Below are 57,406 nucleotides of genomic sequence, written 5' to 3' on the forward strand. Positions count from 1 at the left end.
GTTACCTGCATGCTGAATGCGCAACTCCTTCAGGTTAGGGACATCGCTACCTTTTAGCGTATCAACATAAGGGCGTCCCAATTGGGGTCCCATTTCACCTAAAATAGTCATCGCGGCTAACACATCTTCGCGCAGTGCTTCACTCTGCGCCAGGAACCACTTATCGAAAACATCCGTTGTCAGAATTTCCCACATAATGCCATCCCATAGCTTTTTTGCTATAAATAACTTATAGCCTTTAGGCTATGAAAGCAACGTGCATGCTACTTACGCGCTGTGATTTTATCGTATGATGATTATTACTCATTGATATATTTGAATATATTTGACAGTCACCAGCAAATCTCTTCACTGGTTAGTTACCAGGTAAAGGGCGACACTCACTGTATTATCCCGAACTAAAAGGAACTGCGAGTGAAAAACGTTACCCGTCTTGCGCTGCCACTGTTGGCGGCGGCTACGCTTTATGCCCCCTTGTCACAGGCTGCAGCGATGCACTATGCCCTCGATCCGGCGCACACCTCGGTCATCGTGACCTGGACGCACTTTGGTTTCTCTCACCCGACGGCCGATATCCCGAATAGCAAAGGGTCAATCGTATTTGATAAGGATCAGCCGCAGCAGTCGCGCGTTGATGTCACGCTGCCGATTACGCAAATTGATACCCACGTACCTGCATTGACCAAAGAGTTTCTCGGTGCTGAGTATTTCGATACCGTAAAATATCCTTCAGCGGTATTCCACAGCACCAAAGTGGAAGCCAAGGGTGATAACAAATTCGACGTGGAAGGTAACCTGACGTTGAAAGGGATTACCAAGCCGGTCACCTTGCATGCCACGCTGAATCAGCAGGGCATGCATCCGATGGTGAAAAAAGAGGCGATTGGTTTTGATGCCACTGGCGTGATTAAGCGTTCGGATTTCAAGCTGGATAAGTATGTGCCAGCGGTAGGCGATGACGTGACGTTGACCATCTCAACCGAAGCATACGCGAAATAATCGCATCGATGTTTGCTGAGTTTCAATCGCGATGAATCCGCCAGGATGCGCATTGATGGTGACCAGGTGCGCTTGAATGCGCACCCTACGAAATCCCGCTAAATAACCGTAGGGTCGCCCTTTATGGCGACCTGGCTACCGATGCTACATTTCCCGCCAAAACTTCTTCTTGCTGGTTTTGCCAATCCCCGGATTACAGCTGTTGGTGGGATCGAGCTGCTTCCAGTGATCCACATGCTCGCATGAAGCCTGATAGAGGTGTCCAACGTTGTGCTCGGCGGGATATTTAGCCCCGCGCTGCTCCAGATACCGCTTCACCTCTTCCTTAAACGCTTTGGCGTCGTAGCCCGGTTTCAGTACATAATCCTGATGATTCACGAAACAGAAGAAGTGCCCGCAGCATGAATCGACCTGCACCTGTGCCGCCAGGTGATCCGGCAGCGTCAGGCGCCACGCATCATCATTGCGACGCAGCGCCACGTCAAAGGCGACCAACCGCTCGTTGGGGTTATAACCCAGCGCATCGCAGTAGGAAATGGTGCAGCCGCCAACGCCAAAACGTACCAGGAAGGCATCTGCCGCTTCACGTGCATCGCAATGGAAAAAGCCGCCCTGATGAGCCGCAAAGAATGCCTGCAACAGAACGTGTAGCTCAGCGCTTTGCTGAGACTCAACTTTGATCATCAAATGGTGTTGATACTCGCTGCGGTAATCCATAATGCGCGGCGCGATAAAGCTCGGTGTGAGCTGATTAAAGCATTGCAGCATCCGATCAACAAAATTGCGCGGCAGGAATTTCAAATGGCTGATGCGCACATCCCATTTGGCTTTATTCGCCATCATTTGCGGAATGGCCTGCGGACCGAGTTTACGTATCGCCAGATACATATGTTTGGCGTAGCGCACCGTCAAATCAAAGGCGTTACGATGGATATATTCCGCCTGTAACGGCAGCTCGCTCATGCGGGTCAACAGATAGCGACGCAGTTCCACCAGCACATTCTCATCGTTGGTACCGATGTAAAAGGTATCGCCACCGGTGCTGGCCTCAAAGGTGGGCAAACGCACGGCAAACACCACCACTTTACCGGCGCTGCCGGAACTGTCGTGCAGATAACGGAGGTCGCCATTAAAACGTGCCGGGGAATCAGCGGTGACATCACGCAGGCGATCGGCATAATCTTCGGCCCAAATCTTTCCCTGCCAGTCGGGTTGTTCACCGGTTTGATACTGTTGCTGCGTCAGTGCTTCCAGCATGGCCTCTGGCGTTTCGCCCAGCGCAATACCGAGATGATTAACCATTTCTAAGCGGCCATCGTCATGGATGCGCGCGAACAGGGACTTTTCAGTAAAGGCCGGGCCGCGACGAATCAGTGAGCCGCCGGAGTTATTACAAATCCCGCCCACCACTGACGCGCCGATGCAGGATGAGCCAATCACAGAATGCGGTTCACGCCCCAAAGGCTGTAAGGTCTGTTCCAGTTCAGTGAGGGTGGTACCTGGGAAGGCAATGACCTGACGCGCCTGATCAATGACCTGCACACCTTTTAACTGGCGGGTGCTGATGATCACCACATCGCGATCGTAATCGTTGCCGTCGGGCGTTGATCCGCCGGTAACGCCGGTATTTGAGGCTTGCATAAGCACAATGGCGTCATGGGCGACGCAAACCTGCAGTGTCTGCCATAGCTGCAGCAGGGTTTGGGGTAACACCACCGCCAGCGCTTCGCCACGCCCCACACGGAAGCCTTTTATGTACCAGGCTTTATCATCGGCATGGGTTAATAACTGTTTCTCACCCACCACGCCAGCCAGGTGACGCAACATCTCCTGCGGAATACTCATCTTCTCTCTTCTTCGCTAATTATTTGCATTCATATTGGACAAGTGCAGCAGCATTGAGTCAATCATTGACTGGCACGGATGCGGAAATAACGCACGTAATCATTATCCCTTTAACTTTCACGGAATAAACGCGCGTAATCGATAAAAATGCGCGGGAAATCACAAAATAGAGTGAAAGAAAAAGAGCGTCAGTAAAGATATTAAGGGCAGCGGGGCGCAAAGATAAATGTAAATATAACCTTATGATTTAAATGAATAATTCATATTTTAATCAGAATTAGCAATGTGATTTTAATCACAAAAAAGACTCATCAAAACCCTGTGTCAACGATCTCTGGCAGCAAATTCATGGCAAAAGTGTGACATTCGTTGCAAATAGCACTGCGGTTAATCGGAAGAATGAATATCAGACGCACAGCATGAAGGATGATGGCAATGAGAATTGGCATGGTGATCAGCGGTGGAGATGTTACCGGGATTAATAACTTTGTTTATCAAATATCCCGTCTGACAAAAGCGGAAATGGTGTTATTCAATGGCGGCATTCCTGGTTTACTGGAAAACAATCACCGGGAAATATCCCAACGTGATTTAGTCGATTACGCCATCGCTTCAATTCCGGTAATGCAGTCAGGAAGAACGACAAGGAAATTAATTCGCCCGGAATATGAAATCATTGCTAAACACCTCAAGTCGCTGCGTATTGACGTAGTAATTATGGCGGGAGGTGACGGTTCATTACAATTTTTGCACACGCTGAGCGAATTTGGCGTCAACTGTTTTGGCGTGGGTATGACTATCGATAATGACGTCTTTGGCAGTGACTACAGTATTGGTTTCTCCACTGCCTGCGAGCAGGTATTAAAAGAGGTGGCAAAATTACGCAATACCGGCCGCGCGTTAACCGGCCGCGTATTCATGGTGGAGCTACTCGGCGGCTATTGTGGGGAATTAACGTTACAGTCGGCGATCAAGTCCAATGCGGATTTTGCGCTGATTCCAGAATGCCAGATTGCACCGCAGGAACTGGCCGAGCGCATCACACAGCGGCTGGCCGCGCAGAACAGCGTGATTATATTGTGCTCGGAAGGCTATACCCGTGAATATTCACCGGGCTTTCAGGGCGCCATCGATACCTTAATAAAACAAATTGAACCGCTGATTGGCGTACGTATTCGTAAAACTATTATCGGTTATGGCCTGCGAAATGGCGATCCCACCTGTGAAGAGATTTATCAGGGCACCATTATGGCCAGTGAAGTCGCGCGTTGTATTCAGTCGGGAATGCGCAATAAAGCGGTCATTATTAATGGCAGTAATCGACCGATTCCGATTGATTTAATAAGCATGAAAAAACGCCTGGTCGATACTGAAGGGCATCATTATAAACTCGCTAAACAACTGCAAATTCTGTGAGGAAATAGCCATGCTGAAAATATTATGTGTCTGTGGATGTGGTCTTGGATCGAGTTTCGCAATCGAGATGAGCGCTAAGTCGGTATTAAAGAAGCTCGAAATCGAAGCCGATATTGATCACACCACTATTTCTGAAGCCAACGCCTTTAAATCCGACATGATTTTAACTCAGAAAGCGTTTGCTGATGTGTTAAATGCCGATGCCAGCCCGGAGCAAATTAAGCGGGTGATTATTCTCAACAAGCTGACTGATAAAGCGGAAATTGAAGAAAAAATCGTGGCGTTTATGAAAGAACGTAACTTAAAGGTTGCTAACCATGAATAGTGTGATCGACTTCCTGGTAAAAGATCTATTAGGGCAGGCGTCAATACTGATTGCCTTTATCGCCCTGATTGGTCTGCTACTGCAAAAAAAATCGGCGGGCAAGGTGGTGGAAGGCACCTTTAAAACCCTGCTCGGTTTCTTAATTATGATGGCCGGTATCAACATTATTGTCGGTACCTTAACTTTCCTGAACACCATTTTCACCCACGGTTTTGGCATGCAGGGTTATATCACCGACGTTGCCGCCATCGCTGGGTTAGCGAACCGCGAGCTGGGTTCAGAAGTGGCGCTGACGCTGTTGGTGATCTTTATCGTCAACATCATTATCGCGCGCCTGACACCGTTCAAATACATCTTCCTTACCGGTCAGGCGCTGCTGTGGATGGCGACGATTGGTGCGGTGATTGGCTATAAAGCGGGGCTAACAGGCTTACCTCTGATCCTTACCGGCGGCATCTTTGGCGGCATTATGGCGGTTGTCATGCCTGCGCTAGCCCAACCGGTGGTGCGCCGCATCACCGACTCCGACGACGTGGCGCTCGGACACTTCTGCACCATCGGCTATCTGCTGACGGCGGCGGTGGCGAAGGTGGTCGGCAAAGGCTCGCGCTCTACCGAAGATCTCAAACTGCCCGACAACTTTAAATTCCTGCAGGACACCTACCTGTCGATGGCCGTGGTGATGGTGCCGATGTACCTGATTCCTGCGGTTGCCGCCGGTCCGGAATTTATCGGCCAGTACAGCAACGGCATGAACTACCTGATGTATGCCTTTATGCAGTCAATTCAGTTCGTGTGCGGCGTGTTCGTGCTGTATAGCGGTGTGCGTCTGCTGCTGAATGAATTGGTGCCGGCTTTCCGCGGCATTGCCATGCGCCTGGTACCCGATGCCAAACCTGCGCTCGACTGCCCGGTGATGTTCCCCTATGCCCCAAATGCGGTGATCGTGGGCTTCCTCGCCACCACCCTGGGTTCGGTGGTTGGCATGCTGGTGTTCCCGATGTTTGGTCTGGCGATGATTCTGCCAGGGCTGCTGACCAACTTCTTTGCCGGTGGCACCGCAGGGGTGTTTGGCAATGCGCTGGGTGGACGTCGTGGTGCGATGATCGGCGGCTTCGTTCACGGTTTATTCATTACCTTCCTGCCGGCGATTCTGGTGCCGATGCTGGAAAGCTATGGTTTCACCGGCGTGACCTTCAGTGATTCGGATGTCATCAGTACCGGGCTGGTGCTCGGCCACGCGTTCCAGAATAACTGGCTGTTCGTCGCCCTGTTTATTGTCTTTATTACGCTTCTCGCCTGGTTTGTTAACGGAAAATCCACGAAATCTAAATCCCATGAGGAAAAGCTCCATGAAACTTTATAATTTTACCGATCTGTTACAGGTGGCAAAAGAACGTGAATTTAAAGCGCTCGGTTCCTTTAATTTACACTGTCTGGAAATGCTGCCGGCCTTTTTTAGCGCGGCAGAGAAAACCAATAGCCCATTAATGATTCAGATATCTACCGGTACCGCGAAATATCTCGGACATAAATTATTGGTGGATGCGATTCGCTCATTATCAGAGAGCCGCAATGTCCCGACCTGTTTGCACCTCGATCACTGTTCCGATTTAGCGGCGATTCAAACTGCGCTGGATGCTGGCTTCAGCTCTATTATGTATGACGGCTCACATTTACCGATTGAAGAAAATATTGCCAATACGCGTCGTGTTATTGATATGGCGCGTCCGCTGGATGTCTCAGTCGAAGCGGAGCTGGGTGCGATTGGCGGTTCAGAAGACGGCAAAGTCGTCGCCATGAGCGAAACGGCTTTCACCACGGTCGATGATGCTAAGCGCTTTGTGGAAGAAACCGGCGTGGATATGCTGGCCATCTCCATTGGTACCGTACACGGCTTGTATACCGGTAAAGCGCACATTCAGCATCAGCGCCTTGCCGAAATCACTGACGCCACGAAAACACCGCTGGTGCTGCACGGCGGCACGGGGGTGAGCGATGAAGATATGCGGCTGGCGGTGCGCAGCGGTATTGAGAAAGTGAACGTCGGAACTGAGATGAACGTGCAATGGGTAGCGAACTGCAAACAGACATTCGAAAAAGGCAAAGTTAACGACAGCGTACGTAATTTCCTTGTACCGGCTAACGATGCTGTAACCAATGTTCTGGTAGAAAAAATTCAGCTGTTCCGCTAATAGTTTATCACTTATGACGTAATAACCTGAGGTGCCCGGCGCCATTCGGGGCAGGAGACGCTATGTTTGGATTCTTGAAAAAGGGCTTGGAAAATAAGAGCCAGGATTCACAGGAAATAGATCTTCAGGCTGAAGCGATCAGCGGTAAAATAAACGAACTGGAACAACAGTTGGCGAATAATCCGCAGGCGAAAGATACGCAAAAGCAATTAATGCTGGAATATAACCGCGCATTAACGCTTTTTGCTAAAAGCCACCGCTTCCGTCAGGAAATTGATCCGCTGTTCGTTAAAATTGATGAACTGCGTAATACCATTCGCAAATCCTTTTAAGGAGGCAGTATGAGCATTAAACAGCTGCTGCAGGAAGCGAGTGCGATTCAGGTCGGGATCAGCGCCATGGACTGGCGCGAGGTGATCGCGCTGGCCGCGCTGCCGCTGCTCAACGGCGGCTACATCAAGGCCAGCTATCCGGAAGCGGTTATCGCCAACACGCTGGAGCACGGCGCTTATTACGTGTTTGAGGAGGGCATTGCCATTCCTCATGCACGGCCGGAAACCGGCGTGCTGAAAGACTGTTTCAGCATGATCGTACTGGATGAGCCGATTTCGTTTGATGGCAGCGATAAAGCCGACATCGTGATTATGTTCGGTGCGCGTGACAGCAACGCCCACATTGAAGAGGGCATCCGCGCGATTGTCACGCTGCTGGAAGATGAAGAGACGCTGGTGCGCCTGCGCAACGCCAGCAGCGCTGCGGAGGTGATAGATATCCTATGACAACCCATAGCGAAGAGAAAATTGTCGTGCTGGTAAACGGCATTCCCGCCTCCGGCAAAAGCACGCTGACCCGCGCACTGGCAGAGCAGTTTGGCTTTCCGGTATTAACGCTGGATGGTCTGAAAGAACCGTTTATGGCCAGCTTTGCACCGGTGGATCGGCAGCGCAATCGACAATTGGGCTGTGCGGCCTATCAGGCGATCTGGAACGTGGTGGCGCAGGCGCCGACGCGCTGCATCTACATAATCGACGCCTGGTTTGGCTTTCAGCCGCGTGAAGTACTGCAGCAAGGATTGCAAAAGGCGAACGTGACGCGGGTGCTGGAGCTGTGGCTGGCGATTACGCCGGATGATGCGGTAACGCGTTATCAGTCGCGTTTGACGGATCGTATGCCCGGGCATCCGGGGGCGGAGTATCTACCGGAACTGCGCAAGCTTGCGGAAACCGCTCAGCCGATGGGGCTGGGTCCGGTTTTGCAACTGGATGCGCGCGATCCGGACGAAGCGGCGGCTTTTGCCTGGCTGCAACGCCAGCTGCGAGTGCCCATCGCTGCCCAGCCTGCTTTATCAGCATCAGGTTAAATTCCTGTCTGCAACAGGCAAAAGGAGAGGCCTGAACAGCTGCCATTAGACGAAAATTCAGCGCGTGTTTTGCCGTGTCTTTCGATTAATCGCATGTTTCGTCAATGCGTGTCGCTGAGCTTCTACCAGGCTTTTGTGATTACGCTCACAGAGGAAACCTTCATGAATATCGATTTACACGGGAAAACAGCGCTGGTCACCGCCTCCACCGGCGGCATAGGTTTTGCCATCGCACAAGGTCTGGCCGCCAGCGGCGCGGAAGTGGTCCTGAACGGACGCAGTGAAGTATCGGTCAGCCGTGCGCGCGAGAAGCTCAACGGCCTGGTGGCGGGCGCAAAAATCCATACCGTTATCGCCGACCTCGGCAGTGCGCAGGGTGTCAGGCAACTGCTTAACGGCTTGCCGCCGATCGATATTCTGGTAAATAACGCCGGTATTTACGGACCGCAGGATTTCTTTGAGGTGGATGACGAAACCTGGGATGCCTACTGGCAAACCAATGTGATGTCAGGTGTCCGCTTGTCGCGCGCGTTGTTGCCGGAGATGGTGAAACGCGGCTGGGGACGGGTAGTGTTTATCTCTTCTGAATCGGCGCTCAACATTCCCGCCGATATGCTGCATTACGGCGTCAGTAAAACGGCGCAGCTGTCGCTGGCGCGTGGTCTGGCAAAAGTGGCGGCGGGCAGTGGGGTGACGGTGAATAGCGTGCTGCCGGGACCAACGCTTTCCGACGGTTTTGCCGCCATGATGGAAGAGGAAGTGAAACGCACTGGTAAGCCGCTGGAAGTTTTAGCGAAAGAGTTTGTGATGACGCAGCGCCCGAGTTCGGTGATTCAGCGTGCTGCCACGGTGGAAGAGGTCGCGAATATGGTGGTGTACGTCTGTTCAAAACAGGCATCGGCAACCTCCGGTGCAGCACTGCGCGTGGATGGCGGCGTCGTGGATGATATTGTTTAGCCGCATGCTGCGATTGACCTGGTCGCCATGAATGGCGACCCGACGGTGGATCGTGCGGTGTTTAGGTTGCTCGTCACGTAGGGTGGGCATTCATGCCCACCGTCTCAATAACGCTTCGTACAACAAAGACAAAAGTTTACACTGCAAAGCTTGGTGTTTCTGCTGTAGATGCATAAAATGCCCGCACTTTTCTCTGAGGCTGCGGCATGACGATATCGCTATCACGCGCAAAATGGATTCTGGCACTGGTTTGTCTGGTGCTGGCATTTTGTCTCGTCCAGCGCAGCTTCAATTTGCCCTCCGCGCCGTTCCCGCAGATCAACGCCTCCGGGAAAACTCAATGTGTTGACGATGCCAGCGGCAGCGAAAAGCCCTGTGCACTGAGCGCGAAATCCCTCGGCGGCACGGCACCGCTCCTTGATACTGCATTGCCCTTTCTGCTGTTGCTATTAGCGTTAATGGCTAGCTTTACGCCAGCCATGAAGTCTGTCGGCTATCACCGCACACTACTGTTTCCACCGCTGCGACGGCGGCATCTCACCTTCTGTGTCTTCCGGGAATAACACGACGCGCTGCATCGCGTAAACCCTGTTATTTACTGGAGATATCAATATGTACTTATTAATCAGGAGCCTGCTGCTTCTGCTGGCGAGCTGTGCGATGACCGCGCAGGCCGCCGATACCGGCTGGCTGCGCAATGCGCAAAATAGCCACGCCGAGGTGCGCCTGCGCAGCGCCAGCTTCAACGACAAGCAGCAACTGCTGCTGGATATTCGTCTGCAACCCGGCTGGAAAACCTACTGGCGCACCCCGGGCGAAGGCGGCGTCGCGCCGGAAATCCGCTGGCAAACGCCGGAGGTCAACGCGCGATGGTTTTGGCCAGCGCCCGAGCGTTTTGACGTTAGCGGTTTGACCACGCAAGGCTACAAAGGCGATATTACGCTGCCCATCGAACTGGCAACATTGTCGAGCCAACGGCTTGCAGGTACGCTGACGCTCTCAACCTGCAGCGATGTCTGCATTCTGACCGATTTCCCATTCAGTCTCGATCTCACCCGGCCTGCGGATGTGAATTTTGCCCGCGATTATGCCGAAGCGATGGGGCAAATTCCCGCCGCAGGCGGATTAACCGATCGGCTCGACGCCAGCTTTGTTAACGGCGAACTGCAAATTCGCGCCCAGCGCCAGGATGGCTGGCAAAAACCGGCGCTGTTCTTTGACTATCCGCCGGGCAGCATGCTGGCAGCACCCAGCATCAGCGTTAGCGGTGACACACTCAGCGCGCGAGTGGCGGTGACCGACGAATGGGGCGAAGCGGCACCGGACTTGCGCGGCAAAACGCTGTCGCTGGTGGTAGCCGATGGCGGTATCGCGCAGCAAAGCTCAGTGACGATTGGCGCTGAAAGCCTGGTTTCGGGCGGGGCAGCGCAGACCTTGTGGTCCGTTGTGCTGCTGGCGCTGCTCGGCGGATTGATCCTCAACCTGATGCCTTGCGTGTTGCCGGTGCTGGCGATAAAGCTCAGCAGCCTGGTACAACAGCAGGGGCAAACACAGCGTCAAACGCGCCAGCAGTTCCTTGCCTCCAGCGTTGGCATCATCTTCTCCTTCCTGCTACTGGCATTGCTGATGACCGGGCTGCGGCTAAGCGGCCAAGCACTTGGCTGGGGCATCCAGTTCCAGAGCAGCGGTTTCCTGCTGGTGATGGTGCTGGTAATGTTCCTGTTCAGCGCCAGCCTGTTTGATTTGCTGCACTTCCGCTTGCCGTCGGGCCTCAATACCAAACTGGCGACACGGGGCAGTGATGGTCTGCTCGGACACTTCGGGCAGGGCGCGTTTGCCACCTTGTTGGCCACGCCGTGCAGCGCACCGTTCCTTGGTACCGCTGTCGCCTATGCGCTGACTGCACCGCTGCCGCAGCTGTGGCTACTGTTTGTGGCGCTTGGCGTGGGCATGAGTTTGCCATGGCTGCTGGTGGCCGCGCTGCCGGGTATGGCGCGTTGTTTACCGCGTCCCGGGCGCTGGATGGTGCATCTGCGCAGCGTACTCGGCTTGTTTATGCTGCTTGCCACCTTCTGGCTGGTCACGCTGCTCATACCTCACTGGGGCGCGACCTTTGCGCTGATGCTGGCGCTCACGCTGCTGGTGGTGCTTTGCATCTGGCTCGTGAAACAGCAGGCGCTCCAACAGGCTGGCGTCGTGCTCATCACGCTTACGCTGGCAGGCGCACTGTTCCTGATGACGCGTATTGAGCCGGAAGAGGATTCGCTGCACTGGCTGCCGCTGACAGAAGCGGCGCTCAATCAAGCACTTGAGCAGGATAAACGCGTGTTTATTGATGTCACTGCTGATTGGTGTATCACCTGCAAAGTGAACAAATCCCGCGTGCTGAATCAGCCTGATGTGCGTGCTGCGCTAAAAGCCGACGACGTGGTACTGCTGCGCGGCGACTGGACACAACCCGATGCGGCGATTGGTGAATTCCTGCGCCGCCGCGATCGTGTCGCCATCCCATTTAACCAGATTTATGGCCCGGCGCTGCCGCAAGGCCAGATTTTGTCACCGCTGCTGACGCGTGAAGCGGTGATTTCAACACTCTCTGAGGCGAAAAAATAATGAAGAAATCACTGTTACTGCCACTGATGCTCCTTGCCATGCCCGCTCTTGCTGCTGCGCCGTTTACCCCAGAACAGGAAGCGCGCATTAAAGAGCTGATTCGAGAGACGCTGGTGCAAAACCCGGCGATTCTGGCCGAGGCGGCCGACGCCTTGGACAAAGAAGCCGCGCGCCAGCAGCAAAGCGTGGTGGCGCAGATGGTGGAGAAAAACCGCGATGTGCTGTTCAACGATGCCGCCTCACCGCGCATTGGCGCTGAAAAGCCCGCGCTGACGTTGGTGTACTTCACCGATTACAACTGTGTGTTCTGTAAGAAATTTGAAGCAGATATCGAAAAGCTGATCAAAAACTATCCGCAGGTAGCGGTGGTGATTAAACCGCTGCCGTATCGTGCCGAAACCTCGCTGACCTCAGCACGACTGGCGCTCACCGTTTGGGAGCAGCAGCCTAAAAACTTTCTTAAGCTGCATGAGCGTTTGATGGCTAAAAAGGGCAATCACGATGCGGCCAGCATTGAAGCTGCGCTGGAAAAAACCGGCATCACCTTGAAAGAGCCCAGCAAAGCCAGTCTTGACACCATTAACAGCAATCTGACGCTGGCACAGCAGCTTGGCGTCCAGGGGACGCCAGCAACGCTGGTGGGCGATCAGATGATCAGCGGTGCGGTCCCTTATGAACAGCTGGAAGCGGCAGTGAAAGGCGCATTGCAGGCGAAGAAATGAGTCGCCTGAAGCGCTGGCTGCGTGAAGCGCTAGTGCTGGTCCTCATTGCCGGAGCAGTACTGTGGGGCATGGATTGGTGGCGTGCGCCGCAACTGCCTGCGGATTTGGCGCAACAGCCGCTGACTTCGCTACAAGGTGACGTCAATCTCGCTGAAATGAGTCAGCATCAGCCGGTGCTGGTTTACGTCTGGGCGACGTGGTGTGGTGTGTGCAAACTCACCACGCCAACCGTGGCGGCGCTCAGCCAGCAGGGAGTAAAGGTGGTCAGCGTGGCGCTGCGCTCCGGCAGCGATGCGCGCGTTGCCATCTGGCTTGAGAAGAAAGGGGTGCACGGTGTGGCGATCAATGATGAAAACGGAGCGCTAGGTCAGCGCTGGGATATCAACGCAACGCCGACCTTTATCGTGTTACACCAGGGAAAAGTCGTTAGCACCAGCAGCGGCTGGACCAGCGGTTGGGGATTGAAACTGCGCCTGTGGTGGGCATCCCGATAAGGTCACTGGCGGTACATGCATGTGCCGCCAGCAACATCGCGTTTTGCAGAACAATATGTTCTCGCTTCGTCGATTGCATGATCAGTCTGTGACTTGAATCACAGGCAATAAAGCATTTAAGGGCTGCATTTTACCGCTCACTGATTAAAATGAAACGGTGTTTCAATTTAATTTGAGGATGGATCATGAAAATCGCTTTGATGATGGAAAACAGCCAGGCTGCGAAGAACGCAACGGTGTTGAAGGAGCTTCAGTCGGTGGCACAGCCGCTCGGGCATCAGGTGTTTAACGTTGGCATGAGCGACGAGCAAGATCATCATCTGACATACATTCACCTCGGTATCATGGCCAACGTGCTGCTGAACAGTAAAGCGGTGGACTTTGTCGTGGCCGGTTGCGGCACCGGCCAGGGCGCGCTGATGTCGCTTAACCTGCATCCGGGCGTGGTGTGCGGTTACTGCATCGATCCGGCGGACGCCTATCTGTTTGCGCAAATTAATAACGGTAATGCGCTGTCGCTGCCGTTCGCGAAAGGTTTCGGCTGGGGCGCGGAGCTGAACCTGCGCTTTATCTTCGAAAAAGCCTTCACCGGAGAAAAAGGGCTGGGCTATCCGCCGGAGCGTAAAGCGCCGCAGGTGCGCAACGCCGGCCTATTGAACGAAGTGAAAGCCGCACTGCTGAAAGAGAACACGCTGGATGCATTACGCGCCATCGATCCTGAGCTAGTAAAGACGGCGGTAAGCGGTCCGCGCTTGCAGCAGTGCCTGTTTGAACATGGGCAAGACAAGGCGATCGTAGGCCTGGTACGTGAACTGACGCAGTAGTGATGCTCTTAGGGCTGATCAGGTGCGCGCTGATGCGCACCTTTTTTTATGCTCGACTGTCATCTTTGCTCACAGCCTGATGATTGCAACTGCTCTGCGCCGCGCTAGACTGTATCGTATTGATTTTGATAGTGAGGCCAGTTCGTGAACGTCATTGAAGGAAAAGCACTGCAAGTATCTGATGCCATTGTGGCCTGTCAGCTTGATGGCGCAGGTGGCATGATTCCCATCGAAGATAAAGATGTGATTAATTGCGAGCGCCCCTGCTGGCTCCACCTCAATTATACCCAACGCCAAAGCGCAGAATGGCTGCAAAACACGCCGCTCATCCCCGACTCCGTGCGCGATGCGCTGGCAGGTGACAGTATGCGCCCGCGCGTGACGCGCCTCGGCGACGGCTTCATGATTGTGTTGCGTAGCGTTAACCATAACGCCGATTCGCGGCCCGATCAGCTGGTCGCCATGCGCGTGTTTATCAACGACAAGCTGATTGTCTCCACGCGCCGTCGCAAGGTGTACGCCGTCGACGAAGTGTTAACCGATCTCCAAAATGGCAATGGCCCGATTGATGGCGGCAGCTGGCTGGTGGATGTCTGCGATGCGTTGACCGATCACGCCAGTGAATTCATTGAAGAGATACATGACAAAATCATTGCGCTGGAAGATGGCTTGATGAACCAGGAAGTGCCTGCACGCGGTGACCTGGCGTTGATACGCAAGCAGCTGATTGTGATGCGACGCTATATGGCGCCGCAGCGTGATGTTTATGCGCGGCTGGCCATCGAGAAAATGGCGTGGATGAATGATGACGATCGCCGTCGTATGCAAGAAGTTGCGGACCGATTAGGACGCGGACTCGACGATCTCAATGCCGGCGTGGCGCGTACCTCAATTCTGGCGGATGAAGTCGCTTCGATTCTGGCGGAGTCAATGAACCGCCGCACGTACACCATGTCGCTAATGGCGATGATTTTCCTGCCCGCGACGTTTTTAACCGGCTTATTTGGCGTTAATCTGGGTGGCATCCCCGGCGGCAGCTGGCCGCTGGGCTTCACGGCCTTCTGTGTGCTGCTGCTGATGATGGTTGCAGGTGTTGCGGTATGGCTTAAAAGACGTAACTGGCTGTAAAACAGAAAAGCGGTTTAAACCTGATCGATATCAATATCTCCCGAGACCAATCGGGGCAAACTCTCTCCCGCAGGTGAATGCAACGTCAAGCGATGGGCGTTGCGCTCCATATTGTCTTACTTCCTTTTTTAGAATTACTGCATAGCACATTTGATTCGTACGACGCCGGCCTATCCGCCGGCTTTTTTTTGCCCGCTTGGCTTGCTCGGCCATCCTCTCCTATGCTTACAAGACATTCAGCAATAAGGAGAAGGGCATGCAACCGATCACCGCTAGCGAACCGATTCCTACCGATCCACCCCCCATTCCCGAACCGATTCCACAACCACAGCCGATTCCACCAGAGCAACCGCCTTACGACCCGGAGTTTCCACCGATTCAAGATCCGCCGCCGCACCGCTAATTGCAAATAAAAAAGGCGCGTTGCCGAAGCGACGCGCCTTTTATCTATCGAAAAACGCTTACTTAATTTCCAGCACGTCCAGACGTACGCTAAGGCTCGGCGCATCATCGTCTTCAGGCTGCCAGCCCGCAGGCTGCACCGGCAACGTTTCGCGATCAAATGCTAAATCACCGCCATCAACAACGTCATCGCCGTGTTTGATACCTTTGAAATCAAACAGATTGATATCTGCCATATGTGATGGCACCACATTCTGCATGGCGGTAAACATGGTTTCGATGCGGCCTGGATAACGTTTATCCCAGTCGCGCAGCATATCGGCGACCACCTGACGTTGCAGATTTGGCTGCGAGCCGCACAGGTTGCACGGAATGATCGGGAACTGGCGTGCTTCCGCAAAACGAATGATGTCCTTCTCGCGGCAGTAAGCCAGCGGACGAATCACGATATGCTTGCCGTCATCGCTCATCAGCTTGGGCGGCATGCCTTTCATCTTGCCGCCGTAGAACATATTCAGGAACATCGTCTGGAGGATGTCGTCACGATGATGACCTAACGCGATTTTGGTACAGCCCAGCTCGGTGGCAGTGCGGTAAAGAATGCCACGGCGTAAGCGCGAGCAGAGTGAGCAGGTGGTTTTCCCTTCGGGGATTTTATCTTTAACTATCGAATAGGTATCTTCGTTGACGATGTGGTACTCAACGCCCAATTCATCCAGATAGGCTGGCAGGATATGCTCAGGAAATCCCGGCTGTTTCTGATCCAGATTCACCGCTACCAGCGAGAAATTCACCGGTGCGCTCTGCTGCAAATTGCGCAAAATCTCCAGCATGGTATAGCTATCTTTGCCGCCAGACAGGCAAACCATGATGCGATCGCCTTCTTCAATCATATTGAAGTCAGCAATGGCTTCACCCACGTTGCGACGCAAACGCTTCTGCAATTTATTGAGGTTGTACTGCTCTTTTTTTGTTACTTCTTGATTTTCTGACATTATTTTCACGCTTAAGAGTGAAGACAAGGACCGTTAGCGGCTGAAGCAAACTTCAGCGGCAATAAACCCTTTTAACATGACTGCGTATGGTACGGATTGCGGGCGCGAATGCTAGCCTGAAGTGATCTCTTTTCTGCGAGTCACGCATTGCACTTGATAGCAAAGCGCACACTTTGCCAGCGCAATCTGTGTATTTATTGATCTAAGCAAATATTTTCCTCATCCGGCCCTGACAGGATGGCCAAATAGTTTTTTTAGTTTCTTAAGGTGAGGAGTGAAAAATGCAAACGTATGACATGGTGTTTGAAGAAGCATGCCGGCTGGTGGGGCAATGTTATCTGGAGCTGGCACAGCGCGGTGCCGCAACCGAGAAAGAAGTGTTAGCGACTGAGTTACGTAACCTGCAAGTGCGTTATCGTGAATTAACCGGCGCACCGAATCGCGCCGTGGAGATGGCAATCGTCCAGCTTAAACCCTGTTAAACCAGCAAAAAGCCCGGCCATCTGCGCCGGGCTTTTCCATTTACTCACTTTTCTCCCTTTTTCCTGCTAACTCCGCCAGCCGTTGATAGCGCTGCTCAGCGGCCTCCGTCGCGTCACGCCATAACTGAGACGCCTCTTCGGGGCGCTGGCTTTGTAATTGACGGAAGCGCTGCTCGTTCATTAATGCCTGTTCCAGCTCTGAGGTGGGTGGACGAGAATCCAGTGACAGCGCGGCTTTACCTTGTTCCGCTCGGCGCGGATCAAAACGATACAAAGGCCAGAAGCCGCTGGTCGTAAGCAAACGCATTTGCTCATGGCTATAGGCGAGATCGTAGCCATGTTCTTCACACGGGCTATAGGCAATGATCAACGACGGCCCTGGCCAGGCTTCGGCTTCCTGAATCGCTTTCACCGTCTGATTAAGCTGCGCACCCAGTGAGATCTGCGCCACATACACATGCCCATACAGTAGGGTGGACATGCCAAGATCTTTACGTGCTTTACGTTTGCCTTGCTCGCCAAATTTGGTCACGGCGCCCAGCGGTGTCGCTTTTGATGCCTGACCACCGGTGTTGGAGTAGCACTGTGTATCCAGCACCAGCACGTTTACGTTTTCGCTCAGGCTCATCACATGATCGAGTCCGCCGTAACCAATATCATAGGCCCAGCCATCGCCACCAATCAGCCAAACGGATTTCTCCACGAATGCATCGGCGGTTGCAGTTAATGCTACGGCTGCAGGCTGCGACGATGCGGCGAGCAGGGCGCGCAGTTGGGCAATCTGTTCGCGCCGCCGTGATATGGTGACGTTGTCACCTTTAAGGTCAGCAACTAATGCGGCGGGCAATTCTGAAGCACATTGATCGAGCAACCTGAGTGCGCGCTGTTTTTGCTGATCGACACTCAAACGGAAACCCAAACCAAACTCGGCGTTATCTTCAAAGAGTGAGTTAGCCCACGCCGGACCACGCCCTTCAGCGTTAGTGGTATAGGGCGTGGAGGGCAAGTTGCCGCCATAAATCGAAGAACAACCGGTAGCATTAGCAATTAATAGGCGATCGCCATATAGCTGCGTCAGAAGCTTGATATAAGGCGTTTCACCACAGCCGGAACAGGCACCGGAATATTCAAACAGCGGGGTAATGAGCTGCGAGGTACGGATATCAATCCTTTCCAGCTGTTCTGCCGTTATCTCAGGAAGTGCGAGGAAGGCAGCGTAATTGTTCTTTTCAGTCTCAACATGCTCCAGCCGTGATTTCATGTTGATGGCTTTAATCTCTGGGTGCTGGCGATCGCTGGCTGGACACACCTCTACGCATAAGTTGCAGCCGGTGCAATCTTCCGGTGCCACCTGCAATACATATTTCTGCCCGCGCATATCGCGCGATTTCACATCAAGGGATGCGAGCGAAGCGGGTGCATCGGCCAGCGCTTCAGGGGCTACCACTTTGGCACGAATGGCCGAATGGGGGCAGGCGGCGACACAATGATTACACTGCGTACACAAATCAGGCTGCCAGATGGGGACCGCTTCGGCGATATTGCGTTTTTCCCACTGCGTAGTGCCGACCGGCCAGGTGCCGTCGGGTGGCAAAGCCGAGACGGGGAGCTTGTCGCCAAGGCCTGCCAGCATTGCGGCAGTCACGGTTTTGACGAAGTCGGGTGCGCTATCTGACACCACCGGCGGCCGATGTGGGCTGCGGGGATCAACCGGCTGTAGCGGCACCGCGTGCAGTGCCTGTTGAGCTAGCGCCAGCGCCTGCCAGTTGCGCTGCACCAGCGCTTCGCCCTTGCTGCTGTAGCTACGTGCAATCGCGTTTTGCAATTCGCTCAGTGCGCTGTTGCCTGGCAGGATCTGCGTCAGCTGGAAAAAGGCCATCTGCATAACGGTGTTAATGCGTGCGCCCAGTTGGCATTCACGGGCAATGCGCGCAGCGTTAATCACATAAAATTGTGCCTGTTTGTCGTTAAGCTGGCTTTGAACTTCCTGTGGCAAACGTGACCACACTTCATCCGCGCGGTAAGGCGTGTTGAGCAGAAAAATCCCGCCGGGCTTGAGCTGATCAATCATCGAATACTTATCGATAAATTGCAGCTGATGGCAGCCGATAAAGTCCGCTTGCTGAATCAAATAGGCGGACTGGATGGGATATTCACTGACGCGTAAATGGGATACCGTCAGTCCACCGGCTTTTTTTGAATCGTAAACGAAATAGCCCTGCACGTGCCACGGCGTAGCGTTGCCGATAATCTTCAGATTGTTTTTGCTGGCGCTGACGCTGCCGTCGCTTCCCAGGCCGTAAAACAGCGCCTCAAGTCGCGCGCGGTTAGGCACAATGTTGGCTTCCAGCGGCAGGGAAAGGTGAGTGACATCATCGTAAATGCCGACGGTAAAGCGCGCCGGAGGTTGTTCACGCTGTAGCGCCCGGAATACGGCCAGGACCGCATCGGGTGCGAACTCTTTCGAAGATAAGCCATAGCGCCCACCACTTACTTTTGGCAGCGATGCACGCTCGCCACGGCTGTAAGCCTCAGCCAGCGCAGTCATCACATCAAGGAACAGCGGTTCACCCAGCGCGCCCGGCTCTTTGGTGCGATCCAGCACGGCAATGCGCTGCGCGGACGCTGGGATCACGCTGAGTAAATGCTTCGCCGAAAACGGGCGATATAAGCGCACTTTCACTAAGCCAACTTTCTCCCCGCGCGGCAGCATCTCATCAATCGCTTCTTCCGCAGTGCCGCAACCAGAACCCATCATGACTATCACGCGTTCGGCCTGTGGATGGCCATAAAACTCAAACGGCTGGTAGTGGCGTCCGGTATTTGCGCCAAATGCTGCCATCGCATCTTCAACGTGTTGGGTGCAATTGTCGTACCAGCGGTTAGTGGCTTCGCGTGCCTGGAAGTAGGTATCGGGATTCGCGGACGTGCCGCGAATGGCAGGACGATCTGGCGTGAGCGCGCGCGCGCGGTGGGCGGCAATGGCGTCAGCGGGCATCAGCGCCTGCAGGGTTTCATCGCTGATCGGTACAATCTTGTTAATCTCATGCGAAGTGCGGAAACCATCAAAAAAGTGGATAAAGGGGATACGGCTGTTAAGCGAGGCAATGTGCGCAATCAAGGCAAAATCCTGCGCTTCCTGCACGCTGGATGCGCAAAGCTGTGCGCAGCCCGTCTGGCGAACGGCCATCACATCGGAATGATCGCCAAAAATAGACAGTGCGTGAGTCGCCACGGTACGCGCTGCAACGTGCAGCACAAACGGCATCAGTTGACCGGCCAGTTTGTACAGCGTTGGGATCATCAGTAGTAATCCCTGCGACGAAGTAAAGGTGGTGGAGAGCGCCCCGGTTTGTAGCGCGCCATGCACGGTGGCAATCGCGCCGCCTTCAGATTGCATCTCGATGACACGCGGTACGTCGCCCCAGACGTTAGGGCGGCCTTCGCCAGACCAGCTATCTGCCAGTTCGGCCATAGTGGAGCTGGGCGTGATAGGGTAAATGGCAATCACTTCACTGGTGCGGAAGGCGACCGAAGCCACTGCACCGTTACCGTCGACGGTAATCATAAATCGTCCTTTGCTACGCTGAGAAACCCGCAAAATTTACGGGGGTAATCAATTCAGTCTAGCAAAGTGTCATGAAGCGACTTTTTAATCTGTGTGCTCGTATGCTGTGAACGCACAAGCCTCTAAAATTGATGGTTGTTACATCATCTCCAGCGATTGTACTCCTTTGATTTCCATCACCTTGTCGTAAATATTGTGAATAGGCGATCTGCGTGACAACGTCACCTCAACGCTCAGCTCGCATAAGCCGCTCTCTTCATCGCGATTGACCACTGCTATATGCCCGTAGCGAATGTTTTCGCGCTGTAATACCAACAATACGATTGGCACGCTTTTCGGTTTGAGATGGACCAGCAGCGTGTGATGACGGCCAATCAGCCAATGGCTGATGCGACGGAAGGTTTCCAGCACGACCAGCGCCAGCACCGTGCCATAAATGCCGATTTCATACATGCCGCTACCGATGACCAGACCAATCGCCGCAGTGACCCATAAACCGGCGGCGGTGGTAAGGCCTTTCACCACTTGTTTCTGAATGATGATGGTGCCTGCGCCGAGAAAGCCCATACCGCTGACTACCTGCGCCGCAATACGGCTGGGATCGAGCGCCACGTGTTCGCTGGCTAACATGTCGGCAAAGCCATATTTCGAAACCAGCATAAACATTGCACTGCCGATACCCACCAGAATGTGGGTGCGTAAACCCGCCTCTTTGGCGCGCAGCTGGCGTTCCAACCCGATCAGGCCACCGAGAATCCCGGCCAGAGCGATACGAATCAACATATCCGTTAGCATTTATCTCTCCTTAGTCATTGAAAAATGGGAATGTCACAGGAATAAAATGGGGTAAATATCCCAATCAGGATAATTCTGCTTGTAAAGCGTGGAAGAAAATTTTGTAAAAAGCTGTGTCACCCCTCGATCCCTTGCTAAGCCTGACATATGCTGGTGCGACTTTTTCGCTCATCCCCGGAGCCCAACCGATGAAAGCCGCTCTCTTCCTGCTGGCCGGAACGACACTGTTACTTTCTGCCTGCAGCAGCAATAGTGATAACGAACCGCCGCAACAAGCTACTGCCGCACACGTACAACCGCGCGTTATTATGTCATCGATGGCTGAAGTGAATTGCAGTAATGCCGGAGGATCGCTGGCGTTTTCCCGTCAGTTAGACGGTTCACGTATCGGTATGTGCCAGCTGGCGAATGGTCGTCGCTGTGACGAACAGGCGCTGATGGGTGGAAATTGCGCCCGCTAACGCAGGCGCAATGCGATTACGCCGTTACCTGATTGGGACTGGTTTCACCGCGCTCTAGCTGTTGTAGGTTACCGAGCGTAGTTTCTGAAATCGCCGTCAACGCTTCGGCCGTCAGGAAGGCCTGATGACCGGTAAAGAGTACGTTGTGGCACGCTGATAAGCGACGGAAAATATCATCCTGAATCACATCATTCGATTTGTCTTCAAAGAACAAATCGCGCTCGTTTTCATACACATCCATGCCTAGCGAACCAATCTTTTGCTGTTTAAGTGCATCAATGGCTGCCTGTGAGTCAATTAACGCACCGCGGCTAGTGTTGATGATCATCACGCCATCCTTCATTTGGCTGAACGCCTGCGCATTGAGCAAGTGATGGTTTTCCGGCGTCAGCGGACAGTGCAGCGTAATCACATCGGATTCGGCAAACAGCGTTTTGAGATCGACATATTCCGCGCCCAGATCGAGCGCCGCCTGGCTTGGATAGGGATCATACGCCAGCAGGCGCATGCCAAAGCCCTTCAGGATGCGCATCGCCGCAATACCGATTTTGCCGGTGCCGACCACGCCTGCGGTTTTGTTATACATGTTGAAGCCGGTTAAGCCATCCAGCGAAAAATTGGCGTCGCGGGTGCGTTGATAAGCGCGATGAATACGGCGATTGAGCGTCATCATCAGGCCAACGGCATGCTCGGCCACCGCTTCTGGCGAATAAGCCGGTACGCGCACCACGTTTAATCCCAGCGCTTTAGCTGCTGCGAGATCGACGTTATTAAAACCGGCACAGCGCAGCGCGATATGCTTCACGCCCAGCGTCGCCAACTCTTCCAGCACCTCTTTACTGGCATCATCGTTGACGAAAATGCACACCGCATCGCAGCCAGCGGCATTTTTCGCGGTGGCTGGCGATAACAGGAAGTCAAAGAACTGCAGCTCAAATCCAAAGCTGGCATTGACGTGTTCAAGGTACTTCTGGTCGTAGTGCTTGGTGCTGTAAACCGCAACTTTCATTGTTTCGCTCCTGAAAAATGCTACGTCGGTATCATCAAAGGATAACGTTTTCCGCGGCATTTTGCTGGTCTTCAGCCAGACTATATGGCTGAAAACTTCATTTGCGAGACGTAACATGCCATCATTTGGCTCCTCGTCAGGATTGTGTAAAGAACAGGAAAGTTAACTGCATGACGCGTGGCCTTCGCCGAACACTTGCTGCACTATTGGCGCTGATACTGCTGCTATTAGGATTGCTGCTGACACTCACGCAGTGGCTGCCGCGTCTGGCGGGTATCTGGCTGCCAGAAAATACCCGCGTTGAACTCCACGGCACGCCGCGCTGGCAGCAAGGTGCGCTGCATTTTCCTGCGGTGCGCTATCTGGCGGGCGAGTGCGAGCTGGCGAAGGTAAGCGATGCCGCACTCGGCTGGCAGCACAAGCGCTGGCAGCTTAATGCCGAAGACGTGCAGCTCAACAGCGATTGCCTGCAATCGCTGCCGCAAAATGAGACAAACGGTACGCCGCGTAGCCTGGCCGAGTGGCAGAAGATGTTGCCGGGCGCGGATGTGCATTTGCAAACGATCACCATTTTGCCGTTTCAGCAATATGCTGGTCGTTTTGACCTCACCTTAGATAAAGATGTGCAGCAACTGCACTATCAGGGCGACAATCTCAAGGTTGATGCCCGTTTGCAGGGGCAGCAGATGCATATTGCCCAGCTGCAGCTCACACATCCTTTACTGCCCCAGCCGCTGAATTTACAGGGTGATGTCACCTTGCCAACCTTTGCCGATGGGTTACCCGTCGCTGGCCAACTGCACGCAGCGGTAAATTTGCTGCAATGGCCGCAGCCACTGGCGCTCACGCTTAACTGGCAACAACAGCAAGGGATGCTGGTAGTCAATCAACAGGGCGACGATCACCCGCTTTTGCAGCTGCCATGGCAGGTAGACGATCGCCAAATCCGTATTACGCAAGGTCAATGGCGCTGGCCGCAAGCCGAGCAGCCGCTATCGGGTGGCGTTACCTTAACGCTGGAAAACTGGCAACAAGGGCTGGAAAACACCCAGGTCAGCGGACGATTCAATTTGCTGACGCATGGGCGCGGTGGCAAAGGAAATCTGGTGTTAAGCATCGGCCCCGGCAAACTGAGCCTGACAGAGAGCGCGTTGCCGTTTCAGTTGACGGGTGAGAGTAAGTTCGCCGATCTCCAACTGTATGGCAGCATGCCCGGTTTGCTGCATGGCATGCTGACAGATCCGCAGCTCAGCCTGAAGCAAGGAGCACTGCTTCGTTTGCGCGGTCGTTTACTCTCAACATTGGAAGTGGATGAAGCACGCTGGCCGCTGGCCGGTGTTACCGTAGCCACGCGCGGCATTAATGGTCGCCTGCAGGCGATACTCAAGGCGCACGATCCCAACTTTGGTCGTTTCACGCTGCATCTTGATGGCCGCGCCACGGATTTTTGGCCGGACAGCGGCGTATGGAACTGGCGTTATTGGGGAGAGGGCGTGATTGAACCGCTGGCGGCCAAATGGGATGTGAAAGGCAGCGGCAGCTGGCAAGACACATTAATCACCCTTAGCACGCTGGATACCGGCTTCGATCAGCTGGCCTATGGCATGGTGCAAGTCGCTAAACCGCGCCTGACGCTCTCTGCACCGGTGCGCTGGCAGCGCGATCCCCAGCATCCCGCCTTTAACGGTGGCTTCACGCTGAAATCCGGCCAAACCCAGTTCAGTTACGGCGGCTGGCTGCCCCCTTCAGAACTCAATTTCGCAGCCAAAGGCAGCGATCCCAGCCAGTTTATCTGGCGCGGTCAGCTGTTGGCGGAAGATATCGGCCCGGTACGCGTCCATGGCCGCTGGGATGGGGAACGTTTACGGGGTGAAGCCTGGTGGCCCGCGCAATCGCTGACGGTATTCCAGCCCTTACTCAGCAGCGACCTGAAAATGCGCATTCAGTCAGGTGAATTGCGTGCGCAAGTGGCGTTTTCGGCAGCGAGCGAGCAGGGTTTTGAAGCAGGTGGTCACTGGACGGTAAAAGAGGGCAGCCTGTGGATGCCCGACAGTGAAATCAACGGTATTGATTTCTCGTTACCGTTCCGTTTAAAAGATCATCAGTGGCAGCTTGGCCGACGTGGACCGGTTTCATTACGCATTGCCGAAGTGAAAAACCAGTTTTCACTGCAGAACATTACCGCCGATTTGCAGGGTCACTATCCCTGGCGGGAGCGCCAGCCGCTAACGCTCAGTAATGTGAATCTCGATCTGCTCGGCGGGCACGTGAGCATGCCCGAGCTGCGCATGCCGCAGCATCAGCCCGCGCGCGTCTCGCTCAAAGAGATCAACCTGAGCAAGCTGGTGACGGCGATTAAACCGAAGCAGTTTGCTATGTCAGGCAAGGTTAACGGCGAGTTGCCGCTATGGGTGAACAATCCCCATTGGCTGGTGGAAAAGGGCTGGATCGCCAACAGCGGTCCGCTGACGTTCCGCCTGGATAAAGATATGGCCGATGCCATCGTCAGCAATAACTTTGCCGCCGGTGCGGCGCTGGATTGGCTGCGCTATATGGAGATTTCGCGTTCATGGGCCACGATCGATTTGGATAATCTTGGCAATCTGACGATGCAATCAGAGGTGAAAGGGACCAGTCAGTTCAGTAATCGCCGTCAGTCCGTCAATCTCAACTACCGTCATCAAGAGAATCTATTCCAGCTGTGGCGCAGCCTGCGCTTTGGCGATAATTTGCAATCCTGGGTGGAGCAAAATGCCACCTTACCCTCGAAGAAGGATCCCCAACCATGAGCCTCAGGGCATTACTGGTGCTGGTGCTACTGCCATTGAGCGGTTGCGTCCCGCGTATTGAAGTCGCCGCGCCGAAAGAGCCGATCACCATCAATATGAACGTCAAAATTGAGCATGAAATTCACATCAAGGTGGATAAAGATGTGGAAGCGCTGCTGAAGAATCAAAGCGGGCTGTTTTGAGGAGAAGCATGATGAAACGCAAGGGGATTGCCCTGATTGCCGCGCTGCTGCTCGTGCCATCGGCCTGGGCGCTAACGCTGGATGAAGCGCGTCAGCAAGGGCGCGTTGGGGAAACGCTGAGCGGTTATGTGGCTGCACGCCAGCAGGACGACGAGACGCTCGCGCTGGTCAAGCGTATTAACGATGGACGGATGCAGCAGTATCAACGTGTCGCTCAGCAAAATAATCTCAATACCAGCGAAGTGGCACGCATCGCCGGCGAAAAGTTGGTGAACCGCGCGGGCAGCGGCGAGTATGTGCGCGGTATTAATGGCCAGTGGCTGCGTAAATAGAACGCATAAAAAAGCCGGGCACTCAGGCCCGGCAATGATGGCATGATACCCGTTATTGGCGGGTATTTATGGTTTAATACGGATTATGCAGCCACGATCTGTTTGATGGCGTCTTTCGCATCGTTAGCCGCTTTGGTCGCCACTTCTGGACCATAAGCAATGCCTTCCGCGAACACAAAGTTCACGTCAGTGATACCGATAAAGCCAAGGAACAGCTTCACGTAGGGTGTCAGCAGATCGCTGGCGGTGTCTTTATGGATGCCGCCGCGGCTGGAGAGGATCACTGCACGCTTACCGGTGACCAGACCTTCAGGGCCGGCTTCGGTGTAACGGAAGGTCACGCCAGCACGAGCAATCAGGTCAAAGTAGTTTTTCAGCTGCGTTGGAATGTTGAAGTTGTACATCGGTGCCGCGATAACGATGGTGTCATGGGTTTGCAGTTCAGCAATCAGTTCATCGGACAGAGACAGCGCTTCCTGCTGACGCGGAGACAGCGGCGCGTCAGACGGACGCAGTGCGCCAACCAGCTCACCATCCAGTACCGGAATTGGCTGAGCAGCCAGATCGCGAACGGTAACCGAATCACCTTTGCCACGTGCTTCTTCAGCGTAGAAGTCGGCCAGTTGATTTGACTGAGAATAACCAGCCAGAATGCTTGATTTCAGAACTAAAACGTTGCTCATGGTATTTTCCTGTGCGTTACGCGGTTGGCTTACCGCTCAATGCTTTACACTGTACGGAGTAAGCCCGTGCGGTAAAAGCGCAATATTTCGAGCTCGATGTTCGAAATAATTGAATAAGCTCGCACGTCGCGTTCAGGCAGGTTTTCCAGATTGTGCTATGATGCCGACCATTAATTGCTTGAATCCGCCGGGAAAGTGTCCGGTTTGCTGCAACAATAGGTAACTCATCGCTATGTCATCACCCGCACCCACTTCTTTAGCCTCCCTTTGGACGCGGCTCGATAATCTGATGCTGCGTGATGGTCAACGCCTGCGCCGACGTTTGCAAGGTGCGGCGAAGGTAAAAAATCCTGACGCACAGCGGGGCATTGTGGCTGAACTTGAGCCAGAATTTGCCGCTGCCGAGCAGCGTATTGCCCAGCGCACCGCCGCTACGCCGCGCATTACCTTTCCGGAAAACCTGCCGGTCAGTCAGAAACAGCAGGATATTGCCGATGCCATCCGTGAGCATCAGGTAGTGATCGTTGCCGGTGAAACCGGATCGGGTAAAACCACCCAGCTGCCAAAAATTTGTCTGGCGCTCGGTCGCGGCGTAAAAGGGCTGATTGGTCATACTCAGCCGCGTCGTCTGGCGGCACGCACCGTGGCCAATCGCATCGCGGACGAACTGGAAACGTCACTCGGTGGCACCATCGGTTACAAGGTGCGCTTTAACGATCAGGTGAGCGAAACCACTCAGGTTAAGCTGATGACTGACGGTATTTTGCTGGCGGAGATCCAGCAGGATCGCCTGTTGCTGCAATATGACACCATCATTATTGATGAAGCGCACGAACGTAGCCTGAACATCGATTTCCTGCTCGGCTATCTGCGTGAACTGCTGCCGCGTCGTCCCGATTTAAAGGTGATCATCACCTCGGCGACCATCGATCCGCAGCGTTTCTCACGTCACTTCCACAATGCGCCGGTGATTGAAGTTTCTGGACGTACCTATCCGGTAGAGGTGCGCTATCGCCCGATGGTGGAAGACGCTGAGGACACCGATCGCGATCAGCTGCAGGCCATTTTTGATGCGGTGGATGAGCTGGGTCAGGAGAGTCGCGGCGATATCCTGATCTTCATGAGCGGCGAGCGTGAAATCCGTGATACCGCCGATGCGCTGATGAAGCGCGATATCCCGCACACCGAGATTCTGCCGCTGTATGCGCGTTTATCGAATGCCGAGCAAAACCGCGTGTTCCAGTCGCACAGCGGTCGTCGTATTGTGCTGGCCACTAACGTGGCGGAAACCTCGCTGACCGTGCCTGGCATCAAATATGTTATCGATCCCGGCACTGCGCGTATCAGCCGCTACAGCTTCCGCACCAAAGTGCAGCGCCTGCCGATTGAGTCGATTTCCCAGGCCTCCGCCAACCAGCGAAAAGGCCGCTGCGGACGCGTGTCCGAAGGAATCTGTATTCGTCTCTACTCGGAGGATGATTTCCTTAGCCGCCCGGAATTTACCGATCCGGAAATTCTGCGCACCAACCTCGCATCGGTCATTCTGCAGATGACGGCGCTGGGGCTGGGTGATATTGCCGCCTTCCCATTTGTGGAAGCGCCGGATAAACGCAACATTCAGGATGGCGTGCGCCTGCTGGAAGAGCTCGGTGCCATCACCTTAAGTGAAGACGAAACCTATAAGCTGACGCCTTCGGGTCGCCAGCTGGCACAACTGCCGGTCGATCCGCGCCTGGCGCGCATGGTGCTGGAAGCGCAGAAATTTGGCTGCGTGCGTGAAGCGATGATCATCACCGCCGCGCTGTCGATACAGGATCCGCGCGAGCGTCCATCCGACAAACAGCAGGCCTCTGATGAGAAACATCGCCGCTTTGCCGATAAAGAGTCTGATTTCCTTGCCTTCGTGAACCTGTGGAATTACCTGCAGGAGCAGCAAAAAGCGCTCTCCAGCAATCACTTCCGCCGCCTGTGTAAAACCGAATTCCTTAACTATTTGCGCGTGCGCGAATGGCAGGATATCTACACTCAGCTGCGTCAGGTGGTGCGGGAACAAGGCATGCCGGTCAATAGCGAACCCGCGCCTTATCGCGAAGTGCACTGTGCTTTGCTCACCGGCTTGCTGTCGCACATTGGTCAGAAAGACAATGAGAAACAGGAATTTACTGGCGCTCGCAACGCGCGCTTCTCCATCTTCCCGGGTTCCGGTCTGTTTAAGAAGCCGCCGAAGTGGACCATGGTGGCGGAACTGGTGGAAACCAGCCGCTTGTGGGGGCGCGTTGCCGCGCGTATCGATCCCGAGTGGATCGAGCCGCTGGCGCAGCATCTGATCAAGCGCAGCTACAGTGAACCGCACTGGGAAAAAGCGCAGGGCGCGGTCATGGCGACGGAGAAAGTGACGCTCTATGGCCTGGCGATTGTGCAGGCGCGCAAGGTTAACTACAGCCGTATCGATCCGCAGCTGAGCCGCGAGTTGTTTATCCGTCATGCGCTGGTGGAAGGCGATTGGCAGACGCGCCATGCGTTCTTCCGCAATAACCTGAAACTGCGTAACGAAATTGAAGATCTTGAGCACAAATCACGCCGTCGTGACATCCTGGTTGATGACGAAACGCTGTTCGCTTTCTACGATCGTCGCATTGGCAGCGAGGTGGTATCGGCGCGTCATTTCGATAGCTGGTGGAAACAGGCCAGCAAAGAGAGTCCGGATCTGCTGAGCTTTGATAAGCAAATGCTGATCAAGGACGGTGCGGATAAAGTCAGCCAGCTCGATTACCCCAACTTCTGGCATCAGGGCAACCTGAAGCTCAAACTGAGCTACCAGTTTGAGCCGGGCGCGGATGCCGATGGCGTGACGGTGCACATTCCGCTGCCGCTGTTGAACCAAATTGAAGACACGGGTTTTGAATGGCAGATTCCGGGCGTGCGCCGTGAACTGGTGATTGCGCTGATTAAATCGTTGCCGAAACCGGTGCGCCGTAATCTGGTACCCGCGCCCAACTACGCTGAAGCATTCCTCGGCCGCGTTACCGCGATGGAGCAGCCGCTACTGGATGCGCTGGAGCGTGAATTCCGCCGCATGACCGGCGTCACCATCGACCGCGACGCCTGGCAGTGGGATCAGGTGCCCGATCACCTGAAAATGACATTCCGTATCGTTGACGAACATAATCGCAAGCTGCAGGAAGGTAAAAATTTGCATCAGCTCAAGCTGTTGCTGAAGGGCAAAGTGCAGGAAACGCTGTCGAAAGTGGCGGACGATGGCTTAGAGCAGAGCGGTTTGCATATCTGGAGCTTTGGCGACTTACCGCAAAGTTATGAGCAGAAGCGCGGTAGCTATCAGGTTAAAGCCTGGCCTGCGCTGGTCGATGAGAAAGACAGCGTGGCGATCCGCCTGTTTGATAGCGAAGCAGAGCAGCAAAAAATGATGTGGCGAGGTCAGCGTCGTCTGCTGCTGCTGAACATCCCATCACCAACGAAATATTTGCACGAAAAGCTGCCGAACAAAGCCAAGCTTGGTTTGTACTTCAACCCGTATGGCAAAGTGCTGGAGCTGATTGATGACTGCATCGCCTGCGGCGTGGATAAGCTGATGGCGGAGGCGGGCGGTCCGGCGTGGCAGCAGGAGAATTTTGAGCAGCTGCGCGACAAAGTGCGCGCTGAACTGAATGAAACCGTTGTCACTATCGCCAAACAGGTTGAGCAGATTCTAACGTGCGTATTCAATATCAATAAGTTCCTGAAAGGACGTGTGGATATGTCGCTGGCGCTGGCGTTAGGCGATATCAAAGCGCAGATGAATGGTTTGGTCTACCGCGGTTTTGTGACCGGCAACGGCTGGTCGCATCTGGGCGATACGCTACGTTATCTGCAGGGTATTGAGCGACGCCTGGAGAAACTGCCGGTTGATCCACATAGCGACCGCGCGCGGATGTTGAAAGTGCAGGCCGTGGAACAAGCATGGCAGGTTTGGCGCAATAAATTGCCACCGCAGCGTCAGGATGATGCCGAAGTGCAGGCGATTCGCTGGATGCTGGAAGAGTTAAGGATTAGCTATTTCGCGCAGCAGCTGGGTACGCCTTATCCGATTTCGGAAAAGCGTATTTTGCAGGCGATGGAGCAGCTGAGTTAAGCGATTCGCATGTGAGGTGGTCGCCATGAATGGCGACCCTACAATGCGGGCATCAATATCACATTAAGGAGAAAAAGGTGGGCAGTGGAGTATAAAGCGTCCGCCGCTTACTGCGCCAACTCTTCCAGCTTATCTTTAAACGATGGCACCGCAATCGCGCGGTTATCGGCGCGGTAACGATCTGCTGGCGCGGGTGCCGAACTCTGCACCGCAATTAACTGCCACTCATCGCCATTTTTCAACAGCAGCGGTGAACCGCTGTCGCCCGGCAAGGTATCGCACTGATGCGACAACACCGCACGCTGCGCCCAACCGGTAATCAAACAATCACTGTGTGAATAGAGCGTATCCAGATGATCGGCAGGGTAACCTGCCTGCGTCACTTTGCGCTCGGTGGTCTTCAGCGCGGCGGTTAAATCACCACGTGAGCCGTCAAACAGGGGAATCGGCACAATACCCGACGGCGGGTTATGCAAAATAACCAGCCCATAATCGTAAGGTGCGGCGGCTGGCGGTACGATCCAGCCTTCACCGTCAGCTTGCAATCGGCGTGCTAACGAAGGTTCTACACGCGCATCAATATCATGAATCTCATAACGCCAACCTTTCGCACTGGCCATAAAGCGCAACGCTACCGGCTTATCAAATTTCCCCGGCGGCGCCAGTAAACAGTGGCCGGCAGTCAATGCCAGATGGGCTGAAATCAAAGTGGCGGTACAAAGATTGCCGCTTTCGGTCTCTAACTGACCGATGGCATCCCAGGGCGCAGCACTCACGTCGCGTATCGCCTGGCGATTATCTTTGCCAAAGAACAACGTTTTGATGTCTTCCGGGCTTGGCCCATCTTCATCATCGGCATGTGCTGCGAGGTTGAAACTGAAAAGACCAACAAGAAAAAGGGTAGCCAGGCGCATAGTTCTCTCAATGGCGAGAATAAGTAGAGGTTATTGTCATCACGCTTGAGCGATAACTATAGTCGGTGAGCGATGAAAAAGGGAGAAATATTGGAGTAATCAGCACGCTACAACGACTAGATAAAAAAGCTGGCTGCAACTATGCCACAGAGGATCATCACAATCAGAATAATTTCGAAGCGATAGCGACGCACCATTTTTCGCTACTCCAGTAAATAAACACCCGGCATAACCGGGTGTTGTCAATCGTTAAGGCGGTGTTGGCGCTACAAGACAACCTTATTTAGCCGCTTTTTTCACTTTGTGGTGCTTTTTAGCAGCCTGCGCTTTCTGCGCAGCAGGTTTAGTTACTTTTTTGTGGTGCTTTTTAGCAGCCTGCGCTTTCTGTGCAGCTGGCTTGGTTGCTTTGTGGTGCTTTTTAGCAGCCTGGGCTTTCTGTGCAGCTGGCTTGGTTGCTTTTTTGTGGTGCTTTTTAGCAGCCTGGGCTTTCTGTGCAGCCGGCTTGGTGGCTTTTTTATGGTGCTTTTTAGCAGCCTGAGCTTTCTGTGCCGCTGGCGCTTTCTTCTCTACTTTTTTGTGCTTCTTAGCAGCCTGCGCTTTTTGAGCAGCAGGTTTCTTATGATGTACTGCTTTGTGTTTCGCTGGAGCAGCAGTAGTCGCTGGAGTTGCAGGAGCAGCTGTAGTCTCAGCAGCGAAAGCAACAGAAGACATACCCATAGCAGCGGCGATCACCAGTGCAAATAATTTTTTCATTGCAAAATCCTCGAACTATTTTTTCATGTGTAGCCCACTGCGGGGCCGGTGAAAACACTATATGAAAAACAATTGAGGCTTTCCGTGAGGCATTGGTATCGGCGTGTAACCGATTGTACAAAGCGGGTTATAGGCGGGAAAAAGGGCGGCCTGATGGCCGCCGCGCAGTTTACGCAGAGAGATAGCGTTGTTCAAGATGTTGGCGGAAATAGTGCGGATTCAGCGCTTCGCCGGTGGCATTGATCAGCAGCTGTTGCGTAGGGAAGCGGCTGCCATGCTGCCAAATGTTCTGCTGTAGCCAATCAAACACAGGCTGCAGCTCACCTTGCTGAATTAACGTCTCGACCTGCGGAATGGCACGCTTCACCGCCTGGAACAGCTGGGCGGCGTACATCGCTCCCAGCGTATACGTTGGGAAATAGCCAAACGCGCCGTCGGTCCAGTGAATGTCCTGCATGCAGCCATCGCGATAGTTACCGCGTGTGTCAATGCCCAGCGATTGCTGCATCTTCTCGTCCCACAGCGCTGGGATATCATCCACTTCAATCTCGCCTTCAATTAACGCGCGCTCAATTTCGTAACGTAAAATCACGTGCGCTGGATAGCTCAGCTCATCCGCATCGACGCGAATAAAGCCCGGCTTCACACGCTGCGTCTGGCGTATAAAGTTTTGCAGCTCCAGCGCCGGCTGATCGCCCATCAGCGCCACCACCTGCGGATGGATGTGCTGCAGGAAGGCTTTGCTACGCCCAAGCTGCATCTCCATAAACAGACTTTGCGATTCATGGATGGCGGTTGAACGCGCCTGAGCGACGGGCTGGCCGCGCCACTGTTGCGGAAGATTTTGCTCGTAACGCGCATGGCCTGTCTCGTGGATCACACCCATCATGGCGCTGAGAAAATCATTCTCGTTATAGCGGGTGGTAATGCGCACATCTTCGGGTACGCCACCGCAGAACGGATGCGCGCTGACATCAAGGCGACCGTGATTAAAATCGAAACCTAACGTCTTCATCACGCTCAGGCCTAATTGCTTCTGCGATTCGATGGCAAAAGGGCCCACTGGCTGAACGATGGACGTTTGCTGCTGTTTTGCAACCGCTTTCTGCAAGAGATCGGGCAACCAGGTTTTCAAGTCACCAAAGGTTTTATCCAGCTGCGCGCTGGTCATGCCGGGTTCAAAAACATCCAGCAGCGCGTCATAGCGCGAAACACCGAGCGCGTCGGCGCGTAACTGCGCCTCTTCACGGCTAAGTTTTACCACTTCCTTTAGATTGACAGAGAAACCTTGCCAATCATTCGCAGGCCGCTGCTGGCGCCATGCATGTTCGCAGCGAGAGCCAGCGAGCGATTTGGCTTCAACCAGCGCTGCCGGTAATAGCGTGGCCTGCTGCCATGCACGCTGCATCTCATTCAAGTTCACTTGCTCAACGTCGTTGAGCGATTCCTGCTGCGCCGCATCGAATAATCCACCGAGACGTTTATCGGTAAGCACTTCGTGCATGAACACGCTCAGCTCAGCCATCGCTTCACCGCGGGCCTGGCTGCCGCCCGGCGGCATGGTGGTCTGCATATCGACACCTGCAATGGCACCTAAGTGACCAAAGCGAGAAAGACGCTGAAATGTGCGGCTAAGTTCTTGATAAGCTGAAGTCACGTAAAAAGCTCCTTATGACGGTAAGCGTGGTGCAATGTCCCGCAAGGGTAGATCAACCGGCCAGCAAAAGCGAACGCTGGCGCCGCCTAACGGGCTGCTCTCGATAGAGACATTTCCCTGCATTGCCAACGCGATAGAGTGCACGATCGCCAGGCCCAAACCGCATCCGCCGGTGGCGCGGTCGCGGCTGGGATCGAGGCGTACGAAAGGTTCGAACACGCGGGCGCGTTCTTCTTGCGGAATGCCCGGGCCATCGTCTTCCACCTGTAAACAGCCAATCGCACCGTCAAACCACAAACTGACGCGTAGCCGTTGTTGCGCATAGCGCAGGGCGTTATTCACCAGGTTATCCAGCACGCGCTCCATCAGGCGGGTATCCGCGCTGCCGACGTTCTGGAGCTGTGGGATGTCGAGTGCGATCTGCGCCTGCGGGTTCATGGTCTGCACATCTTCGATATGCACGCGCAGCCATTGGGCGAGATCAAAGGTCTGCAGATTGAGATCGACGCGCGGACGATCAAGACGCGCATAGGTCAGCAGTTCTTCAATCAAACTCTCCAACTGGCCAACGTCACGATTCAGCGCCGCGGATTCCGCTTCGGTGAGATTATCGCTCATCTCCAGCCGGTAACGCAGGCGCACCAGCGGCGTGCGCAGTTCGTGGGCGATGCCGTCGATCAGCTGCTTCTTACTGGCCACTAGCGTGTTGATATTATCGGCCATTTGGTTGAAGGCCACGCCCAGACTGTGCAGGCTAGAGGTGCTTTCAAAATGGGTGCGTACATCCAGCTCGCCGCGACCAAACCGCTGAGCGGCTTTTTCCAGCCGCTGCATCTCTTGCCAGTGTGGACGCAGCCAGATAAATACCGGCAGCGCCAGCGACATGCCAATAAATGCCAGCAGCGCAATATCCAGAATACGCATCTGGTGCAGATAAAACAGGTAGGGAATAGGGCCAACGGAAAGTACGTAATGGCTGCGCGGAATGTGCTGCAGAAAAGTGTATTGATCGTCGATCGCCACAATTTCCCCGGCGCGCAGGCGCTTCATATCGGCTTCACCCAGCTGATATTTACTCATCGGTTCGATATTCAGGTCGAATGACAGATCGAGATCGAGGCTACGAATGGTTTTACCCCAGTCGCGCGGTGGGATCTCACGCAGTTCGCTGCGCATCAAAAACAGCGAGCTGGCCATGAGATCATTCATTGACTGGCGGCCGGCGCGTTCGGCGGTGAATTTGTACACCAGGCCAACCAGCAGCGTCATCACCAGAAAACAGACGAACAGCAGCAAATAGAACTGAATAAAGAGCTTTCTCATGCGGAACGGGTATCCCAGGCCTGCGGCGCGAACAGATAGCCTTTGTTACGAATCGTTTTGATGCGAAACGGCTCGGTGGCGCTGTCGTATAACTTTTTGCGCAGGCGCGAAATGGCCACATCGATACTGCGATCCATACCGTCGTAACTGACGCCACGCAGGGTTTTCAGCAGCGCGTCGCGATTGAGAATTTGTCCTGCGTGATTGGCCAGTTCCCATAACAGATCGAAATCGGCGGTGGAGAGAATGATATTCTCATCAAATAGCGTAACCTGGCGATTGAGGGAATCGATGGTCAATGAACCGAAGCGCAGTACGCGCTGTGAGCTTTGTATGGCTGGCGTCACTTCGGGTTGACCAACCTGCGCCTGGCGGAGATGTAGGCGCAGACGCGCCAGCAACACCGCCGGTGGCGTTGTTTTCAAAATGTAGTCGTTTGCGCCCATTTCCAGCGACAAAATGTGGTTCATGTCGCTGTCAAGCGAGGTCAGTAGCACAATCGGACCTTGCCAGCTGGCACGGAGATCGCGGCACAATGTCATGCCATCTTTGCCGGGCAGCATGATATCAAGCATCACTAAATCGGGATCGTGCGCAGCAATGGTCGCTTCGGCGCGGTCACCGCGGGTTTCAACAATCACTTCTATATCGTGGCGGCCAAGATAAGCGGCGATCAATTCGCCAACCTCTGGCTCATCTTCCACATAAACGATTTTGTTCATAATTCACTGTGGCGGCTAAGAATGTCAGCAGCATAGCTTTTCCTGGTCCTGAGCTCTACGCTACCGCACGAAATATCCCTACCTTACTGGTATGTATACCGTGAAATGTGCCATTATTAGCGGCGCGTTGTCGCGCAAGGTTCGGAACCGTAACGAAAAATAGGGGGAGTGCGAGGGTGTCTGATAAAGAGCTGGCTTCAGCCGGATACAGTGATCGCATCTGCTTCAATTACAGTGATTTTCTCTCCGCTTCCTGCAAAAAACGCTGGAGCTTTGTTGACGCCATTTACGGCGTAATGCCGATCTTTGGCATGGTGACGCGTAAATCGACGCATAATCTGCAGGCCAGCGACGATCATCTCAAAGATTTAGCATTACAAATCATTTCAACGCAGGTCAGCGATGAGATTAACATCGCGCGTTTAATTACGCTTGCCGAGCAGCAGCACATCAGCCGTTTCGATATTCAGTTACCTTATCCTTTGTCAGCCGAGCAGCTTGACGCTATTCATCAGGAATACCGTAAGCCGCTTAACCTGACACAGCAGGATGACCTGCTGTGCGTTTCAATTCCCATCCAACCGCATTAATTCGTCAGCTGCCAGGTAGCGGGCAGAGCGGCTGCAATCAATAATACGATCGCGATGCGTTCCAGCTGTGACAATACCTTGTCGCCACGGCCACCGCGTCGTGCATACAGGAACAGCATCAGACCAGGCGCATACAGCACCACAGAGAGTAAGAGATGCAGCGGGCCCGATGCATATAGCAACCATATACCATACGCGCTGGCGCCAAGACCGGTGAACATCGCCAGCGGCCTGTTCTGGCCGCGCACCACTTTAATTAAGTAGAGACCAACCAACAGATAAGGCACCAGAATCATTTCCGAGGCGATGGTAAGTAGCGTGTTGTAATCTGCACCGGTAGCGGCAATCAAGATCAGGCAAACCTGCACGCTGCCATTTGTCAGCCATAGCGAGGCAGACGGCGAATTGTGACGATTCTGACGTGCGATGCTGCGTGGAAACGCACCCTGCTGTGCCGCCAGGAACGGCACTTCGGCCGCCATTATCGTCCAGCTCAGATAAGCGCCGCATACCGAGATAATTAAACCGACCGCAATTACCGCATCCCCCCAATGCCCCAGCAGATGCTTCATCAGGCCGGCCATCGACGGATTGCGCATTTGCGCCAGTTCGGCGCGCGGTATCACGCCCAGTGACAGCAGCGTCACCAGTAAATAAACCAGTAGCGCGGCAATCACCGCCATTAGCGTGGCGCGACCCACATCTTTTTTATTGCGCGCGCGCGCGGATACTACCACCGCACCTTCAACCCCAATAAACACCCACAGTGTGATCAGCATGGTTTGCTTCACCTGCTGCCAAAGCGGCTGACCGAGTTCTACGCCGCTAAAATCAAAGCGGAAGCGATCGTAATTAAATGCCAGCAATGCCAATACCACAAACAGCAATAACGGCACTAATTTTCCTAGTGTCGCGAGCAGGTTAATGCTGGCCGCAGTCTGTACACCGCGCAATACCAGACAATGCACCAGCCATAGCAGCACAGAGGCGCCGAGCATGGCCTGCCACGTATTTCCATCGCCGAATACCACGCGATCGGGGGTATCGGTAAAGAAACTTAGCGCGGAGAAGACGATCACCAGATAGGAGACGTTAGCGATTACCGCACACAGCCAATATCCCCACGCTGAGCAAAAGCCCATCAGCTCGCCAAAACCCGCGCGTGCGTAGGTAAAAATACCGCCATCCAGTTCAGGTTTCAGCCGCGTGAGTAATAGCATGGCAAGCGACAGGAAGATGATGCCAACGCCGGTGATGAGCCAGCCGATCAGCAGTGCTGCCGGGCCCGCAACCGCAGCCATATTTTGCGGCAAGCTGAAAACGCCAGCGCCGAGCATTGAGCTAAGTACCAACGCGGTGAGCGCGCTAAGACCTAATTTTTTATCCAAAACGCCCATCCTAAGCAGCAGAGTATGCTGGGTGGTGGTCATTCCGTTGGCGTGTTGCAGGGTGTTTTGTCAACTTTAGAACGGAATCACCTGAAAACAGGCGGCAGATTTTACGGAGAGCAGGCAGGGAAGGCAATGCAAGAATATGCAAATCTGCGCAGAGATTATGCAAACGACAGAGAAGGGCGACAGACGTCGCCCTTGAGAGAAATTACTTGAAGAGATCGGCGGTGACGGTGAGGTTGCCACCGCTCTGGTTCTGCCATTGGCGTGTGATGTGATAGTACTTCGCACCTTTCTCAACGGCACGTTTGCCAACCGCTTCAGATATTTCAGTTGGTGTACCGAAGTGATCGGAGAAAGTAATGGTATCGAACGGCTGCATCTGAGCAGCGGTAATAGCATTCACTTCCTGTACGCTGCGACCATCCGCGGTTTTCACCGTATAACGTTGACCGGTTGAACTCTGGGTTTCGAAGAAACGACCCACATTACGGCTCGGCGTCTCAGAAGAGGCGACTCCCGGGATTGCCACTTTTGTCGCTGCGGTGCCACCGGCGGCCAGCGCGGCTTTACCGGCTTCTGAATCAGCAGGGATGGCGTCTGATGTGTTTTGCACCTTACGCTCTGGCGCATCGGCTTTATACACATAAGCGGTGACGTACTGGTTGCCGCCGTTATTGGCATCAACCTGACGCACAATAAAGAACGAGGCCGCGCCCTTATTTTTCGCCGCTTTACCAATTGCTTCGTTCACATCCGGCTGGCTAGAGAAGAATCCGTTGACCGACACAGTATCGTAAGGCTCAAGGCGATAGGCTTCTGCTTTCGGCAGCTCTTTCACGCCTGAGAAGCTGCGGTATTTGGTTGAGTCATCCGCTTTCGGCGCATTGGCTTTGTACAGATCAGCCGTTACGCGCCAGTTACCGCCATTACCGTTGCTGTCATTGATACCCTGAACATAGAAAGAGTCAGCGCCTTTGGCATCGGCTTGTTTAGAGATGGCATCTGTTGCATCGCCAATGGCATTGAAACGACCGCTGATATTAATACGTTCGAATGGTTTCAACGCGGCCGCTTGATCTGGCGTTAACTCTTTAGCAGCGAAAGCATTTGCTGCCAGCAGTGATAACAAGGTAGACGCCAGAATAGTGTTCTTCAGCTTCATAAAAATGATCCTTCGCCTTACGCAAAATGAGTACGAAAACGTGCTGGACTCTTGATGTATAACAGATTAGCCGCTGATTATTGCATGTAATAATCAGCCTGTCTCAGCCAATTTATACGCATCAGATTGACAATAACGGCACCTTATTCGCTGGCCTGTCATTTATTGTTGTTAAGCCCCTTTTTTGCACAGATAACCACTTAATCTGGTAACACTTAGTGCTAATACAGTTAATGCATTGTTAAATAAAGGTTTTTAAAAACACTTAATTCGACATGACACGATTTTACGCAGCAGAATATTTTTTAATACGTTCCAAATGCAGTGGCAAACCATGGCATTCATTCTTTGCGTCTGAATATTTGTGTGAATGTCATAAGTGCGCGTTATCGCTGTGGATCACTCTTCACATTTTCAGTAGGTTATAAAGACTTTGTTACATTGTGCATTTTGCTCATAAAAAGCTGAAACACTGTTTCGGCTTTTGAGCTTTTGCCACTTACAGAACTCCATCCTTTAATTATTGAAAGGAAACAGTATGTTAATTGGAATACCCAAAGAACGGTTAGCCAATGAGTCACGCGTGGCCGCCACGCCAAAGACCGTTGAGCAACTGATCAAGCTGGGATTCAGCGTAACCGTTGAACAAAATGCCGGCCTGCGCGCCAGTTTTGATGATGAGAGCTTCATAGCTGCCGGTGCCACCCTCACCAATGGCACCGATGTGTGGCAGTCCGACATCGTATTAAAAGTCAATGCGCCAGACGATCAGGAGATCGAACTGACTCGTGCGGGCAGTACGCTTGTGAGCTTTATCTGGCCGGCGCAAAATCCTGCACTGCTGGAAAAACTGGCTGCGCGAAACGTTACCGTGATGGCAATGGATTCAGTGCCGCGTATTTCACGCGCGCAGGCGCTTGATGCACTCAGCTCAATGGCGAACATCGCAGGTTATCGCGCCATCGTTGAAGCGGCCCACGAGTTCGGTCGCTTCTTCACCGGCCAAATCACTGCGGCAGGTAAAGTACCGCCAGCTAAAGTGATGATCATCGGTGCGGGTGTGGCTGGTCTGGCTGCCATCGGTGCAGCGGGGAGCCTGGGTGCCATTGTGCGTGCTTTCGATACGCGTCCGGAGGTTAAAGAGCAGGTGCAAAGTATGGGCGCCGAGTTCCTTGAGCTGGACTTCGAAGAAGAAGCGGGTAGCGGCGACGGTTATGCCAAAGTGATGTCTGAAGCCTTTATCAAGGCGGAGATGGAATTGTTTGCGGCGCAGGCGAAAGAAGTCGATATTATTGTCACCACCGCGCTGATTCCAGGACGTCCAGCACCAAAGCTGATTACCGCAGAAATGGTGGCCAGTATGAAACCAGGCAGCGTGATTGTCGATCTGGCCGCGCAAACCGGCGGTAACTGTGAATTGACCGTTGCCGATCAGGTGACGCTAACCAGCAATGGCGTGAAGATTATCGGCTATACCGATTTGCCCAGCCGTTTGCCAACGCAATCCTCCCAGCTGTACGGCACCAATCTCGTCAACCTACTGAAATTATTGTGTAAAGAGAAAAACGGCGAAATCACCGTGGATTTTGAAGACGTGGTAGTGCGCGGCGTGACGGTGATTCGTGATGGCGAAGTCACCTGGCCGGCGCCACCGATTCAGGTTTCGGCGGCGCCAAAAGCGCAACAAGCTGCACAACCGCTGCCGAAGGAAGAAGCCAAACCGGTTTCACCGTGGCGCAAGTATCTGCTACTGGCGCTGGCGGTGGTGCTGTTTGCCTGCCTGGCGAATGTGGCGCCGCCTGACTTCTTGTCACACTTCACCGTCTTTGCGCTCTCATGCGTGGTTGGCTATTACGTGGTGTGGAACGTAAGTCACGCTTTACACACGCCGTTGATGGCCGTCACCAACGCCATTTCCGGCATTATTGTGGTGGGTGCGGTGCTGCAGATGGGTCATGGCGGATGGGTAACATTCCTGTCCTTTATTGCCGTGCTGATTGCCAGCATCAATATTTTCGGTGGTTTCACCGTCACCCAGCGCATGCTGAAAATGTTTCGTAAGAATTAAGGGGTAGCAACATGTCTGGCGGATTAGTTACTGCAGCATATATTGTTGCCGCGATTCTGTTTATTTGCAGCCTTGCGGGTCTCTCGAAGCACGAGACCTCTAAGCAGGGTAATATTTTTGGCATGAGCGGCATGGCGATTGCGCTGCTCGCAACTATTTTTGGCCCTCATACCGGTAACGTTGCCTGGATTATCGTGGCGATGGTCATCGGTGGTGCGATTGGTTTGCGTCTGGCAAAGAAAGTCGAAATGACTGAAATGCCTGAGCTGGTGGCCATTCTACACAGCTTTGTCGGTTTGGCTGCGGTGTTGGTGGGCTTTAATAGCTACATCGATCACGCACCGGGCCTGGCGCCCGTGATGGAAAATATCCATCTCACCGAGGTGTTTCTTGGCATCTTCATCGGTGCCGTGACCTTTACCGGTTCGCTGGTGGCATTTGGCAAACTGCGCGGGAAGATCTCCTCTTCGGCGCTGATGTTACCGCATCGCCATAAGATGAACCTCGCCGCGCTGGTGGTCTCTTTCCTGCTGATGCTGTGGTTTGTGCAGACCAATAGCACCGGTGCTCAAGTGTTCGCGCTGCTGCTGATGACCCTCATTGCGCTGGTATTTGGCTGGCATTTGGTGGCTTCGATTGGCGGTGCCGATATGCCGGTTGTTGTCTCCATGCTCAACTCTTACTCGGGTTGGGCGGCGGCGGCGGCAGGCTTCATGCTGAGCAACGACTTGCTGATCGTGACCGGTGCGCTGGTGGGTTCTTCGGGGGCGATCCTCTCATACATCATGTGTAAAGCGATGAATCGTTCATTTATCAGCGTGATTGCAGGTGGTTTTGGCACCGATGTAAGTGTGGGTGGAGAAAGCGAAGAAGCGGGTGAACACCGTGAAATCACTGCAGAAGAAACGGCTGAAATGCTAAAGGCCTCCTCTTCGGTGATCATCACCCCGGGTTATGGTATGGCAGTGGCGCAGGCGCAGTATCCAGTTGCTGAAATTACTGAGAAGCTGCGCGCGCGCGGCATCAAAGTTCGCTTTGGTATTCACCCGGTTGCCGGTCGTCTGCCTGGCCACATGAACGTTCTGCTGGCGGAAGCTAAAGTGCCGTACGATGTGGTGCTGGAAATGGACGAAATAAACGATGGCTTTAGCGACACTGATACTGTTTTAGTGATCGGCGCGAACGACACCGTCAACCCGGCAGCGCTGGAAGATCCTCGCAGCCCAATTGCTGGCATGCCAGTGTTGGAAGTGTGGAAAGCGCAGAACGTCATTGTGTTTAAACGCTCAATGAGCACGGGATATGCCGGCGTGCAAAATCCACTGTTCTTTAAAGATAATACGCAGATGTTGTTTGGTGACGCCAAAGCCAGCGTAGAAGGTATTCTGCGGGCGCTGTAATAAAGCAGGGCGGTGATGTGAGTCACCGCCCTGAACGTAATAACCAGGGCGGCCATTGTGGACCGCCCTGGTTTAATTAATCGTCTTCATCTTCTTCATCATCGTACTCAATCGGCGATTTGAAATCGTCCGGCTTGATCGCCAGCAAATCACAGCGCAAATGATCGATAACCTGTTCAGCCGTGTTACCGAGGAACGCCGCAGAAAGACCGGTGCGACCAATGGTGCCCAACACCACGATGCCGGCATCAAGATGCGATGCGATATCCGGAATCACCTCCTCAGGTAAGCCTTTCGCCACGTGGGTGAACTCTTCACTGATGGAGAACTTTTGGCGTAGCGCTTTCATAGCCACCAAGTGCTGGCCACGAATGGCGTCGTTGTAGACGCTGGGATCAAAGTCCGGTAATTCGATGGCAATATTAATGGGGGTAATCGGGTAGGCGCCCACTAAATGCACTTCAGTGTGGTTAACCATCTCGGCGAGCAGTGTGGTTTCACGAATCAGTTTCTGGTTGAGTTCGTCATGATGCGGTTCTTCGCTCGCCAGATTAACCGCCACCACGGCTTTACCCCCCTCAGGCCAGGCCTGATCTTTTACCATCCACACCGGGCAAGGGCATTTACGCAGTAGATGCCAATCCGTAGGCGTGAAAATTACCGCTTCCAGGCGGTCGTGCTGGTGTGCCATTTTCAGCACCAAATCGTGCTGATGCGCCAGAATTTCCTGAATGATGGCTTCGTAAGGCCGGTTATGCCAAACCACCTTGATCTCAATTTCCACCCCGGCTTCCAGATACGCGTGAGCCTGCTGGCGAATCCACTCCGTGCGTTGGCTGATCACTCCCTTGCGCATGTTTGAGCGCTCATCGGGTGACAGTAACGTCGTCATTTCGTAGGAGAAGTCGTAGATAGGCAGGAAAGCTTTGATTTTTCCGCCAATACGTTGATTCAGATAAACCGCACGGCGCAGCGCGGGCTGGTCATCCTGTTGGGGATCAATAGCGACCAGAATATTTTGGTACCGGGACATAAGCCGATCTCCTAAACCAAAGCAAGTTGGATTAAAGATAGCCTAAGTTTGTGCAGGGCAGAAGAGGAAAAGTTGTTGCCGGATCAATAAAATAACTTTTACAGACCCGGCAAAGAATCATGCGGCTTGTTCAGTCTGGCCCGCTAATTCTGCCAGTAAAGCATGGTTCTCAATGGTGATATATTTGCCTTTTACGGCCAACATGCCACTTTTCTGGAAGCGACCGAGCAGACGGCTGATGGTTTCTACGGTTAGTCCCAGGTAGTTACCAATGTCGCCGCGCGTCATAGTGAGGCGGAACTCACGTTGGGAGAAGCCACGTTGACCAAAACGACGGGACAAATTCCACACGAAAGCGGCCAGGCGCTCTTCAGCATTTTTCTTCGACAGCAACAGAATCATATCCTGATCGCCTTTAATTTCACCGCTCATCAGACGCATCATCTGCTGACGCAGCGCAGGCATTTTACCGGAAAGATCGTCCAGCGTTTCGAAGGGGATTTCACATACCATCGCCGTTTCCAGCGCCTGAGCAAAGCTCGGATGTTTCGCACCGACAATGGCGTCAAAACCGACCAAATCACCCGCCAGATGGAAGCCAGTAATTTGCTCATCACCTTGCTCGGTGATGGTGTAGCTTTTGATGGTGCCGGAACGGATAGCGTAAAGGGATTTCAGTTCATCACCGGCTTTGAACAGCGTCTGGCCTTTCTGAATGGGCTTTTTGCGTTCAATAATATTATCCAGCTGATCCAGTTCGTGCTCGTTCAGCGTGAAAGGAATACACAATTGACTGATGCTGCAATCCTGGCAATGAATGGCACAACCGCCAGACTGAATACGTCGTATGCTGCGTTTTTCCGGGATCATATAATTTCGCTCGATGATTATTGACTGTGGTCAATTTTAACATTTTTCTAAGCGAAGGGAACTCATCCGAGCAGTAAATGTACCTAAAACCCTACTATTGTCGGGTATTCCAGGGTTTGAGCGGGTTTTTTTGCAGGGCCATAATTGATCTGGAACGTTTTCTTGCCAGCTTTACAGTTAAGCCAGCCTTGTTACAACGCAATATGTGACAGATGTTTTGCTTAAAATCCTTTGCTACTCTTTGGCTTTGGCGTCGAAAAAGGGCGCTCAGTTAAACACCAGGCGAGAGGAAACACCATGAATCTTGATGATGAAGACCTTTTCCGGGATGCCATGGGTGATGTGACACCACTTAAAAATTGCGCTAATACTCAGTGGCTGCGTGCGCCTTCGCCTAAGGCACCGCGTGTGCCAGAGCAGAGCGAGGAGCAGGAAAACTTTCTGACGCGCGGCTTTCTGGACATTATCCCGCTCACCACCGCGCTAGAGTATAAAGCCGAGGGCATCCAGCAAGGCGTGCTGGATAAGTTGCGGTTAGGTAAATATCCCATTGATGCCAGTCTGAATTTACTGCGCCAGCCAGTTGAAACCTGCCGGCAATCACTGTTTAGTTTTATGCAGCAAGCCAACAAACACGGCTTACGCAATCTGCTGATTATTCATGGTAAAGGGCGTGATGATGAGTCGCATGCCAACATTGTGCGTAGTTATCTTGCGCGCTGGTTACGGGAATTTCCAGAAGTGCAGATGTATTGCATGGCTCGCCCGCAGGATGGCGGCGCGGGGGCGCTCTATGTCGGCTTGCGAAAAACCGACAAAGCGCGCCTCGAAAATCGCGAGCGGCATGCTAAGCACAGCCGCTAACTATGGAATTTGCGGATGGTCGCAATCAACACTTCAGCGCTAAGGCTCAAAGGACTGCCGCTGCGTGTAATGATGCCAACTGGCTCGCCCGGGCCCGGCGATGCAATCGGTAGTGCGCACAGCGCGTCGTGACTCAAATCTTCCTTAATTGCGCCTGAAGGTACAAACCACACATAGTCATAACGCAGCGCCAACTGACGCGCCAGCGAGGTAGAAGAGGTTTCCACGCAGTTGGCCGGAAGGGTACAACCCTGTTCATTCAACATGTGCTGCGCAATGCGGCGCGGCGCGGTGCCTTCGGGTGAAATCACCACCGGCCATTGCATCGCCCGTGAAAGCATCACGTTGTCACTTAATAACGGATGATCTGGCCGCACCACAAGCTTGAGCGATTCCAGAAACAGCAGTTCATAAGTGAGTCCCGCCATCATTTCGCTGTCGGCCATGCGGCCGATCCCCACATCAAACTCGCCTGCACGCAAGCCCGCCAACAGCACATTGTTATGCAGGGTAGCGACTTGCACGGTGGTATTCGGTTGCTGCTCGTGGAAACGATCGAGGATTTGCGGCAGCATACCCATGGCCGCCGTTGTGAGCGCGCCGAGGCGGATCACCACTGGGCGACCGGGCTGCGGAGCGTTAAAACTCTGACCGGCATGATTCAGTGCATCCAGCACTTTCACGGCATGGATGAGGAATTGCTCACCCAAAGTGGTGAGCTGGGCGCCAAGGCGGCCGCGTTCGAATAGCCGCGCTCCCGCCAGTTCTTCCAGCTCATTAAGCGTTTTCGATAGGGCGGGTTGACTGAGATTCAGTGTCTCAGCCGCACGACCCAGCGTGCCCTGCTGCGCTACCGCAACAAAGGTATGTAAATGGCGCAAGCGAATGCGCTGATTGAAAAGGATATTTTTGTCCATACACTCAACATAATGAGTTCTGCCGAGTTGCGGCAATGGGGAAACTGAAATTATGTTAACCTGCCTGCAAAATAATATTAACAAAAATGCTGCAAAGTTAGGATTCTAGCTAACCCCTTGTATTGAGGGGGCTTCATGAAAATGACTTTTTTTGCATTATCGTTATGCCGCTTAGAATCAAGTGCTTATCGAGCAGAACATTGAATAATTCTCAATTACATCTAAATTTTCTGCCAGTTATTCTTAACGATGAGCTATGATAAGCGCCGTTTTTTTTACTAAAACTGATGCCCTAAACGGTTGAAAAGTGCAGGAGTCGTTAAGTGACCAGCGTTGAAGCAGTAGACGTTCGCCAGCTCATCAATCAGAGTGCGCTAAGCAGCTGGCAGAAGCGCTTAATTGCGCTGTGCTTCGTGGTGGTCGCGCTTGATGGCATGGACATTGCCCTCATGGGATTCATTGCACCTACGCTTAAAGCCAGTTGGGGAGTGACCAATCATCAGCTTGGCATGGTGATCAGCGCCGCGCTAATTGGTCTGGCGCTGGGTGCCATGGTTGCGGGCCCGTTAGCCGATCGCTACGGCCGTCGCGTAATGATTTTGCTCAGCGTCCTCTTTTTTGGACTGTGGACGTTAGGCACCGCCATGGCACAGAACATCGAACAGATGATGCTGTTTCGATTCCTGACGGGGCTAGGGCTTGGCGCGGCGATGCCCAACGTTGGCACGCTGGTTGCTGAATATGCGCCTGAGCGCCGGCGCTCATTTATCATCACCGTTGTATTTTGTGGCTTCACCTTTGGCGCCGCGTCCGGGGGCTTTGCCGCCTCGTGGTTGCTACCACGCTATGATTGGCACTCTGTCATGCTGATGGGCGGCGTGCTGCCGCTGGTTGTGCTGCCTTTTTTGCTGCGTGGCTTGCCTGAATCGGTCCGTTTTCTCATCAGTCGCCGTGCCCCCGCCGCACGTATCCACGCCATTCTTGAACGCATGCTGCCCGGCGTCGTGCAGCCAAATAGTCATTATCAGAGTACTGAACTGCCAACGGCCCGCCGGGGATCTGTCGCCACGGTAGTGTCACGACGTTATCTGTTTGGTAGTTTGATGCTGTGGGGCGGCTATTTTATGGGGCTGTTCCTGGTTTATTTAATTGGTAGTTGGATGCCTTCGCTAATCAGCACGCTAGGTATGTCGGTGACGGAAGCGGCAATTGTTACCGCAATGTATCAAGCGGGCGGCACCCTCGGCTCGTTGTTTGCCGGTTGGTTAATGGACCGCATCAATGCCAATCTGGCGCTGGCAGCGATCTACTTCTGCGGCGGCATTGCTATTGTCGCGCTGGGTTTTTCGCCAGCGCAGGTCGGCCTAATGAGCGCCATCGCCTTCTTTAGCGGTTTCTGTTTTAACGGTGCTAACACCGGTATGAATGCGCTCTCTGCCAGCTATTATCCTACTCACGCGCGCGCGACAGGTTCCAGCTGGATGCACGGCGTGGGCCGCGTGGGAGCCATCATCAGCGCGTTTGTCGGCGCTGAGCTGTTAACTCTCGGCTGGTCATTTAGCCAAATTTTTCTGCTGCTGGCGATTCCTGCGGTACTGACCACCGTCATGCTGGTATTGAAATGCCGCTTTGGTGACCATCCAACCGCCATTGAGTGACAAGGCGATCACAGTTCCACGAAATTCTCACCCAGCGCTAAAGGGTTGATCTACAGTAGCAGCAGCCCTTTAGCCCAAGGTGATGATGATGCCAAACTTCCTTAGCAGCGATGCGATCCGCACGCTTTTCTCTCAGGCGATGTCAGCCATGTATCAGCAGGAAGTGCCTCAATATGGCACGCTGACGCAGCTGGTCACCGCTGTCAATGAACGCACGCTGGAAGCTAATCCCGCGTTAAAAAACCGTCTATCGGCGGCTGATGAGCTCAGTCGGCTGAACGTGGAACGTCACGGCGCGATTCGCGTTGGCACAGCAGAAGAACTCAGCACGTTGCGCCAGATGTTTGCCGTAATGGGGATGGAAGCGGTGGGTTATTACGATTTGTCACAAGCTGGAGTGCCGGTGCACTCCACGGCATTTCGCCCCGTAAGCGACCGTGCGCTGCGGCACAATCCGTTCCGCGTGTTTACCTCATTGCTGCGTCTGGAGTTAATTGACGATGAGGCATTGCGCGCTAAAGCCGCGGCGATTCTTGCCGCACGCGATATCTTTACGCCTGGCTGCCGCGCGCTGATTGCTCAACATCAGCAGCAGGGCGGTCTCAACGCGAATGATGCCGCCCGTTTTGTGCAGGAAGCGCTGGAAACCTTCCGCTGGCACGCGCACACCACGGTGGATAGCGGTACCTATCGCGCGCTCAGTGAACAGCACCGCCTGATCGCGGATGTCGTGTGTTTTCGCGGTTGCCATATCAACCATCTGACGCCGCGCACGCTGGATATTGATCGCGTGCAAGCGCTGATGCCCTCGCGCGGCATCGATCCCAAAACCCTGATTGAAGGCCCGCCGCAGCGTCAGGTACCGATCCTCTTACGTCAGACCAGCTTTAAAGCGCTGGAAGAAGCGGTACACTTTAATGACGGCACGCCGGGTACCCATACCGCGCGCTTCGGTGAGATTGAGCAGCGTGGTGCAGCACTGACGCCGAAAGGACGCGCGCTGTACGATCGGTTGCTGGCTGAAGCCGGCACCGGTAGCGACAATCAGCATCATCAGCAGCATCTCAGCGCTGTGTTCCGTGATTTCCCCGATGATGAAGAAACGTTACGTGAACAGCAGCTGGCCTGGTTCCGCTATCGCCTGACCGAGAAAGGGACGGATGTGCCGCCGCGTGCAGGTGAAAGCGTGGCACAATTGCTGACAGAAGATCGCTTAGCCGTCGAACCGATTGTTTACGAGGATTTTTTACCGGTCAGCGCTGCAGGAATTTTTCAGTCGAATTTAGGTGATGTGGCACAGGCACGCAGTGCGGGCAACGCCAGCAAAGCCGAGTTTGAAAGCGCGTTGGGTGTAGCGGTACTGGATGAAATGGCGTTGTATCAGCAGATGCAGCAGCGCAGTCTGGAACGCTGTGGTGTTGCATCGGCGTAAATAAGAGAGCCGGTCTGTAAAGTTCAGCAGACCGGCTGCTTTTCTTATGGTTATTGCAAGCGCGAATCCCGCACCAGCGTGTACTTCCCAGCCCCTAAAAACATAATGGCGAGTGCGCCAAGCAGGTAAAGTGCCTCTGTCTCCAGTGCCCAGGCACCGACATCAGTGCGATGCCAGACGTCGCCCATTTTTACCAGCAGTGTCGCAACAATCATATTCACCGCAATAATGAACGCCGCAGGGCGGGTCATTAATCCGATGATAACCATTACGGGTGCCGCTATTTCCCCGATGTAAGCACCGTAAGCGATGAAACCTGGCATGCCTTTAACACTGAGCATGTGCGCGATCCAACCCACGCCATGCACCGCTTTGAATGCGCCATGAAACAACAGCAGCCCGCCAAAGGTTAACCGTAACAGCAATTTACCGAAGTCCGGGTGATCGCTCATCCGGGTGAACATCTGGTTGATTCCACCAAACATGCTGTCTCTCCGCCGCGCCAGGTTAACTTGTAACCTTAAAACAAATGGTCGTCTTAGGGTTAACCAAAATATTTGATGAGGTTGTTCAAAGAATCACACCGCGTTTCGGCTTAATCTGCAAATGCTTTCAGAACATGGACATTCGCAAAAGGCCTGCAAATAATGGAACGATGCTTTATCAGGGAAGCCGAGATGAAAAATGAACGACGTCTGAGGATCATGACAGCAGAGGGTGAACTCAGAGGCCTAATGGATGAAGATCTTTTTGTCTTTAAGGGAATACCTTACGCAGCAGCGCCGACCGGCGCCTTACGCTGGCGTCCTCCGCAGCCGGTCCAGCCCTGGCAAGGTGTGCGGAATGCAACGGAATGGGGCGCGGCGAGCTGGCAGAATCGCGATTTTTGTGTGGCGGCAGGCGGCGGTGATCCGGGATGTTTCAGTGAAGATTGTCTTTACCTGAATATCTGGACACCGGATGTTGAACCATCGCGTCCGTTGCCGGTAATGGTCTGGCTGCATGGCGGCGGTTTCACAATGGGTGCAGGCAACCTCGATCCTTATCGTGGCAAGGCGTTGGCGGCACAAGGCGTGGTTGTCGTCACGTTAAACTATCGACTTGGCCACTTCGGTTTCTTTGCGCACCCCGCGCTTGATGCGCAATATCCGGTTGGCGGTGTTATTAACAACTTCGCTTTACTCGATAAAATTGCCGCGTTGCAGTGGATTCAACGCAATATTCCGGCCTTCGGTGGCGATCGTCATAATATTACCCTGTTTGGTGAATCATCCGGTGCGCGCAGCGTATTATCGCTGTGCTGTTCGCCACTGGCCGAAGGGTTGTTTCATAAAGGCATCGTGCAAAGCGCTTACAGTCTGCCGGATGTGCCGCAGAAGCAGGCACAGCAACTCGGGCTACAGGTCGCCGCGCATTTCAATTTGCCAGAAAACGCCAGTGCAGAACAATTACGCGAACTGCCTGCCGATCGGTTCTGGCCACTGGAGCGTCCGCTGGCGTTAGCACCGGTTCCCATCAGCGGTGATGCTGTCTTGCCCAAACCGATGCTGAACACCTTTATGGCGGGCAAACAGCATCGCATTCCTTTGATGATTGGCAGCAACAGTGATGAAGCCAGCGTGTTAGATTATTTTGGTGTGGATCCCACCGCGGTATTGAAGCAGATGCGTAGCAAGAACCGCATCAGCTATCGCCTGATGAAATGGCTTTATGATCTGCACGATGATGCACTGCTCGGTCGCGCGGTGGCGCGTGACATGGCCTTTACCGTATTGCCACTGATCGTGGCGCAATCACAATACAATATTGGCATGCCTGCCTGGCGCTATTGGTTCGACTATGTTTCGGAAAATGCGCGCGACCTTTATCCGCACGGCACCTGGCATGGCAATGAAATTCCTTATGTTTTTAATACGCTCGACACCTTCACGCCGTTGAGCGAGCGCACTTACAGCGCACAGGATAAAGCGTTTGCTGCTAAGGTCAGCGCGTATTGGATCGCTTTCGCTCGTGAAGCCAGCGAGTTTAGCGCTCATTTACCGGGAGAGGTGGACTGGCCGGTTTGGCGTGCGGGCGAGGACATCACGCTAGCGTTAGGCGATCGGGGCAAAGCAGAGGCGGTATTGAAGAAAAAATTTATGCGTGGCCGGCTGCGTTTGTTCCGCCTGATGATGCGTAGCCATGTAAAGCTTTAGTTAGCTTGCTAATGGTGCAATTGCGCAAATGATTTTTTAAGGTAAATTTCACGCTATCTTACTGATAAGTATTACAAGCTAGCTTTAGTAACCTCAATTAGTGAGCAATTTATTAGCTTCCAAAACCGTTACATTTTCCCTTTCCCATGCCGATAAACGCAATATGCCCGATTTAATCGGGCCTCCTTCGCGTTTCACACCAAGGGATTATGTATGGGTATCTTAAAAAACTTCACGATTCGCGCCGTCATGCTCACCATTCTTGGGCTGTTTTGCCTGCTGTGGTGCGCTGTCGGATTGTTTAGCGTCCACTCGTTGAACGCTCTGGGCGACGGTAATGAGATTGACCGCCAGTTAGTTAATCAAATGACGGTATTAAGCAAAGGAAATGACCAATATTTTCGCGTAGTGACGCGCCTGTCGCGCGTGATGGAAGGTCGGGCATCGGGCGCACCAATCAAAGGCGAGGCCTTCACACCGGTGCAGCAGGCATTAGATAACATGAAAAGCCTGCTGACTCAGTTCAAAGCAATGGCTCCCGGTCCAATGGACGAGGAAACGGCCAACAGCGTAATCGTTAACTGGCAGAAATTGCTGGATGAGGGCATTGCGCCGCAGGTTGCTTTGGCGCAGCAGGGCACGCTTGAGGCCTACCGCGCGCAGGCGAATAACGTTACGCCGCCGCTTAGCCGTGCTTTTGGTGCCAGTGCTGAAGCCTTCAATAAAGCCGCCGGCAGTAAACTGGATGAGACGCGGGTGACCGTTGATAAGCTCACCAGCATCACCAAAGCGATCATATTGGTGGCGGTGGTGATTGGCCTGGTTATCCTGCTGTTTACCGATCGTTATCTGGTGGCAATGCTGGTGAAACCGCTCGAGCGCGTGCGTAACCATTTTTCCATCATTGCGCAGGGCGATTTGAGTCAGCCGGTGGCTGAGTTTGGTCGCAACTGCGTTGGCAAGCTAGTGCCATTACTCAGTGCCATGCAGGACAGCCTGCGTGAGGCGGTAAGCGCCATTCGCAGCGGTACCGAAAACATCTATCGCGGTGCGGCTGAAATCTCCTCAGGTAACAACGATCTCTCTTCACGTACCGAAGAGCAGGCCGCCGCGCTAGAGCAAACCGCAGCCAGTATGGAGCAGCTCACCGCCACGGTAAAATTCAATGCTGACAATGCACGTCAGGCTAGCACCCTGGCAGAAACCGCAACCAGCACCGCGCAACAGGGCGGAAGATTGGTCGGTGAAGTGGTGACTACCATGCAAGGTATTTCCGGCAGTTCGAAAAAAATCGCCGAAATCACCAGCGTCATTAATAGCATTGCCTTCCAGACAAATATTCTGGCGTTAAATGCCGCGGTAGAGGCCGCACGCGCGGGTGAACAGGGACGTGGCTTTGCCGTCGTCGCGAGCGAAGTGCGCAACCTGGCGCAGCGCAGTGCGGGCGCAGCTAAAGAGATCGCGACATTAATTGAAGATTCCGTGCAGCGCGTAGAGAAAGGTTCAGAACTGGTGAGCAGCGCCGGCAGTACCATGCACGATATTCTTAAGTCGGTGCAGGACGTTAATGAAATCATGAAGCACATCGCTGCCGCTTCGGAAGAGCAAAGCAAGGGAATTTCGCAGGTTGGGACTGCGGTGACGGAGATGGACAGCGTCACGCAACAAAACGCCTCGCTGGTTGAGGAGGTTTCTGCCGCCGCCAGCGCGCTGGAGCGTCAAACACAAGAGTTACAAGCCTCTGTGGCTAAATTCCGGTTATCAGACAACACACCCGCGAGCAACATGCCGTTATCGCCAGCTGCCCCGGTACTGCGTCGCCCGGTGTTATCTGGCGCCAGCGTTCAGCCTAAATCGACCACCGACGAGTGGGTTTCCTTCTAAGGCTGCGCTAACCACGCCACCAGTTCCGGCAGGAACGGTGGCGCATCTTTTTCCGCTCTCTGCAACAGACTGTAGGTTGCGCCGGTTGCCACACTCGCGGCGAACGGCGCGATTAATCGACCGTTCGCCAGGTCATTCTGTACCAGGGTGACATCCGCTACCGTGATGCCAAATCCCTGAATCGCTGCGCTAATCGCTAAATCCATGGTGGCGAAATGCTGGTTGCGCGCCATAGGCAGCGCTGCTTCAACACTTGTCAGCCACAATTGCCAGTCGCGCATATCCTGCGTGGGATGGAGAAACGTAAGCTTAGCCAGTTCGGTGACCTGGGTGGGCGGCGTCACGCTGCTGGCCATTACCGGTGTTAAGCGCTCCTCAAACAGACAAAGCGAACCCGCAGGCGTTGCGCCAAACACAATCGCCGCATCAAAATTCTCGAGCTGCGAGCCATGATCGAGCGTGGTGGTAAGCGCAACGTGAATTTCAGGCCGGTACTGTTCCAGCGCCACCAGACGCGGCACCAGCCAACGCATAGCGCAGGTGGGTGCTTTCAGGCGAATCGAGGTATTGCTGCGGCTGGCTTTTTCCGTTGCATTCACCAGCAGCGCAAAGCCTTGCTGTAGCTCCGGCAGCAGCGCAGCACCTTGCTCGGTGAGATGCAGTCCACGCGCGTGACGCACAAATAATGGGAATCCAAGCCAGCTTTCTAACGTTGCAACTTTGCGACTCACTGCGCCTTGAGTAATGCAGAGTTCACTGGCAGCACGCGTCAGATTCAAATGGCGTGCAGTCACCAGAAACGCGTGAATGGCATTCAGCGGCAGAGCGGAACGGGACATAACAACCTCAAGCTATGATTTTTAATCATGGCTATTATGACAACAATTCGCTTGTCGACTCAAGCCACACGCCGTTGAATAGAAATCTATTTTCATTACGTGGTTATGCAACTTTACGAGGCAACGATGACCCTGAATAGCAGTGTTAACATCTCTTCCAAACAGCCTGATGTCGGCACGACGATTTTTAGCGTCATCGGCCAGCTGTCGGCGCAACATCAGGCTATTAACCTTTCGCAAGGCGCACCGAATTTCCCCTGCGATCCGCAGTTGGTGGAGCTGGTAAGTAAAGCGATGCGTGAAGGCCACAACCAATATGCCTCAATGACCGGCTTGCCGGCGCTACGCGAAGCGCTGGCCGAGAAAGTTCACACGCTGTATGGCCAGCAATATGATGCCAGCAGTGAAGTGCTGATCACCGGCAGCGCCAGCCAGGGCATTTATATGGCGATCTCGGCGCTGGTGCATCCCGGCGATGAAGTGATCTTCTTCGAACCGGCCTTCGACAGCTACGCGCCGGTGGTGCGTTTGCAGGGCGCGACGCCAGTCGGGCTGAAGTTGCAGGTGCCCGATTTCGCCATCGATTGGGATGAACTGCGCGCCACCATTACCCCGCGCACCCGCATGATCATCATCAACACGCCGCACAACCCCAGCGCACAGGTGCTGTCAGCGGCGGATTTGGATCAGCTCGCCGCGCTGACGCGCAACACCGATATTGTGGTGCTGTCTGATGAAGTCTACGAACACATTCTGTTTGATGGTCGCCAGCATTGCGGCATGGCAACGCATCCGGAGCTGGCGCAGCGTAGCGTGGTGGTTTCGTCCTTTGGCAAAACCTTCCACGTTACCGGCTGGCGCGTCGGCTATGCGCTGGCGCCGGCCGCGCTGATGGAGGAGATCGTTAAAGTGCATCAGTTCATGATGTACGCCGCTGATACGCCAATGCAGGTTGGCTTTGCTCACTATCTGCAACAGCCGCAAAACTACCTGCAGCTATCGCCGTTCTATCAGGAGAAGCGCGATCGCCTGCTGACCTTGCTGCAGGATTCACCGTTTAAGCTGCTGCCGAGCGCCGGCTCATTCTTTATGTTGGCCAGCTACGGACATTTCAGTGACGAGAGCGATAGCGAAATGGTAAAACGTCTCATCGTCGATCATGGTGTGGCCACCATTCCGTTATCGGCGTTTTATATGGACGGCACTGACAATAAATTAATTCGCCTGTCATTCGCAAAAGACGACGCAACACTTCAGGCCGGTGCAGAAGCGCTCTGCCGGGTCAAAGGGTAACTTAGGGGTAAATATAATGAAAAAATTGAACGCACTGTTTGTCGCTCTCGGCATGCTGACCTCGGCGCACGCGCTGGCACAGGGAACCTTACGCTACGGTCTGGAATCGCAATATCCGCCGTTTGAAAGCCGCAATGCGCAGGGTGAACTGGAAGGTTTTGATATCGAATTGGGTAAAGCGATTTGTCAGGTAGGTAACTTCGATTGTAAGTGGGTGGAAAGCAGCTTTGATGCGCTGATCCCGGCGCTGCAGGCGAAGAAATTTGATGCCATTAACTCAGCGATGAACATTACTGAAGCGCGAGCCAAAAGCATTGATTTCACCAAGCCGATCTACCGTATTCCCACCATGCTGATTGTGAAAGAGGGTGAGAAGCTGCAGCCAACTGCGGAGTCGCTGAAAGGCAAAAATATCGGTGTGCTGCAGGGTTCCATTCAGGAAACCTACGCGAAGAAACATTGGGAAGCGCAGGGCGTAACCGTGACCTCTTACCAGGATCAGAACCAGGTTTACAACGATATGGTGGCAGGGCGTCTCGACGGCACGCTGGTGATGTCTGCAGCCGGTCAATCAGGCTTCCTGGACAAGCCGCAGGGTAAAGGTTTCGCCTTTGCCGGCAAGCCGGTTGAGGATGACACCATTCTTGGCAGCGGCATTGGCTTTGGTCTGCGTAAAGGGGATACCAGCCTGAAGCAAGAGCTGGATGCGGCCATCACTAAGGTGCAAAGCGATGGAACCGTGACCAAGCTGGCAGCGAAATTCTTCCCAGGCATTGATGTGTCAGCTAGCAAATAATGTAAAAAAGGTCGCCAAACAAGGCGACCCCAATCCAACAGTAAGGTCGTCATTTATGACGACCTTTTTGTATTATTTCGCCGCTAAATAACACAGCGCTTCCGCCACCTGATACGACTTCACAAACGATGGAACCGGTAAAAACTCAAAGCGCGAATGGAAATTGTGCGCGCCGGTAAAGAAATTCGGCGTCAGCAGACCTTTCGCTGACAGCGCGGCACCATCGGTGCCGCCGCGCATCGGGATCACTTTCGGTTCCACGCCCACTTGCTCCAGCGCGGCAAAAATCAGGTCAATTGCGCGACGATCTTCACCAATCGCATTGCTGATATTGCTGTAGGTATCGTTAATGGTCAGCGCCACATGTCCGGTGGGATAACGCGCGGCAATCTCATCGGCCACCTCCACCAGCTGCTGCTTCCTGGCGTCAAAACCTTTCAAATCAAAATCTCGAATTGAGGCTTTCAGCACGGCACGGCTGGCATTGGCATTCATATCGTTAAACCAGATATAGCCTTCGCGTCCTTCAGTGTGTTCGGGTGTGGCAAGGCGATCAAATTGCGCGATAAAGTCATGCGCCATCAGCAGCGGATTAACCAGCACGCCTTTGCCTGACATCGGGTGCGCCGGTACGCCAGTAAACACCACTTCAGCCGCGGCGGCATTAAAGTTTTCATACACCACTTCGCCCAGCTCACAGCAGTCGATGGTCCAGGCGAAATCGACGTTAAAGCGCTGCTCCAGATCCAGCGCTTTGGCACCGCGCAGGCCAATCTCCTCATCGGGAACAAAGGCCACCACGATGTCACCGTGATCGCCCTTTAAATTTTCCAGCAGCGTCATCACTACCGTCACCGCCGCTTTGTTATCTGCGCCGAGCACGCTGGTGCCATCGCTGAAGATAATGTCCTGGCCAATGTAGGGTTGGATTTCCGGA

52 protein-coding genes (2 of these 52 only partly in view) are annotated in these 57,406 nt (G+C 53.8%); 32 read left to right on the plus strand and 20 right to left on the minus strand.

Annotated elements, in window-relative coordinates; translation table 11 throughout:
• Window positions 1–195 carry the 5' portion of a type II toxin-antitoxin system RelE/ParE family toxin gene (locus ACIP6T_RS04940; RefSeq protein WP_007891814.1) on the minus strand. It extends 156 nt beyond the left edge of the window, so 195 of the gene's 351 nt are visible here — the first part of the coding sequence; its start codon is at window positions 193–195; its stop codon lies beyond the left edge, outside the window.
• 219 nt (window positions 196–414) lie between these two features.
• On the opposite strand from ACIP6T_RS04940, the gene ACIP6T_RS04945 reads away from it, so the two are divergent.
• A complete protein-coding gene (locus ACIP6T_RS04945) occupies window positions 415–999 on the plus strand; it encodes a YceI family protein (RefSeq protein ID WP_400455685.1) in 585 nt (194 codons plus the stop codon).
• Between the two features lie 144 nt (window positions 1,000–1,143).
• On the opposite strand, the gene dld is transcribed toward ACIP6T_RS04945, so the two are convergent.
• A complete protein-coding gene (gene dld / locus ACIP6T_RS04950) occupies window positions 1,144–2,844 on the minus strand; it encodes a D-lactate dehydrogenase (protein ID WP_400455687.1) in 1,701 nt (566 codons plus the stop codon).
• Between the two features lie 435 nt (window positions 2,845–3,279).
• Here dld and ACIP6T_RS04955 point away from each other — a divergent pair, with 435 nt between their 5' ends.
• From ACIP6T_RS04955 to ACIP6T_RS05025, 15 genes are all read left to right on the plus strand, one after another.
• Window positions 3,280–4,260 carry a 6-phosphofructokinase gene (locus tag ACIP6T_RS04955; RefSeq protein WP_345826762.1) on the plus strand — a complete coding sequence of 327 codons (981 nt, stop codon included), beginning with the start codon at window positions 3,280–3,282 and terminating at the stop codon, window positions 4,258–4,260.
• A gap of 10 nt (window positions 4,261–4,270) precedes the next feature.
• On the plus strand, window positions 4,271–4,585 hold the full coding sequence (locus ACIP6T_RS04960; protein ID WP_034827292.1) for a PTS sugar transporter subunit IIB: 315 nt from the start codon (window positions 4,271–4,273) through the stop codon (window positions 4,583–4,585).
• Complete coding sequence (locus ACIP6T_RS04965; protein ID WP_097097429.1) at window positions 4,578–5,951, plus strand: PTS sugar transporter subunit IIC; 1,374 nt, start codon at window positions 4,578–4,580, stop codon at window positions 5,949–5,951. Before ACIP6T_RS04960 ends, ACIP6T_RS04965 begins: the two co-directional genes overlap by 8 nt.
• On the plus strand, window positions 5,938–6,780 hold the full coding sequence (locus tag ACIP6T_RS04970; RefSeq protein ID WP_097097428.1) for a class II fructose-bisphosphate aldolase: 843 nt from the start codon (window positions 5,938–5,940) through the stop codon (window positions 6,778–6,780). Before ACIP6T_RS04965 ends, ACIP6T_RS04970 begins: the two co-directional genes overlap by 14 nt.
• A gap of 62 nt (window positions 6,781–6,842) precedes the next feature.
• Window positions 6,843–7,112 (plus strand): hypothetical protein, encoded by a 270-nt coding sequence (locus ACIP6T_RS04975; RefSeq protein ID WP_097097427.1) that lies wholly within the window; start codon window positions 6,843–6,845, stop codon window positions 7,110–7,112.
• 9 nt (window positions 7,113–7,121) lie between these two features.
• On the plus strand, window positions 7,122–7,559 hold the full coding sequence (locus ACIP6T_RS04980; protein ID WP_097097426.1) for a PTS sugar transporter subunit IIA: 438 nt from the start codon (window positions 7,122–7,124) through the stop codon (window positions 7,557–7,559).
• Window positions 7,556–8,140 carry a glucokinase gene (locus ACIP6T_RS04985; protein WP_400455693.1) on the plus strand — a complete coding sequence of 195 codons (585 nt, stop codon included), beginning with the start codon at window positions 7,556–7,558 and terminating at the stop codon, window positions 8,138–8,140. Before ACIP6T_RS04980 ends, ACIP6T_RS04985 begins: the two co-directional genes overlap by 4 nt.
• A gap of 162 nt (window positions 8,141–8,302) precedes the next feature.
• On the plus strand, window positions 8,303–9,097 hold the full coding sequence (locus tag ACIP6T_RS04990; protein WP_400455695.1) for an SDR family NAD(P)-dependent oxidoreductase: 795 nt from the start codon (window positions 8,303–8,305) through the stop codon (window positions 9,095–9,097).
• A gap of 206 nt (window positions 9,098–9,303) precedes the next feature.
• Window positions 9,304–9,660, plus strand: a complete 357-nt coding sequence (locus ACIP6T_RS04995; protein WP_400455697.1) for a hypothetical protein — start codon at window positions 9,304–9,306, stop codon at window positions 9,658–9,660.
• A gap of 49 nt (window positions 9,661–9,709) precedes the next feature.
• A complete protein-coding gene (locus ACIP6T_RS05000; RefSeq protein ID WP_400455700.1) occupies window positions 9,710–11,710 on the plus strand; it encodes a protein-disulfide reductase DsbD family protein in 2,001 nt (666 codons plus the stop codon).
• Window positions 11,710–12,432: a DsbA family protein gene (locus ACIP6T_RS05005; RefSeq protein WP_345826756.1), complete on the plus strand. Its 723-nt coding sequence runs from the start codon at window positions 11,710–11,712 to the stop codon at window positions 12,430–12,432. The genes ACIP6T_RS05000 and ACIP6T_RS05005 overlap by 1 nt, the downstream gene beginning before the upstream one ends.
• Window positions 12,429–12,926 (plus strand): protein disulfide oxidoreductase, encoded by a 498-nt coding sequence (locus ACIP6T_RS05010; RefSeq protein WP_400455703.1) that lies wholly within the window; start codon window positions 12,429–12,431, stop codon window positions 12,924–12,926. Before ACIP6T_RS05005 ends, ACIP6T_RS05010 begins: the two co-directional genes overlap by 4 nt.
• Before the next feature lie 185 nt (window positions 12,927–13,111).
• On the plus strand, window positions 13,112–13,750 hold the full coding sequence (locus tag ACIP6T_RS05015) for an RpiB/LacA/LacB family sugar-phosphate isomerase (protein WP_097097420.1): 639 nt from the start codon (window positions 13,112–13,114) through the stop codon (window positions 13,748–13,750).
• 144 nt (window positions 13,751–13,894) lie between these two features.
• On the plus strand, window positions 13,895–14,878 hold the full coding sequence (zntB, locus tag ACIP6T_RS05020; RefSeq protein WP_345826755.1) for a zinc transporter ZntB: 984 nt from the start codon (window positions 13,895–13,897) through the stop codon (window positions 14,876–14,878).
• Between the two features lie 256 nt (window positions 14,879–15,134).
• Complete coding sequence (locus ACIP6T_RS05025; protein WP_176519178.1) at window positions 15,135–15,281, plus strand: hypothetical protein; 147 nt, start codon at window positions 15,135–15,137, stop codon at window positions 15,279–15,281.
• Between the two features lie 58 nt (window positions 15,282–15,339).
• Here the strand turns inward: ACIP6T_RS05025 and ttcA are convergent, their stop codons facing one another.
• Window positions 15,340–16,275, minus strand: a complete 936-nt coding sequence (gene ttcA / locus ACIP6T_RS05030; RefSeq protein WP_400455706.1) for a tRNA 2-thiocytidine(32) synthetase TtcA — start codon at window positions 16,273–16,275, stop codon at window positions 15,340–15,342.
• A 281-nt stretch (window positions 16,276–16,556) separates the two neighbouring features.
• On the opposite strand from ttcA, the gene ACIP6T_RS05035 reads away from it, so the two are divergent.
• On the plus strand, window positions 16,557–16,757 hold the full coding sequence (locus ACIP6T_RS05035) for a DUF2767 family protein (protein ID WP_097097417.1): 201 nt from the start codon (window positions 16,557–16,559) through the stop codon (window positions 16,755–16,757).
• Between the two features lie 40 nt (window positions 16,758–16,797).
• On the opposite strand, the gene nifJ is transcribed toward ACIP6T_RS05035, so the two are convergent.
• Both nifJ and ACIP6T_RS05045 read right to left on the minus strand, forming a co-directional pair.
• Window positions 16,798–20,325: a pyruvate:ferredoxin (flavodoxin) oxidoreductase gene (gene nifJ / locus ACIP6T_RS05040; RefSeq protein ID WP_400455709.1), complete on the minus strand. Its 3,528-nt coding sequence runs from the start codon at window positions 20,323–20,325 to the stop codon at window positions 16,798–16,800.
• 138 nt (window positions 20,326–20,463) lie between these two features.
• Entirely contained in the window at window positions 20,464–21,120 is a 657-nt protein-coding gene (locus ACIP6T_RS05045) for an MgtC/SapB family protein (RefSeq protein WP_097097415.1), read from the minus strand.
• A 188-nt stretch (window positions 21,121–21,308) separates the two neighbouring features.
• Between ACIP6T_RS05045 and ACIP6T_RS05050 the strand changes: the two genes are divergently transcribed.
• Window positions 21,309–21,581: a DUF333 domain-containing protein gene (locus ACIP6T_RS05050; RefSeq protein WP_097097414.1), complete on the plus strand. Its 273-nt coding sequence runs from the start codon at window positions 21,309–21,311 to the stop codon at window positions 21,579–21,581.
• A gap of 16 nt (window positions 21,582–21,597) precedes the next feature.
• Here the strand turns inward: ACIP6T_RS05050 and ACIP6T_RS05055 are convergent, their stop codons facing one another.
• Window positions 21,598–22,590 carry a 2-hydroxyacid dehydrogenase gene (locus ACIP6T_RS05055; protein ID WP_097097714.1) on the minus strand — a complete coding sequence of 331 codons (993 nt, stop codon included), beginning with the start codon at window positions 22,588–22,590 and terminating at the stop codon, window positions 21,598–21,600.
• 170 nt (window positions 22,591–22,760) lie between these two features.
• On the opposite strand from ACIP6T_RS05055, the gene ACIP6T_RS05060 reads away from it, so the two are divergent.
• Genes ACIP6T_RS05060 through ACIP6T_RS05070 form a run of 3 tightly spaced genes read left to right on the plus strand, consistent with a single transcriptional unit; the run spans window position 22,761 to window position 25,893 of the window.
• On the plus strand, window positions 22,761–25,379 hold the full coding sequence (locus ACIP6T_RS05060; protein WP_400455713.1) for a YdbH family protein: 2,619 nt from the start codon (window positions 22,761–22,763) through the stop codon (window positions 25,377–25,379).
• Window positions 25,376–25,561: a YnbE family lipoprotein gene (locus ACIP6T_RS05065; RefSeq protein WP_097097412.1), complete on the plus strand. Its 186-nt coding sequence runs from the start codon at window positions 25,376–25,378 to the stop codon at window positions 25,559–25,561. The genes ACIP6T_RS05060 and ACIP6T_RS05065 overlap by 4 nt, the downstream gene beginning before the upstream one ends.
• An 11-nt stretch (window positions 25,562–25,572) precedes the next feature.
• Window positions 25,573–25,893: a YdbL family protein gene (locus tag ACIP6T_RS05070; protein ID WP_400457073.1), complete on the plus strand. Its 321-nt coding sequence runs from the start codon at window positions 25,573–25,575 to the stop codon at window positions 25,891–25,893.
• Window positions 25,894–25,976: 83 nt separating this feature from the next.
• On the opposite strand, the gene azoR is transcribed toward ACIP6T_RS05070, so the two are convergent.
• Window positions 25,977–26,576: an FMN-dependent NADH-azoreductase gene (gene azoR / locus ACIP6T_RS05075; RefSeq protein ID WP_400455715.1), complete on the minus strand. Its 600-nt coding sequence runs from the start codon at window positions 26,574–26,576 to the stop codon at window positions 25,977–25,979.
• Between the two features lie 232 nt (window positions 26,577–26,808).
• On the opposite strand from azoR, the gene hrpA reads away from it, so the two are divergent.
• Window positions 26,809–30,705: an ATP-dependent RNA helicase HrpA gene (gene hrpA, locus ACIP6T_RS05080; protein WP_400455718.1), complete on the plus strand. Its 3,897-nt coding sequence runs from the start codon at window positions 26,809–26,811 to the stop codon at window positions 30,703–30,705.
• Between the two features lie 107 nt (window positions 30,706–30,812).
• Here the strand turns inward: hrpA and ACIP6T_RS05085 are convergent, their stop codons facing one another.
• The 5 genes from ACIP6T_RS05085 to rstA all read right to left on the minus strand — a co-directional run bounded on the left by ACIP6T_RS05085 (window position 30,813) and on the right by rstA (window position 36,074).
• Window positions 30,813–31,619, minus strand: coding sequence for a serine protease (locus tag ACIP6T_RS05085; protein ID WP_097097408.1), 807 nt, complete (start codon window positions 31,617–31,619; stop codon window positions 30,813–30,815).
• 279 nt (window positions 31,620–31,898) lie between these two features.
• Entirely contained in the window at window positions 31,899–32,372 is a 474-nt protein-coding gene (gene asr / locus ACIP6T_RS05090; RefSeq protein ID WP_097097407.1) for an acid resistance repetitive basic protein Asr, read from the minus strand.
• Window positions 32,373–32,541: 169 nt separating this feature from the next.
• Complete coding sequence (locus tag ACIP6T_RS05095; RefSeq protein WP_345829817.1) at window positions 32,542–34,029, minus strand: carboxypeptidase M32; 1,488 nt, start codon at window positions 34,027–34,029, stop codon at window positions 32,542–32,544.
• A gap of 12 nt (window positions 34,030–34,041) precedes the next feature.
• On the minus strand, window positions 34,042–35,352 hold the full coding sequence (rstB, locus tag ACIP6T_RS05100) for a two-component system sensor histidine kinase RstB (protein ID WP_097097405.1): 1,311 nt from the start codon (window positions 35,350–35,352) through the stop codon (window positions 34,042–34,044).
• Window positions 35,349–36,074, minus strand: coding sequence for a two-component system response regulator RstA (gene rstA / locus ACIP6T_RS05105; RefSeq protein WP_097097404.1), 726 nt, complete (start codon window positions 36,072–36,074; stop codon window positions 35,349–35,351). The genes rstB and rstA overlap by 4 nt, the downstream gene beginning before the upstream one ends.
• Window positions 36,075–36,250: 176 nt before the next feature.
• Here rstA and ACIP6T_RS05110 point away from each other — a divergent pair, with 176 nt between their 5' ends.
• Window positions 36,251–36,664, plus strand: a complete 414-nt coding sequence (locus ACIP6T_RS05110) for a hypothetical protein (RefSeq protein ID WP_097097403.1) — start codon at window positions 36,251–36,253, stop codon at window positions 36,662–36,664.
• On the opposite strand, the gene ACIP6T_RS05115 is transcribed toward ACIP6T_RS05110, so the two are convergent.
• Both ACIP6T_RS05115 and ydgH read right to left on the minus strand, forming a co-directional pair.
• Window positions 36,661–38,052 (minus strand): amino acid permease, encoded by a 1,392-nt coding sequence (locus ACIP6T_RS05115; protein ID WP_400455720.1) that lies wholly within the window; start codon window positions 38,050–38,052, stop codon window positions 36,661–36,663. The genes ACIP6T_RS05110 and ACIP6T_RS05115 overlap by 4 nt on opposite strands.
• 211 nt (window positions 38,053–38,263) lie before the next feature.
• Window positions 38,264–39,220 carry a DUF1471 family protein YdgH gene (gene ydgH, locus ACIP6T_RS05120; RefSeq protein WP_400455723.1) on the minus strand — a complete coding sequence of 319 codons (957 nt, stop codon included), beginning with the start codon at window positions 39,218–39,220 and terminating at the stop codon, window positions 38,264–38,266.
• 538 nt (window positions 39,221–39,758) lie between these two features.
• Between ydgH and pntA the strand changes: the two genes are divergently transcribed.
• Both pntA and pntB read left to right on the plus strand, forming a co-directional pair.
• The gene (gene pntA / locus ACIP6T_RS05125) at window positions 39,759–41,288 is read left to right on the plus strand and encodes a Re/Si-specific NAD(P)(+) transhydrogenase subunit alpha (RefSeq protein WP_400455726.1); all 1,530 of its coding nucleotides are present in this window, start codon (window positions 39,759–39,761) and stop codon (window positions 41,286–41,288) included.
• Between the two features lie 11 nt (window positions 41,289–41,299).
• A complete protein-coding gene (gene pntB, locus ACIP6T_RS05130; protein WP_400455728.1) occupies window positions 41,300–42,688 on the plus strand; it encodes a Re/Si-specific NAD(P)(+) transhydrogenase subunit beta in 1,389 nt (462 codons plus the stop codon).
• Window positions 42,689–42,764: 76 nt separating this feature from the next.
• Here the strand turns inward: pntB and uspE are convergent, their stop codons facing one another.
• Together uspE and ACIP6T_RS05140 are read right to left on the minus strand one after the other, a co-directional pair.
• Window positions 42,765–43,721, minus strand: coding sequence for a universal stress protein UspE (gene uspE, locus ACIP6T_RS05135; RefSeq protein ID WP_099686945.1), 957 nt, complete (start codon window positions 43,719–43,721; stop codon window positions 42,765–42,767).
• Window positions 43,722–43,838: 117 nt separating this feature from the next.
• A complete protein-coding gene (locus ACIP6T_RS05140) occupies window positions 43,839–44,591 on the minus strand; it encodes an FNR family transcription factor (RefSeq protein WP_097097399.1) in 753 nt (250 codons plus the stop codon).
• Window positions 44,592–44,888: 297 nt separating this feature from the next.
• On the opposite strand from ACIP6T_RS05140, the gene smrA reads away from it, so the two are divergent.
• The gene (gene smrA, locus ACIP6T_RS05145; protein WP_400455730.1) at window positions 44,889–45,455 is read left to right on the plus strand and encodes a DNA endonuclease SmrA; all 567 of its coding nucleotides are present in this window, start codon (window positions 44,889–44,891) and stop codon (window positions 45,453–45,455) included.
• On the opposite strand, the gene ACIP6T_RS05150 is transcribed toward smrA, so the two are convergent.
• Complete coding sequence (locus ACIP6T_RS05150) at window positions 45,452–46,372, minus strand: LysR substrate-binding domain-containing protein (RefSeq protein WP_345829808.1); 921 nt, start codon at window positions 46,370–46,372, stop codon at window positions 45,452–45,454. The genes smrA and ACIP6T_RS05150 overlap by 4 nt on opposite strands.
• Before the next feature lie 323 nt (window positions 46,373–46,695).
• Here ACIP6T_RS05150 and ACIP6T_RS05155 point away from each other — a divergent pair, with 323 nt between their 5' ends.
• The gene (locus ACIP6T_RS05155) at window positions 46,696–48,030 is read left to right on the plus strand and encodes an MFS transporter (protein WP_400455733.1); all 1,335 of its coding nucleotides are present in this window, start codon (window positions 46,696–46,698) and stop codon (window positions 48,028–48,030) included.
• Between the two features lie 88 nt (window positions 48,031–48,118).
• The gene (locus ACIP6T_RS05160) at window positions 48,119–49,462 is read left to right on the plus strand and encodes a VOC family protein (protein ID WP_400455734.1); all 1,344 of its coding nucleotides are present in this window, start codon (window positions 48,119–48,121) and stop codon (window positions 49,460–49,462) included.
• A 50-nt stretch (window positions 49,463–49,512) separates the two neighbouring features.
• On the opposite strand, the gene ACIP6T_RS05165 is transcribed toward ACIP6T_RS05160, so the two are convergent.
• Entirely contained in the window at window positions 49,513–49,947 is a 435-nt protein-coding gene (locus ACIP6T_RS05165; RefSeq protein ID WP_097097395.1) for a DoxX family protein, read from the minus strand.
• Window positions 49,948–50,139: 192 nt separating this feature from the next.
• On the opposite strand from ACIP6T_RS05165, the gene ACIP6T_RS05170 reads away from it, so the two are divergent.
• Both ACIP6T_RS05170 and ACIP6T_RS05175 read left to right on the plus strand, forming a co-directional pair.
• A complete protein-coding gene (locus ACIP6T_RS05170; protein ID WP_400455737.1) occupies window positions 50,140–51,657 on the plus strand; it encodes a carboxylesterase/lipase family protein in 1,518 nt (505 codons plus the stop codon).
• Window positions 51,658–51,870: 213 nt separating this feature from the next.
• Window positions 51,871–53,541: a methyl-accepting chemotaxis protein gene (locus ACIP6T_RS05175; protein WP_345829801.1), complete on the plus strand. Its 1,671-nt coding sequence runs from the start codon at window positions 51,871–51,873 to the stop codon at window positions 53,539–53,541.
• On the opposite strand, the gene ACIP6T_RS05180 is transcribed toward ACIP6T_RS05175, so the two are convergent.
• Complete coding sequence (locus ACIP6T_RS05180) at window positions 53,538–54,380, minus strand: LysR family transcriptional regulator (RefSeq protein WP_400455739.1); 843 nt, start codon at window positions 54,378–54,380, stop codon at window positions 53,538–53,540. The genes ACIP6T_RS05175 and ACIP6T_RS05180 overlap by 4 nt on opposite strands.
• Window positions 54,381–54,506: 126 nt before the next feature.
• Here ACIP6T_RS05180 and ACIP6T_RS05185 point away from each other — a divergent pair, with 126 nt between their 5' ends.
• Together ACIP6T_RS05185 and ACIP6T_RS05190 are read left to right on the plus strand one after the other, a co-directional pair.
• Window positions 54,507–55,673, plus strand: coding sequence for a methionine aminotransferase (locus tag ACIP6T_RS05185; RefSeq protein ID WP_400455742.1), 1,167 nt, complete (start codon window positions 54,507–54,509; stop codon window positions 55,671–55,673).
• A 16-nt stretch (window positions 55,674–55,689) separates the two neighbouring features.
• Window positions 55,690–56,469, plus strand: coding sequence for a transporter substrate-binding domain-containing protein (locus ACIP6T_RS05190; RefSeq protein WP_345829795.1), 780 nt, complete (start codon window positions 55,690–55,692; stop codon window positions 56,467–56,469).
• Between the two features lie 72 nt (window positions 56,470–56,541).
• Here the strand turns inward: ACIP6T_RS05190 and pepT are convergent, their stop codons facing one another.
• Window positions 56,542–57,406, minus strand: the 3' portion of a protein-coding gene (gene pepT, locus ACIP6T_RS05195) for a peptidase T (RefSeq protein ID WP_097097389.1). 362 nt of this gene lie beyond the right edge of the window; 865 of the gene's 1,227 nt are visible here — the last part of the coding sequence; its start codon lies beyond the right edge, outside the window — the gene reads right to left on this strand; it ends in the stop codon at window positions 56,542–56,544.

The organism is Pantoea sp. NPDC088449 (assembly GCF_044753225.1).
GTDB classification, from domain to species: domain Bacteria; phylum Pseudomonadota; class Gammaproteobacteria; order Enterobacterales; family Enterobacteriaceae; genus Pantoea; species Pantoea floridensis.

Excerpts from the sequence above, each read along its gene's own strand:
- ACIP6T_RS05160 (WP_400455734.1), top strand. The coding sequence starts at position 48,119 with ATGCCAAACTTCCTTAGCAGCGATGCGATCCGCACGCTTTTCTCTCAG.
- ACIP6T_RS05165 (WP_097097395.1), bottom strand. The coding sequence starts at position 49,947 with ATGTTTGGTGGAATCAACCAGATGTTCACCCGGATGAGCGATCACCCG.
- ACIP6T_RS04980 (WP_097097426.1), top strand. The coding sequence starts at position 7,122 with ATGAGCATTAAACAGCTGCTGCAGGAAGCGAGTGCGATTCAGGTCGGG.
- ACIP6T_RS05045 (WP_097097415.1), bottom strand. The coding sequence starts at position 21,120 with ATGCTAACGGATATGTTGATTCGTATCGCTCTGGCCGGGATTCTCGGT.
- ACIP6T_RS05180 (WP_400455739.1), bottom strand. The coding sequence starts at position 54,380 with ATGTCCCGTTCCGCTCTGCCGCTGAATGCCATTCACGCGTTTCTGGTG.
- ACIP6T_RS04960 (WP_034827292.1), top strand. The coding sequence starts at position 4,271 with ATGCTGAAAATATTATGTGTCTGTGGATGTGGTCTTGGATCGAGTTTC.
- smrA (WP_400455730.1), top strand. The coding sequence starts at position 44,889 with ATGAATCTTGATGATGAAGACCTTTTCCGGGATGCCATGGGTGATGTG.
- ACIP6T_RS05185 (WP_400455742.1), top strand. The coding sequence starts at position 54,507 with ATGACCCTGAATAGCAGTGTTAACATCTCTTCCAAACAGCCTGATGTC.
- dld (WP_400455687.1), bottom strand. The coding sequence starts at position 2,844 with ATGAGTATTCCGCAGGAGATGTTGCGTCACCTGGCTGGCGTGGTGGGT.
- ACIP6T_RS05000 (WP_400455700.1), top strand. The coding sequence starts at position 9,710 with ATGTACTTATTAATCAGGAGCCTGCTGCTTCTGCTGGCGAGCTGTGCG.
- uspE (WP_099686945.1), bottom strand. The coding sequence starts at position 43,721 with ATGTCCCGGTACCAAAATATTCTGGTCGCTATTGATCCCCAACAGGAT.
- ttcA (WP_400455706.1), bottom strand. The coding sequence starts at position 16,275 with ATGTCAGAAAATCAAGAAGTAACAAAAAAAGAGCAGTACAACCTCAAT.
- ACIP6T_RS04975 (WP_097097427.1), top strand. The coding sequence starts at position 6,843 with ATGTTTGGATTCTTGAAAAAGGGCTTGGAAAATAAGAGCCAGGATTCA.
- ACIP6T_RS04965 (WP_097097429.1), top strand. The coding sequence starts at position 4,578 with ATGAATAGTGTGATCGACTTCCTGGTAAAAGATCTATTAGGGCAGGCG.
- ACIP6T_RS05070 (WP_400457073.1), top strand. The coding sequence starts at position 25,573 with ATGAAACGCAAGGGGATTGCCCTGATTGCCGCGCTGCTGCTCGTGCCA.
- ACIP6T_RS05065 (WP_097097412.1), top strand. The coding sequence starts at position 25,376 with ATGAGCCTCAGGGCATTACTGGTGCTGGTGCTACTGCCATTGAGCGGT.
- ACIP6T_RS05190 (WP_345829795.1), top strand. The coding sequence starts at position 55,690 with ATGAAAAAATTGAACGCACTGTTTGTCGCTCTCGGCATGCTGACCTCG.
- ACIP6T_RS05010 (WP_400455703.1), top strand. The coding sequence starts at position 12,429 with ATGAGTCGCCTGAAGCGCTGGCTGCGTGAAGCGCTAGTGCTGGTCCTC.
- ACIP6T_RS05175 (WP_345829801.1), top strand. The coding sequence starts at position 51,871 with ATGGGTATCTTAAAAAACTTCACGATTCGCGCCGTCATGCTCACCATT.
- nifJ (WP_400455709.1), bottom strand. The coding sequence starts at position 20,325 with ATGATTACCGTCGACGGTAACGGTGCAGTGGCTTCGGTCGCCTTCCGC.
- azoR (WP_400455715.1), bottom strand. The coding sequence starts at position 26,576 with ATGAGCAACGTTTTAGTTCTGAAATCAAGCATTCTGGCTGGTTATTCT.
- ACIP6T_RS05170 (WP_400455737.1), top strand. The coding sequence starts at position 50,140 with ATGAAAAATGAACGACGTCTGAGGATCATGACAGCAGAGGGTGAACTC.
- ACIP6T_RS05005 (WP_345826756.1), top strand. The coding sequence starts at position 11,710 with ATGAAGAAATCACTGTTACTGCCACTGATGCTCCTTGCCATGCCCGCT.
- ACIP6T_RS04990 (WP_400455695.1), top strand. The coding sequence starts at position 8,303 with ATGAATATCGATTTACACGGGAAAACAGCGCTGGTCACCGCCTCCACC.
- ydgH (WP_400455723.1), bottom strand. The coding sequence starts at position 39,220 with ATGAAGCTGAAGAACACTATTCTGGCGTCTACCTTGTTATCACTGCTG.
- pntA (WP_400455726.1), top strand. The coding sequence starts at position 39,759 with ATGTTAATTGGAATACCCAAAGAACGGTTAGCCAATGAGTCACGCGTG.
- ACIP6T_RS05050 (WP_097097414.1), top strand. The coding sequence starts at position 21,309 with ATGAAAGCCGCTCTCTTCCTGCTGGCCGGAACGACACTGTTACTTTCT.
- rstB (WP_097097405.1), bottom strand. The coding sequence starts at position 35,352 with ATGAGAAAGCTCTTTATTCAGTTCTATTTGCTGCTGTTCGTCTGTTTT.
- pntB (WP_400455728.1), top strand. The coding sequence starts at position 41,300 with ATGTCTGGCGGATTAGTTACTGCAGCATATATTGTTGCCGCGATTCTG.
- ACIP6T_RS05140 (WP_097097399.1), bottom strand. The coding sequence starts at position 44,591 with ATGATCCCGGAAAAACGCAGCATACGACGTATTCAGTCTGGCGGTTGT.
- ACIP6T_RS04995 (WP_400455697.1), top strand. The coding sequence starts at position 9,304 with ATGACGATATCGCTATCACGCGCAAAATGGATTCTGGCACTGGTTTGT.
- ACIP6T_RS05025 (WP_176519178.1), top strand. The coding sequence starts at position 15,135 with ATGCAACCGATCACCGCTAGCGAACCGATTCCTACCGATCCACCCCCC.
- ACIP6T_RS04985 (WP_400455693.1), top strand. The coding sequence starts at position 7,556 with ATGACAACCCATAGCGAAGAGAAAATTGTCGTGCTGGTAAACGGCATT.
- hrpA (WP_400455718.1), top strand. The coding sequence starts at position 26,809 with ATGTCATCACCCGCACCCACTTCTTTAGCCTCCCTTTGGACGCGGCTC.
- ACIP6T_RS04970 (WP_097097428.1), top strand. The coding sequence starts at position 5,938 with ATGAAACTTTATAATTTTACCGATCTGTTACAGGTGGCAAAAGAACGT.
- ACIP6T_RS05015 (WP_097097420.1), top strand. The coding sequence starts at position 13,112 with ATGAAAATCGCTTTGATGATGGAAAACAGCCAGGCTGCGAAGAACGCA.
- ACIP6T_RS05060 (WP_400455713.1), top strand. The coding sequence starts at position 22,761 with ATGACGCGTGGCCTTCGCCGAACACTTGCTGCACTATTGGCGCTGATA.
- asr (WP_097097407.1), bottom strand. The coding sequence starts at position 32,372 with ATGAAAAAATTATTTGCACTGGTGATCGCCGCTGCTATGGGTATGTCT.
- ACIP6T_RS05085 (WP_097097408.1), bottom strand. The coding sequence starts at position 31,619 with ATGCGCCTGGCTACCCTTTTTCTTGTTGGTCTTTTCAGTTTCAACCTC.
- ACIP6T_RS05035 (WP_097097417.1), top strand. The coding sequence starts at position 16,557 with ATGCAAACGTATGACATGGTGTTTGAAGAAGCATGCCGGCTGGTGGGG.
- ACIP6T_RS04955 (WP_345826762.1), top strand. The coding sequence starts at position 3,280 with ATGAGAATTGGCATGGTGATCAGCGGTGGAGATGTTACCGGGATTAAT.
- rstA (WP_097097404.1), bottom strand. The coding sequence starts at position 36,074 with ATGAACAAAATCGTTTATGTGGAAGATGAGCCAGAGGTTGGCGAATTG.
- ACIP6T_RS05055 (WP_097097714.1), bottom strand. The coding sequence starts at position 22,590 with ATGAAAGTTGCGGTTTACAGCACCAAGCACTACGACCAGAAGTACCTT.
- ACIP6T_RS05150 (WP_345829808.1), bottom strand. The coding sequence starts at position 46,372 with ATGGACAAAAATATCCTTTTCAATCAGCGCATTCGCTTGCGCCATTTA.